The sequence below is a fragment of the Levilactobacillus fuyuanensis genome (assembly GCF_003946395.1).
Classification (GTDB): Bacteria; Bacillota; Bacilli; order Lactobacillales; family Lactobacillaceae; genus Levilactobacillus; species Levilactobacillus fuyuanensis.
The window spans coordinates 57,672-115,342 of sequence record NZ_RHNZ01000001.1 but is presented as its reverse complement, the minus strand read 5'-3'; the positions used below and the strand labels follow the sequence as shown (position 1 = coordinate 115,342).

General features: G+C 49.2%; 55 protein-coding genes (2 of these 55 cut by a window edge). 44 read left to right on the top strand and 11 right to left on the bottom strand.

Features of this window, described 5'->3' with window-relative positions; genetic code table 11:
- Positions 1 to 617: the end of a peptide ABC transporter substrate-binding protein gene (locus EKM73_RS00545; protein ID WP_125700065.1), read on the top strand. Its footprint begins 1,027 nt before the window's first position; only the last 617 of its 1,644 coding nucleotides appear in the window; the start codon falls outside the window, past its left edge; it ends in the stop codon at positions 615 to 617.
- Between the two features lie 196 nt (positions 618 to 813).
- Here the strand turns inward: EKM73_RS00545 and EKM73_RS00540 are convergent, their stop codons facing one another.
- On the bottom strand, positions 814 to 1,404 hold the full coding sequence (locus EKM73_RS00540) for an NAD(P)H-dependent oxidoreductase (RefSeq protein WP_125700064.1): 591 nt from the start codon (positions 1,402 to 1,404) through the stop codon (positions 814 to 816).
- A 99-nt stretch (positions 1,405 to 1,503) separates the two neighbouring features.
- On the opposite strand from EKM73_RS00540, the gene EKM73_RS00535 reads away from it, so the two are divergent.
- The 11 genes from EKM73_RS00535 to EKM73_RS00485 all read left to right on the top strand — a co-directional run bounded on the left by EKM73_RS00535 (position 1,504) and on the right by EKM73_RS00485 (position 14,053).
- Positions 1,504 to 2,073, top strand: coding sequence for a Crp/Fnr family transcriptional regulator (locus tag EKM73_RS00535; protein WP_125700063.1), 570 nt, complete (start codon positions 1,504 to 1,506; stop codon positions 2,071 to 2,073).
- A 141-nt stretch (positions 2,074 to 2,214) separates the two neighbouring features.
- A complete protein-coding gene (locus tag EKM73_RS00530) occupies positions 2,215 to 2,433 on the top strand; it encodes a damage-inducible protein J (RefSeq protein WP_225421232.1) in 219 nt (72 codons plus the stop codon).
- A 332-nt stretch (positions 2,434 to 2,765) separates the two neighbouring features.
- On the top strand, positions 2,766 to 3,680 hold the full coding sequence (gene murQ / locus EKM73_RS00525; protein ID WP_125700062.1) for an N-acetylmuramic acid 6-phosphate etherase: 915 nt from the start codon (positions 2,766 to 2,768) through the stop codon (positions 3,678 to 3,680).
- A gap of 71 nt (positions 3,681 to 3,751) precedes the next feature.
- Positions 3,752 to 4,741 (top strand): aldo/keto reductase, encoded by a 990-nt coding sequence (locus EKM73_RS00520; RefSeq protein WP_125700061.1) that lies wholly within the window; start codon positions 3,752 to 3,754, stop codon positions 4,739 to 4,741.
- Positions 4,742 to 5,061: 320 nt separating this feature from the next.
- The gene (rbsR, locus tag EKM73_RS00515) at positions 5,062 to 6,072 is read left to right on the top strand and encodes a ribose utilization transcriptional repressor RbsR (RefSeq protein ID WP_125700060.1); all 1,011 of its coding nucleotides are present in this window, start codon (positions 5,062 to 5,064) and stop codon (positions 6,070 to 6,072) included.
- A gap of 163 nt (positions 6,073 to 6,235) precedes the next feature.
- Positions 6,236 to 7,156, top strand: coding sequence for a ribokinase (gene rbsK / locus EKM73_RS00510; RefSeq protein WP_125700059.1), 921 nt, complete (start codon positions 6,236 to 6,238; stop codon positions 7,154 to 7,156).
- A gap of 314 nt (positions 7,157 to 7,470) precedes the next feature.
- Positions 7,471 to 9,492 carry a transketolase gene (gene tkt / locus EKM73_RS00505; protein WP_125700058.1) on the top strand — a complete coding sequence of 674 codons (2,022 nt, stop codon included), beginning with the start codon at positions 7,471 to 7,473 and terminating at the stop codon, positions 9,490 to 9,492.
- A 195-nt stretch (positions 9,493 to 9,687) separates the two neighbouring features.
- Positions 9,688 to 10,581 (top strand): C40 family peptidase, encoded by an 894-nt coding sequence (locus tag EKM73_RS00500; RefSeq protein ID WP_125700057.1) that lies wholly within the window; start codon positions 9,688 to 9,690, stop codon positions 10,579 to 10,581.
- A gap of 114 nt (positions 10,582 to 10,695) precedes the next feature.
- Positions 10,696 to 11,715, top strand: a complete 1,020-nt coding sequence (locus EKM73_RS00495) for a DUF1002 domain-containing protein (RefSeq protein ID WP_125700056.1) — start codon at positions 10,696 to 10,698, stop codon at positions 11,713 to 11,715.
- Between the two features lie 486 nt (positions 11,716 to 12,201).
- Complete coding sequence (locus EKM73_RS00490; protein ID WP_225421231.1) at positions 12,202 to 13,701, top strand: LysM peptidoglycan-binding domain-containing C40 family peptidase; 1,500 nt, start codon at positions 12,202 to 12,204, stop codon at positions 13,699 to 13,701.
- Between the two features lie 145 nt (positions 13,702 to 13,846).
- Entirely contained in the window at positions 13,847 to 14,053 is a 207-nt protein-coding gene (locus EKM73_RS00485; RefSeq protein ID WP_125700055.1) for a hypothetical protein, read from the top strand.
- A 170-nt stretch (positions 14,054 to 14,223) separates the two neighbouring features.
- On the opposite strand, the gene EKM73_RS00480 is transcribed toward EKM73_RS00485, so the two are convergent.
- From EKM73_RS00480 to EKM73_RS00470, 3 genes are all read right to left on the bottom strand, one after another.
- Complete coding sequence (locus EKM73_RS00480; protein WP_191988602.1) at positions 14,224 to 15,186, bottom strand: diacylglycerol/lipid kinase family protein; 963 nt, start codon at positions 15,184 to 15,186, stop codon at positions 14,224 to 14,226.
- A 519-nt stretch (positions 15,187 to 15,705) separates the two neighbouring features.
- On the bottom strand, positions 15,706 to 17,385 hold the full coding sequence (rnjA, locus tag EKM73_RS00475; protein WP_125700054.1) for a ribonuclease J1: 1,680 nt from the start codon (positions 17,383 to 17,385) through the stop codon (positions 15,706 to 15,708).
- Positions 17,382 to 17,600, bottom strand: coding sequence for a DNA-directed RNA polymerase subunit epsilon (locus EKM73_RS00470; protein ID WP_020088779.1), 219 nt, complete (start codon positions 17,598 to 17,600; stop codon positions 17,382 to 17,384). Before EKM73_RS00470 ends, rnjA begins: the two co-directional genes overlap by 4 nt.
- A gap of 191 nt (positions 17,601 to 17,791) precedes the next feature.
- Here EKM73_RS00470 and EKM73_RS00465 point away from each other — a divergent pair, with 191 nt between their 5' ends.
- Entirely contained in the window at positions 17,792 to 18,289 is a 498-nt protein-coding gene (locus tag EKM73_RS00465; RefSeq protein ID WP_125700053.1) for a hypothetical protein, read from the top strand.
- Positions 18,290 to 18,376: 87 nt separating this feature from the next.
- On the opposite strand, the gene def is transcribed toward EKM73_RS00465, so the two are convergent.
- Positions 18,377 to 18,937, bottom strand: coding sequence for a peptide deformylase (def, locus tag EKM73_RS00460; protein ID WP_020088777.1), 561 nt, complete (start codon positions 18,935 to 18,937; stop codon positions 18,377 to 18,379).
- Between the two features lie 276 nt (positions 18,938 to 19,213).
- Between def and pdhA the strand changes: the two genes are divergently transcribed.
- The 17 genes from pdhA (at position 19,214) to holA (ending at position 37,053) form a co-directional block, all read left to right on the top strand.
- Entirely contained in the window at positions 19,214 to 20,329 is a 1,116-nt protein-coding gene (pdhA, locus tag EKM73_RS00455; RefSeq protein ID WP_125700052.1) for a pyruvate dehydrogenase (acetyl-transferring) E1 component subunit alpha, read from the top strand.
- A 2-nt stretch (positions 20,330 to 20,331) separates the two neighbouring features.
- On the top strand, positions 20,332 to 21,309 hold the full coding sequence (locus EKM73_RS00450) for an alpha-ketoacid dehydrogenase subunit beta (protein WP_020088775.1): 978 nt from the start codon (positions 20,332 to 20,334) through the stop codon (positions 21,307 to 21,309).
- 74 nt (positions 21,310 to 21,383) lie between these two features.
- The gene (locus tag EKM73_RS00445) at positions 21,384 to 22,691 is read left to right on the top strand and encodes a 2-oxo acid dehydrogenase subunit E2 (protein ID WP_125700051.1); all 1,308 of its coding nucleotides are present in this window, start codon (positions 21,384 to 21,386) and stop codon (positions 22,689 to 22,691) included.
- A gap of 8 nt (positions 22,692 to 22,699) precedes the next feature.
- Positions 22,700 to 24,127 (top strand): dihydrolipoyl dehydrogenase, encoded by a 1,428-nt coding sequence (gene lpdA / locus EKM73_RS00440; protein WP_125700050.1) that lies wholly within the window; start codon positions 22,700 to 22,702, stop codon positions 24,125 to 24,127.
- A gap of 365 nt (positions 24,128 to 24,492) precedes the next feature.
- Complete coding sequence (locus tag EKM73_RS00435; protein ID WP_125700049.1) at positions 24,493 to 25,398, top strand: Rossmann-fold NAD(P)-binding domain-containing protein; 906 nt, start codon at positions 24,493 to 24,495, stop codon at positions 25,396 to 25,398.
- Between the two features lie 3 nt (positions 25,399 to 25,401).
- Positions 25,402 to 25,698 carry a UPF0223 family protein gene (locus EKM73_RS00430; protein WP_020088771.1) on the top strand — a complete coding sequence of 99 codons (297 nt, stop codon included), beginning with the start codon at positions 25,402 to 25,404 and terminating at the stop codon, positions 25,696 to 25,698.
- 3 nt (positions 25,699 to 25,701) lie between these two features.
- Positions 25,702 to 26,493, top strand: coding sequence for an inositol monophosphatase family protein (locus EKM73_RS00425; RefSeq protein ID WP_020088770.1), 792 nt, complete (start codon positions 25,702 to 25,704; stop codon positions 26,491 to 26,493).
- A gap of 139 nt (positions 26,494 to 26,632) precedes the next feature.
- On the top strand, positions 26,633 to 28,477 hold the full coding sequence (typA, locus tag EKM73_RS00420; protein ID WP_125700048.1) for a translational GTPase TypA: 1,845 nt from the start codon (positions 26,633 to 26,635) through the stop codon (positions 28,475 to 28,477).
- A 297-nt stretch (positions 28,478 to 28,774) separates the two neighbouring features.
- Positions 28,775 to 29,929: an FtsW/RodA/SpoVE family cell cycle protein gene (locus EKM73_RS00415; protein ID WP_125700047.1), complete on the top strand. Its 1,155-nt coding sequence runs from the start codon at positions 28,775 to 28,777 to the stop codon at positions 29,927 to 29,929.
- 16 nt (positions 29,930 to 29,945) lie between these two features.
- Complete coding sequence (locus tag EKM73_RS00410) at positions 29,946 to 30,227, top strand: YlbG family protein (protein WP_125700046.1); 282 nt, start codon at positions 29,946 to 29,948, stop codon at positions 30,225 to 30,227.
- On the top strand, positions 30,224 to 30,784 hold the full coding sequence (gene rsmD / locus EKM73_RS00405; RefSeq protein ID WP_125700045.1) for a 16S rRNA (guanine(966)-N(2))-methyltransferase RsmD: 561 nt from the start codon (positions 30,224 to 30,226) through the stop codon (positions 30,782 to 30,784). The genes EKM73_RS00410 and rsmD overlap by 4 nt, the downstream gene beginning before the upstream one ends.
- Positions 30,784 to 31,269, top strand: coding sequence for a pantetheine-phosphate adenylyltransferase (gene coaD, locus EKM73_RS00400; protein ID WP_125700044.1), 486 nt, complete (start codon positions 30,784 to 30,786; stop codon positions 31,267 to 31,269). Before rsmD ends, coaD begins: the two co-directional genes overlap by 1 nt.
- Positions 31,270 to 32,316: a SepM family pheromone-processing serine protease gene (locus EKM73_RS00395; protein WP_125700043.1), complete on the top strand. Its 1,047-nt coding sequence runs from the start codon at positions 31,270 to 31,272 to the stop codon at positions 32,314 to 32,316. It abuts the gene before it with no gap.
- Positions 32,317 to 32,412: 96 nt separating this feature from the next.
- Positions 32,413 to 33,114: a helix-hairpin-helix domain-containing protein gene (locus EKM73_RS00390; protein WP_125700042.1), complete on the top strand. Its 702-nt coding sequence runs from the start codon at positions 32,413 to 32,415 to the stop codon at positions 33,112 to 33,114.
- 164 nt (positions 33,115 to 33,278) lie between these two features.
- Positions 33,279 to 33,758 carry a ComE operon protein 2 gene (locus EKM73_RS00385; RefSeq protein ID WP_125700041.1) on the top strand — a complete coding sequence of 160 codons (480 nt, stop codon included), beginning with the start codon at positions 33,279 to 33,281 and terminating at the stop codon, positions 33,756 to 33,758.
- Between the two features lie 38 nt (positions 33,759 to 33,796).
- On the top strand, positions 33,797 to 36,025 hold the full coding sequence (locus EKM73_RS00380; RefSeq protein WP_225421229.1) for a DNA internalization-related competence protein ComEC/Rec2: 2,229 nt from the start codon (positions 33,797 to 33,799) through the stop codon (positions 36,023 to 36,025).
- Positions 36,022 to 37,053 (top strand): DNA polymerase III subunit delta, encoded by a 1,032-nt coding sequence (gene holA / locus EKM73_RS00375; protein WP_125700040.1) that lies wholly within the window; start codon positions 36,022 to 36,024, stop codon positions 37,051 to 37,053. The genes EKM73_RS00380 and holA overlap by 4 nt, the downstream gene beginning before the upstream one ends.
- A 76-nt stretch (positions 37,054 to 37,129) precedes the next feature.
- On the opposite strand, the gene rpsT is transcribed toward holA, so the two are convergent.
- Complete coding sequence (gene rpsT / locus EKM73_RS00370; protein WP_056990141.1) at positions 37,130 to 37,384, bottom strand: 30S ribosomal protein S20; 255 nt, start codon at positions 37,382 to 37,384, stop codon at positions 37,130 to 37,132.
- A 276-nt stretch (positions 37,385 to 37,660) separates the two neighbouring features.
- On the opposite strand from rpsT, the gene rpsO reads away from it, so the two are divergent.
- The 8 genes from rpsO to EKM73_RS00330 all read left to right on the top strand — a co-directional run bounded on the left by rpsO (position 37,661) and on the right by EKM73_RS00330 (position 46,649).
- Positions 37,661 to 37,930, top strand: coding sequence for a 30S ribosomal protein S15 (gene rpsO, locus EKM73_RS00365; protein ID WP_020090254.1), 270 nt, complete (start codon positions 37,661 to 37,663; stop codon positions 37,928 to 37,930).
- Between the two features lie 206 nt (positions 37,931 to 38,136).
- Positions 38,137 to 40,050 carry a ribonuclease J gene (locus EKM73_RS00360; RefSeq protein ID WP_125700039.1) on the top strand — a complete coding sequence of 638 codons (1,914 nt, stop codon included), beginning with the start codon at positions 38,137 to 38,139 and terminating at the stop codon, positions 40,048 to 40,050.
- A 76-nt stretch (positions 40,051 to 40,126) separates the two neighbouring features.
- A complete protein-coding gene (locus EKM73_RS00355; RefSeq protein ID WP_125700038.1) occupies positions 40,127 to 41,083 on the top strand; it encodes a hypothetical protein in 957 nt (318 codons plus the stop codon).
- A gap of 181 nt (positions 41,084 to 41,264) precedes the next feature.
- Positions 41,265 to 42,455, top strand: a complete 1,191-nt coding sequence (gene tuf, locus EKM73_RS00350) for an elongation factor Tu (RefSeq protein ID WP_125700037.1) — start codon at positions 41,265 to 41,267, stop codon at positions 42,453 to 42,455.
- 326 nt (positions 42,456 to 42,781) lie between these two features.
- On the top strand, positions 42,782 to 44,092 hold the full coding sequence (gene tig, locus EKM73_RS00345) for a trigger factor (RefSeq protein WP_125700036.1): 1,311 nt from the start codon (positions 42,782 to 42,784) through the stop codon (positions 44,090 to 44,092).
- A gap of 224 nt (positions 44,093 to 44,316) precedes the next feature.
- On the top strand, positions 44,317 to 45,570 hold the full coding sequence (gene clpX / locus EKM73_RS00340; protein WP_125700035.1) for an ATP-dependent Clp protease ATP-binding subunit ClpX: 1,254 nt from the start codon (positions 44,317 to 44,319) through the stop codon (positions 45,568 to 45,570).
- A 183-nt stretch (positions 45,571 to 45,753) separates the two neighbouring features.
- Positions 45,754 to 46,347: a ribosome biogenesis GTP-binding protein YihA/YsxC gene (gene yihA, locus EKM73_RS00335; protein WP_125700034.1), complete on the top strand. Its 594-nt coding sequence runs from the start codon at positions 45,754 to 45,756 to the stop codon at positions 46,345 to 46,347.
- A 2-nt stretch (positions 46,348 to 46,349) separates the two neighbouring features.
- Positions 46,350 to 46,649: a nucleoside triphosphate pyrophosphohydrolase family protein gene (locus tag EKM73_RS00330; protein WP_020090261.1), complete on the top strand. Its 300-nt coding sequence runs from the start codon at positions 46,350 to 46,352 to the stop codon at positions 46,647 to 46,649.
- Between the two features lie 80 nt (positions 46,650 to 46,729).
- Here EKM73_RS00330 and EKM73_RS00325 read toward each other — a convergent pair whose 3' ends face one another.
- Positions 46,730 to 46,918: an SPJ_0845 family protein gene (locus EKM73_RS00325; RefSeq protein WP_020090262.1), complete on the bottom strand. Its 189-nt coding sequence runs from the start codon at positions 46,916 to 46,918 to the stop codon at positions 46,730 to 46,732.
- Between the two features lie 222 nt (positions 46,919 to 47,140).
- On the opposite strand from EKM73_RS00325, the gene uvrC reads away from it, so the two are divergent.
- Together uvrC and obgE are read left to right on the top strand one after the other, a co-directional pair.
- A complete protein-coding gene (uvrC, locus tag EKM73_RS00320) occupies positions 47,141 to 48,958 on the top strand; it encodes an excinuclease ABC subunit UvrC (RefSeq protein ID WP_125700033.1) in 1,818 nt (605 codons plus the stop codon).
- Positions 48,959 to 49,047: 89 nt separating this feature from the next.
- Complete coding sequence (gene obgE / locus EKM73_RS00315; protein ID WP_125700032.1) at positions 49,048 to 50,343, top strand: GTPase ObgE; 1,296 nt, start codon at positions 49,048 to 49,050, stop codon at positions 50,341 to 50,343.
- Between the two features lie 122 nt (positions 50,344 to 50,465).
- Here the strand turns inward: obgE and EKM73_RS00310 are convergent, their stop codons facing one another.
- Together EKM73_RS00310 and EKM73_RS00305 are read right to left on the bottom strand one after the other, a co-directional pair.
- Positions 50,466 to 51,224, bottom strand: coding sequence for a hypothetical protein (locus EKM73_RS00310; RefSeq protein WP_125700031.1), 759 nt, complete (start codon positions 51,222 to 51,224; stop codon positions 50,466 to 50,468).
- 13 nt (positions 51,225 to 51,237) lie between these two features.
- Positions 51,238 to 51,513 carry a hypothetical protein gene (locus EKM73_RS00305; RefSeq protein WP_125700030.1) on the bottom strand — a complete coding sequence of 92 codons (276 nt, stop codon included), beginning with the start codon at positions 51,511 to 51,513 and terminating at the stop codon, positions 51,238 to 51,240.
- Positions 51,514 to 51,681: 168 nt separating this feature from the next.
- On the opposite strand from EKM73_RS00305, the gene rnz reads away from it, so the two are divergent.
- From rnz to EKM73_RS00285, 4 genes are all read left to right on the top strand, one after another.
- Entirely contained in the window at positions 51,682 to 52,635 is a 954-nt protein-coding gene (rnz, locus tag EKM73_RS00300; RefSeq protein ID WP_125700029.1) for a ribonuclease Z, read from the top strand.
- Positions 52,632 to 53,021 (top strand): LapA family protein, encoded by a 390-nt coding sequence (locus EKM73_RS00295; RefSeq protein WP_125700028.1) that lies wholly within the window; start codon positions 52,632 to 52,634, stop codon positions 53,019 to 53,021. The genes rnz and EKM73_RS00295 overlap by 4 nt, the downstream gene beginning before the upstream one ends.
- A gap of 69 nt (positions 53,022 to 53,090) precedes the next feature.
- Positions 53,091 to 55,406: a single-stranded-DNA-specific exonuclease RecJ gene (gene recJ / locus EKM73_RS00290; protein ID WP_125700027.1), complete on the top strand. Its 2,316-nt coding sequence runs from the start codon at positions 53,091 to 53,093 to the stop codon at positions 55,404 to 55,406.
- A 21-nt stretch (positions 55,407 to 55,427) separates the two neighbouring features.
- The gene (locus tag EKM73_RS00285) at positions 55,428 to 55,946 is read left to right on the top strand and encodes an adenine phosphoribosyltransferase (RefSeq protein ID WP_125700026.1); all 519 of its coding nucleotides are present in this window, start codon (positions 55,428 to 55,430) and stop codon (positions 55,944 to 55,946) included.
- A 112-nt stretch (positions 55,947 to 56,058) separates the two neighbouring features.
- Here EKM73_RS00285 and EKM73_RS00280 read toward each other — a convergent pair whose 3' ends face one another.
- Both EKM73_RS00280 and EKM73_RS00275 read right to left on the bottom strand, forming a co-directional pair.
- Positions 56,059 to 57,240, bottom strand: coding sequence for a CynX/NimT family MFS transporter (locus tag EKM73_RS00280; protein WP_125700025.1), 1,182 nt, complete (start codon positions 57,238 to 57,240; stop codon positions 56,059 to 56,061).
- Positions 57,241 to 57,438: 198 nt separating this feature from the next.
- Positions 57,439 to 57,671 carry the 3' portion of a universal stress protein gene (locus EKM73_RS00275; RefSeq protein WP_125700024.1) on the bottom strand. It continues 220 nt past the right edge of the window, so the window shows 233 of its 453 coding nt (coding positions 221-453); its start codon lies beyond the right edge, outside the window — the gene reads right to left on this strand; the stop codon is at positions 57,439 to 57,441.

Sequence of the window (57,671 nt, the reverse complement as noted above, 5' to 3'; positions counted from 1 at the left end):
AGAACTTGACGCAGAACCCGAAGACCAAGGCGGACTTTGCCAAGGATGCCTACGTTAAGAGTGGGGTGACCTACGATTTGACGCAGGCCAAGCAGTTGATGAAGGCTGGGTTGAAGGCGAGTGGTACAAAAGAATTACACTTGACCTTGATGGCCGATGACACTAGTGTGACCAAGACGGTTGCTCAGTACATTCAAGCCGACTTGGAGAAGTTGCCTGGCGTGAAGGTCACGTTAAGCACACTGCCTTACAAGACGCGGTTGAGCCGTTCCAACAGTGGTAACTTTGACTTGGTTCTGTCCAACTGGGGGGCTGATTTCGCCGACCCAATTAACTTCTTGTCATTGATGAGTACGGGGAACACCAACAATAATGGTGGCTTCTCCGATGCCCAATACGACAGTTACGTGAAGAAATCCGAGAATCAGGATGCCAACAAGCCAACGGCCCGGTACAACGACTTGGTCAACGCTGAAAAGCGTCTGATGACCCAACAAGGTGTGATTCCGCTGTATCAACCCGCAACGGTTGAAATGTGGAATTCTAAGGTCAGTGGTTACGTTTGGAACCCAGCCGGCATGAGTCGTGGGTACCAATGGATGGCAGTTCAGAAATAAAATAAGTTGTATTAGATTGGATAGCAAAGGCCTGGGACAAAACCCCAGGCCCTTTTGTTACACAATTTTATATGGTCGAAACGTGCGCCAAAAGGCAGTCGGCTCCGCTTAAAACTGATAACCAAACAATCCAAAACCAGGATTATTCGGTTATCAGCCTTAATGCTCGCCGGCTAACCGCCTTTTGCCCCACTCTTTATAATTTAAAGTCTCGCAGAATGGCCTCACGTTGGGCCAAACTCTTCTTCTCGACCTGTGCGAAGTTGTGCCACTTAAAGTGCCATAACCGCGTTTTCAGGAAGGTTCCCCGGAAAAGCAGTTTGGCCAATGGGGCGCCAAACAACAGTCGGTAAGCCAGGTTAGGGGTACTCATCGTGGTGATGATGTCAATCTTCGGTTGCTTGGTCAGTTTGGTTTTCATGGAATCGGCTTGGTAGAGCTGTCCTTTAGCGTAGACCTTGTCCAGGAAGCCCTTGGTCATGGCCGGCATGACTTCCCACCAGACGGGAAACATAAAGATGATCCGGTCGGCGTCCAGCAAACGTTGCTGATAGTCGGCCACTTGGGGGTCGGTCGATTGCCCACGGCGCCAGTTGGATAAGTCAGCCGCGGACATGACTGGATTGAAACCATCCGCATGCAGATCAATCAGATCGACTTCGTTATTTTCGGCTTTCAGCCGGGTCATCACAGATTGTAGCAAGGCTGCGAGAAAGGAACGGTGATGCGGAACGTTGTGACCGGCAGTTGCCGTGTAGGGGTGATCAAAGATAATTACAGTTTTCATAAATAAAGACCTCGTTTTTAGTTAATAATGAGAGTATAAAGGGAAGTGAAGCTTGCGGCATTAACATATGTTAATTTGCGCCGCTAAGGAGGTCATTACATGCAAGTACCAGCTTATTTAGCACAAAAATTTCCGGAAATTGGGGAACACTGGCCAGAACTCCAGTCCTTATTTGTCCGTAAACACGTGGCGGCAGGGAACACGCTCCTCTTGGAGGGGGATGTGGCCACTGACCTTTTCATCGTGACCAGCGGGGCGTTGCGTCTGTGGCACAGCAGTGCGGGACGTGATATTACCCTGCAGTTCTTCTTTGAAAATCAGATTGTTTCTTCATTTGAAAGCTTTTATTTGGACCAACCCAGTGGATTTTCGATTGAAAGTTTCGAAGATACGGACGTCCTGATGCTCAGTAAACGTGATTTCACACGGATTCAGCAGCAGTATCCGTCAATTGAGCCGGCCATCACCCGGTTCATCTGTGAGCGGTTCATTGCTTACCGTAATATTTTTTTCAATCAGCTTCAGGATTCTCCGGTCGAACGTTATCGCCAGCTGGCTGACGATGATCCGGAGATCTTGGACCGGGTGCCCTTACGGCTCGTCGCATCGTATTTGGGAATTACACCGGTATCGTTGAGTCGGATTCGGACGCGATTGAAGTCAGAGTAGTAGTTGGCGGTTTTGATAGTCTCACGTGGTATAGTGAGGCCGGAAGGAAGCGATTATGATGTGCACAACACCCGTTACGATTGCATTGGATGAGCAATTGCAGCAAACCGTGACTGTTCAGTACAGGCTGTTGGATTGACTTTGGATGAGTATTTTGTTCTAGCAGTAAAACAACTTGTAATCCAGGACCGAATACCATTTGCCGTTTTAGTGCCTGATGAGGATGAACCTAATGTAGTGACTAGAAGGGCAATGGTAGCAGGGGAAGCCAAAGAGTTGGGCCTGATTCCGGACAATTCGCCGGTATTTACTGATGTTGCAGCCATGATGGCGTATTTGGATCAGAATGATGAGTTCTAAAATGGTCCCTATACTATTACTAATGTAAATTTACGGAATCTGGTCTCACTTTTTTTAAAATAATTTGGAAATTCGTTTTAAGTACGTCATGGTGCAGGTGCACAACTGTTTTAGCAAACGAAAGTCTGAAATTAGCAGGGAGAAAAGGCTCATTGATATTCAGCGCATCAGACTAAAAAGGTTCATTTTGTAAGCGCTGGAAGTTAGCGTGAATATTACTGGCCTGATATTCACAATTGAAATTATGTATGAAACATGTTATACCTAGAGTAGTAACTATGAAAGCGAATACATAATTTTGACAAGTCTAATGAAAGTTGGAGGTCAACACCATGCAATTTGATGACTTACTTACAGAACAGAGAAACCACCGCTCGACACACATCGACCGTGAATCAACGTTGGAAATGGTCGGCACGATTAATCGCGAGGACCACCGAGTTGCCCGGGCCGTGCAAAAGCAATTGCCAGAGATTGCTGCGGCGATTGATGCGGCGTATCCGAAGTTCGACCAGGGTGGGCGTCTGATCTACGTGGGCGCCGGGACTTCTGGCCGGTTGGGGGTCATTGATGCGACCGAACTCCAACCGACTTACGGCCTGACCGAACAACAGACGTTTGGTCTGATCGCAGGGGGCAATCAAGCGTTGACCCATACGCTGCCTTCCGTTGAAGATTCGCCAGAGCTCGCCCAAGATGATCTCGCCGCCGTCCAATTGACGGAGAATGATGTGGTTGTGGCCAGTGCTGCCTCCGGTCAGACGCCATACACCGTTGCGGCTTTGAAATTTGCTCAGGAGCACGGCGCTACCGGGATTGGTTTCTCATGTATTGAAGAGAGCCCGCTAGCTCAACTTGCCGACTATCCAATCACGCCGGTCGTGGGTCCTGAAGTGATCACGGGGGCCACGCTCTTGAAAGCCGGGACCGCCGAGAAAATGGTGCTCAATATGCTTTCTACTGGAATCATGGTAAAGTCAGGGAAGGTTTATCAGAACTTGATGATCAACGTGGTGCCAACCAACGGCAAGACCTTTGAACGGGCCAAGAAGATTATCGCGGAAGCAACTCAGACGTCGACTCTAGCGGCGGAACGGGCGCTCGACCGGGCCGGTAACAACGTCCCATTGGCCATTGTCTTGATTGAAACAAAGGGGACCATTGCCGAAGCCAAGAAGTTACTTGACGCCACTGGTGGCCACGTTTCACAAGCGGTCAAACTCAGCGATGACGTGCATCAGATTTAACGTAAAACTTGACTGGTCCACACCAATTCCTTTATACTCGTAGGTAGGCATAAAGGGAAGGAATGTGGCAAATGTATTTAGCAGATGAACATCGTTATGAAAAAATTCCAGTGCGGCGTGCCGGAAATACTGGCTTTCAATTACCAGCAATCTCTTTCGGAATGTGGCACAAGTACGGGGAAAGCGCCAATTACGGCGATACCCGTGACATTATCTTAAAGGCGTTTGACGCAGGGATCTTTAGCTTTGACTTGGCCGCCAATTACGGTCCGGGTTCCTACGAAGCAGAACGTCTTTTTGGTGAAGTTTTGGAACGCGAATTAAAACCTTACCGGGATGAATTGGTTATCAGTAGTAAGGCCGGTTTCCACATGTGGCCAGGACCTTACGGCCAAATGAGTTCTCGTAAAGCTTTGATGGCTTCGTTGGACCGTTCCCTGAAGTGCATGGGGTTGGACTACGTGGATATCTTCTATAGCCACCGTTACGACGCCGAAACGTCACCAGAAGAAACGGCCGTTGCCTTGGATGACATGGTTCGGCAGGGTAAGACGTTGTACGTTGGGATCTCTAACTACACGGCACCACAAGCCGAAGCGATGATCAAGATCTTTAAGGACCTGCACACGCCATTTGTCGTGGACCAAGTCTCTTACAACATGTTGAATCAAAGCGCCAATGATGATGGTCTCTTCGATATGCTCCAGAAGAACAACGCCGGGGCCATCGCCTATGGGCCACTGTGTGAAGGCCTGTTGACGGACAAGTACTTGGACGGTATTCCAGAAGACGTTGATATTCACTGGTCTAGCGAATACATTTTGGAACAAGGCCGCGACAAGATGCTTGGCAAGTTGCAAGCACTGAACAAGATTGCACACAGCCGGGGGCAAAAGTTGTCCCACATGGCCCTCGCTTGGTTGCTCCACAATCCGGTTATCACCAGTGTCATCACCGGTGCTTCCAAACCTGAACATTTATATGAAAATGTAAAAGCAGTTCAAAACTTAGAATTTGACGATGAAGAATTACAAGCTATCGACAAGATTTTAAAGGCTTAGGACTGATAAAAGACTGACGACGCAAGGATTAGCTTACGGCCCAGTCTTTTATTTTACACCGGCTAAGCGGTGGAAACTGAACTTCTGGAAAAAACGCGGGGCCTATAGTAAGTAGTCAGTTAGTTAAGTCACCGGGCAATTGTGTGAACAACTAGTGGAAGTTGGCTATAAATTTGATAATAACGAATGCTATTCTGTAAAATAAGAAAAATTGTTCAGCAAATGGGCTACGGGATAGGGTATAATCGTTATAGAACAAGTGCGGCGATTGCCGATACTTAGGACAATAGAGAATTAGACAGATTGGTGTGGAGGATGCTATGACACGGAAAGTAACGATTCGAGACCTGGCAGAGGCCGCCGGCGTTTCGGTGACCACGGTTTCGCAGATTTTAAATGGGAAGGGCGAGCGCTTTAGCATTGACACGCGAACGCGCGTACACCAGCTCCAAGAAGAGATGGGATACGTGCCAGACTTTAACGCACGTAATCTAATTATGCGTTCTGCGCAAACGATCGGGGTCATCGTGCCCAACCTAGGGAATCCCTTCTTCAGCATGTTCATTAAGGGGGTTCAGTCGACGAGTCGCGAGCGGCACTTTATTCCACTGATTTTTGGCGCAAACTACGATGAAGACCTGGAAGGCTACTATCTACAGGAGCTGATCAAGCGGGCCGTCGATGGCCTGATTATCGCCAGTTCTTCAATCACCGTTGATGCCATTGATAATATTTTGAAGAAAAATGGGATTCCCTATTTGTTGATCGACCAAAATGGGGGTCCAAGTCTCGATAGCGTGCGGATCAACGACCAGCGTGGCGGTCAAATTGCGGCCGAACATTTGCTGGCATTGGGACACAAGAAGATTGCTGTCGTGATGCCAGAAGATCCAACGGACAACTTGATTGTACGTCTGGATGGGTTTAAGCACACCCTGGCGGCAGCCGGTGTGGCGCTGGAAGTCGAGAATACAATCATTTCGCCAATGACCAAGCTCGGTGGTTACCAGGCGACCGCAGCTGTGGTCAAGCAGGCCCCAACCGCGGTATTCGCGGTCAACGATGAAATGGCTTTAGGATTGATTCGGGGACTCCACGAACAGGGAATCCGCGTGCCAGAAGACATCTCAGTCTTGGGTTACGATGACATCGACCTCGATGACTATGTGGTTCCTAAGCTGACAACGGTTCATCAACCCGTCGTGACAATGGGTGAACAAGCCACCACGTTACTGATTAACCGGATTCAGAAACGGCAATTGGACCCACAGACGGTGGAACTGCCCGTTGAGCTGAAAGAACGGGAGAGCACGGGGCCAGTCAGTAAATAACCCATCAAATATAAAAAAATAACTGAAAAAAATTTCAAGTTTTACTTGTAAGCCTTTTCGAATCATGATACGCTAGTAGTAATCTGAAGCGGGTTACCGGGTGTATCGGTAATACGTAAAACGTTTTACGAACGGAAAAATGGTTAAGGAGTGGAAGTTTATTATGGCAAACAAAGTTACTGTTTTGGGAAGTCTCAACGTGGATACAACCTTACGGGTTCCCCGTATGCCGTTACCAGGTGAAACCCTGTCAACTGAAAACAAGAGTAGTGCCGCTGGTGGGAAGGGTGCGAACCAAGCCGTTGCCGCAGCCCGTGCTGGTGCCGAAACACGGTTCATTGGTAAAGTCGGTAATGACGATGCCGGCCGCTTCATGGTAGAATCCTTGCAAGAAGACAAGATCGATACGAGTGCTATTGTAACCGACAAGACGGTTGGTACCGGTTCTGCTTTCATTCTTTTGGATGAAGAAGGCCAAAACAGTATCTTAGTTTACGGTGGTTCTAACCAACAGATTAAGGATGCCGAAGTCTTAGCTGTCGAAGACGACATTGCCAAGGCTGACTTCCTGATCGCCCAATTTGAAACGCCCCAAGCTGCAACCTTGGCTGCCTTCACGGTTGCTAAGCAACACGGTGTAACGACGATCTTGAACCCAGCGCCAGCCGCTAAGATTGATCCAGCTATCTTGAAGGTGACTGACCTGGTCGTACCTAACGAAACCGAAAGTGCCGTTTTGACTGGTATCGAAGTGACTGACCGGGCATCAATGGACGCCAACGCTGACAAGTTCCGCGCAATGGGTGCCAAGAACCTGATCATCACCGTTGGAAGCAAGGGTGCTTACTACGCAACTGAAAAGGAATCTGGCTTCGTGCCAGCGTTCAAGGTTAAGGCCGTTGATACGACTGCAGCCGGCGACACCTTCATTGGGGCATTGAGCTCACAACTGAAGAGTGATTTGAGCAACATTGAATCCGCATTAACCTTCGCTCAACGCGCTAGTTCATTGACGGTTCAAGGCTTGGGGGCAATGCCATCAATCCCAACCTACGATGAAATCATCGCTGCAAGCAAAAAGTAAGTTTTCTGAAAGACTTAACTAACTTAGCAATCTTTTTCGAAATTTTCGGAAAAGATTGTTTTTTTTTGCGTATTTTAGACAACCGGTTGCAACATCACGAAATCGGTATATTTGATAATACAGCTATCGGCTTATTATAAACGCCGGTAGAATAACTTTTAAAAGAGTGGTTGCATTATTCTAGTTGAATTGGTATAGTTAGAAAAGTCAAGGAGATGCCGTTGACGATATCGATTAAATCAACGAATGCATGCGCCAATCAAAAATGGTAGCCGTGAATGGTCCGGTTACATAAAAGTGAGGTTATCTATCAAATGTTGAATGAAAAAGCAGTAAAAAAAGCAGATTTTGATGAAATTGATACGCAAGCGGTGACGGCCGTTCGGATGCTCAGTATGGATATGATTTCGCGGGCCCGCTCCGGTCACCCTGGCTTACCTTTGGGGGTTTCGCCAATGGCTTACGTTTTATTCTCCCGGCACTTACGGATTGACCCATCCTTCCCGCAATGGTTCAACCGCGATCGGTTCGTCTTATCAGCCGGCCATGGTTCAGCAATGCTTTACAGTCTGTTGTACCTCAGTGGGTTTGCGCTGAGTAAGTCCGACCTGATGAATTTCCGGCAAGTGGGCAGTAAGACACCCGGGCATCCCGAACATGGGGTCACGCCAGGAGTTGATGCCACGACTGGTCCCTTGGGACAAGGAATTGGGATGGCCGTGGGGATGGCCATGGCCGAAATGCACTTGGGTGCCGAATACAACCGTGCCGAATATCACGTGGTCGATCACTATACTTACGCCATCTGTGGGGATGGAGATCTGATGGAAGGGGTCGCTGCTGAGTCAGCAAGCCTCGCCGGTCAGTTAAAATTAAATAAATTAATCGTCTTATACGATTCAAACGATGTGTCCTTGGATGGGCCGCTCTCCAACGCTTGCCACGATGACGTGGCTGGCCGGTTTGAAAGCTACGGTTGGAACTATCTGCGGGTTGCCGATGGCAATGACTTAGACGCTATCGATACTGCCATCAACACGGCTAAGGATAATCAGTCTGGGCCAACATTGATCGAAGTTAAAACAGTCATTGGGGCCGGCAGTCCTCACCAAGGGACAAATAAGGTTCATGGGGCACCACTCAATGCAGAAGATTTGGCTGCTACCCGGGAATTCTACAACTGGGATAACGATCCCTTCACGGTGCCAGCAACTGTTACTGAGCGGTTCCAAAGCACGGTGAAATCCCGGGGTTGGGCTAGTCATCAGGAATGGTCCAACTTGGTTACTCGCTACTCGGCGGTTGAACCGACGTTAGCTGCGCAATTTGCCCAAGGCATTAGTCAAAGCTTACCTGCCGACTACACGGCCAGCCTGCCAACGTATTACAAGAAGGATGCGCTGGCATCTCGGGCTAGTGGTCACGAGATTCTTCAACGGCTGAGCGCAGCTTGCCCGAACCTGTGGGGTGGGTCGGCCGACCTGTTCAGTTCGAACAAGACCAACGTTGTCGATGAGGATCGTTTTAGTCGAGACAATCCAACCGGCAAAAATCTTTGGTTTGGGGTTCGTGAATTTGCCGAAGCCGCTGCGATGAACGGGATTGCTTTGCACGGGGGAACACGCGTCTACGGGTCGACGTTCTTCGTCTTCTCCGACTACATGAAGCCAGCAATTCGGTTAGCAGCATTACAAAAGTTACCCGTTACCTACGTCTTCACCCACGACTCTTTAGCCGTTGGGGAAGATGGTCCAACCCACGAACCCGTTGAGCAGTTGGCAGCATTACGTTCCATTCCAGGCCTGACGGTTTACCGGCCAGCCGATGGGAACGAAACGGTGGCGGCTTGGGAGCAAGCCATCTCCGCAACGGATCATCCAACAGCTATCATCTTGACCCGTCAAGGTTTACCAACCTTGCCAAAGCCAGCTGCTAAGGTTCGCGCCGGTGTGAAGCGTGGGGGCTACGTCGTTGCCGACGCCCAACACGAGGCCGAAGGAATCTTGATGGCCTCGGGTTCCGAAGTCAAGTTGGCTGTGGATGCACAGCAACGGTTGGCTGAAATTGGCCACGATGTTCGCGTAGTTTCAATTCCTAGCTTTGAGAAATTCAGTACGCAATCCGCTGATTACCAAGAGAGCGTGCTTCCCAAGCATCTTCGCCGCAGAGTCGCGGTTGAAATGGCGAGTGGCGCTAGTTGGTACCGCTACGTTGGCCTGGATGGCATTGCTCTGACCCAGGAACACTTTGGGGCTAGTGGTAACGGCACGGCCGTCGTCGAAATGGCTGGTTTCACCGCAGAAAACGTCGTTCAAGCCTATCTAGATCTGTTGTAAAAGAAAAGTTTCTACTATAATAATACGTCCTCCAGTCACGCTAGGCCTCCGCAACTAGCGTGACTTTTTTTATGGGACGATATCAGTGCCACTTTAGCCACTGGTTATCGAAACAATCACGTAAGTTGCAGAACAATCTAGTAAGTTGACCGAATTATTGGTAAGATTGGGGTAAAGAAACTGGAGGCGGTTTTAATGGAGATTCGACGGATTAAGGTTCCCACGGCATTAGTGTGGTCCGCACCGACGGTAGCCACGGAGACTGATCAGACCTATTTACAAGACGGTGACTTGACGGCGTGGTTAGCAGCCTTGCAACCGGCCGATCGGCAACGTTTGGCAGATAAGAATGGTATCGTCACCGAAGCGTTGTTTAACGATCGAGTCGTTTTGGATCGGCAGGAGGGCGACTGGGCCCACGTCTTTGTGACGCGGCAAGCCAATCGTTTGGAACGGCGGGGCTATCCCGGCTGGATTCCAATGGCCCAACTGACGACTAGCGATGCCGAACTGGAGTACCCAACGACGACGGTTCGCTTGGTTCAGCCAACGACAACGTTATTGGATACGGATCAGCAGCCTGTCTTGACCTTGCCGATGGGGACAATCCTAACCACGACTAGCCAGGATGCCGAGTGGATTCAAGTGGTCACCCCACTAGGCACTGGTCAGATTCCAGCAGCGGCTGCGCAACTCGGCGTAACTGGTGTGGATGATGGGGATCGAATCCTCGCATTAGGCCGCCAGTTTATCGATACACCTTACCTGTGGGGGGGCTTAACCCCAGCCGGTTTTGACTGTTCGGGCTTCATTTACGCCCTGCACCGAGCACTGGGGATTCCCGTGCCACGTGATGCACAGGATCAGTTTGCCAACGGTTATCCCGTGGCACCTGAGGAATTAACGGCCGGTGATCTGGTCTTCTTCGCAACGGATCACGGCACAGGGACCATTCATCACGTGGGTCTGTACGCTGGTGCTGGGCAGATTCTGCATGCCCCTAAGCCCGGTGGACAGGTTGAAGAGATCAGCATGGCGAAATCCGCCTTTGCCCCTGAATACGCTGGTGCACGGCGGTTCTGGCAATAATCGTAAGTCTGAAGAATTCTCTAAGGTCGCTCTGAATCCGGCTTCCAGGTTGGGTCTCGTGCTATACTGAGTTCACCGGGGAAGTTAAATTCAAGTGAAAAGAGAGTGCAAACAATGAAATTAAAGCGAGTTATCTTGAGCTTGGCGGCAGTTGCTCTGGCAGTTGGTATTGGCGGGAGCATGGTTCATGCTAACGCGGATACCACGGACGCGACGAGTGACAGCAGTAGCTCCGCCACCAGCGGGAGTACCGTTCAGACCAAGGCCTTATCCAAAGCCTACGTGGTCTATGGTGCGGGGTTAGCCAGCGAGGATAAGGATGCCGTGGCTTCAGCCTTAGGCGTTAAATCCAACTACAGTGCCTTAACGGCGACTGGGAGCGATTACGCCCAGTATTTAAACTCAGCCGGGACGACCGATGCCAGCATGATCAGTTCCGTGGCATTAGCGCCTGCTGATCCGGGTACTGGTGTAAAGGTCAACATTGCCGAATATAATGGTAGTAATAATATTACTGAGGTTACCTCTCAACAGTATGCCATGGTTGCGACAATGGCCGGGGTCAAGGATGTCATCATTACCGTGACAGCCGACAAGTCCGTCTCGGGTGAGTCAGCGCTGACTGGGGTCTACAAGGCCTTGGCAGCGGATGGCTTAACGCTGAACTCGGAGAACACTCAAGCCGCTAACGGTGTTTTGGATGCGACCCAACCTGCAATTGATAATAACAGTAGTGATAAGAAGTATCCTGGTAAGCTGATGTCAGCGGTCGGTTCAGTTTCTTCCGACTTAGCTAAGCAACGGCAAAACGGGGATGACCTAGCAACCAAGGCCGACATTGAAGAAATGTTGGAAAAGGCCTTGGCTAAGCAGGGCATTGATGGCAAGACTAACCAAACGCAGATCACAAATATTGCGGTTGCCTTGAGCAAGGTTCAGCAAGCACCAGTCTCAACCAGTAAGACTTACGTGAACAACGTGACTAACGTTGCAAACAATTTAGCTAATAGTATTGGTGACAAAATGGCGAATGTGAAAGATTTTGCCAACAGCGCCGATGCCAAAAAGGCCGAAAACTTCTTCGTTCAAATCTGGCACCAGGTTGTCTCGTTCTTCCAAGGACTATTCAACTAAGGAACGTCAGAACGGCGGGATTACTAACTAACGGGAGAATTTCTCCCGTTTTTTTGTGTACAAAAACGAATTTCACAAAGTCGCAACAAAAATCGCCAGTTGTAACCTACAGAAAGCGTTGCCAGTGGCAATTTGTATTCTGCAAATAGTTTTATCCCCGAAACTGCTTGAGGTGTTCAAGGAAACTGTTGCAGGTAAATTTTGAAGATTAAAGAACAGAAGTTTGCTTAACGAAACCACTTAAAGCCTACTAATAAGCGCTTCCATGACATGAATATAATGATAAATTAAAAAACGGGAACAAATGTTTAAGCTTAAAAATCCGTTATGATTTCCTTAATATTTCACAAGGAACTGGCAAAACGTGTGGTAATATTAATTTGTGATTCGTATTTACTATGAACGACCGGAAGTTGCTTGCTGAGTAGCAGGACTTTCACGTTCACCTGCGTTGAAAAAAAGTCATAAAAGGACGTGTTGTTGAAAATGAGTACAGGACAACGAAAAACCACCAAAGCACTTGTCGGAGTCGTCAGCGCCATGGGTGCCTTAGCAGCCGGAGCCACGATCACCGCTAATGCAGATAGTATTCAAGTGAAGCAGGGCGACACCGTTTGGGAACTTTCACAAAAACTGGGCGTTTCGATTCAAGACCTAGAACAACAAAATTCGATTGATAGCAAGACTGACATGATCTTTGTCGGTCAGAAATTACAAGTCCGCTCCGCTAAGACCCAACAAAGCCACACCGTTAAATCCGGTGATACGCTGTGGGACTTAGCTCAGCAGTACCACGTTTCCGTAGCACAATTACAAAAGGCCAATCACATGGATGGTGATGTTCTAAGCGTGGGGCAGACCTTAACGATTCCTAAGGGCAGTGTCGCCGCTACCACGAGCACAACCAACTCGACCGCAACAAGTAGTGCAACTCGGCAGTCGACGCAAAAGGCCAATGCCGTTCAAGCTCAAATCGTGGCGCAACAGCAAGCCGCAGCAAGTAAGCAACAGCAGAAACAGAGTGCAGCGGTTGCTAGCTCAAGCACGACGACACCAAGTACCACGAAGCAATCCTCGTCAACTCCGGCTGCAAATAGTTCTTCACGAACTAGCAGTTCAGCTGTGAAGAATAATCACGTTAACACCAATGCGACGGAGACGTCACAAGTTGTAAGTAGCGCAAGCTCCAAGTCTAGTGTGTCAACTTCGAGCGCAAACAGCGCCGTAACGTCTAACAGTTCATCAACGACGGCAGCAAGCACGACCAGTTCTAGTCAACCAGTGCAGCGTCAGTCTCGAGCCACAGTTGTGTCAAGCCAGTCCGTATCATCTAACACGACGCAATCTAGCTCACAGGCCACGACACCAAGTACGACGAGCACTAGTAGCAGTACTGTAACCAGCAGTAGTAGTCAAGCGCAAACGCAGCCACAAACCGGCAGTCAAAACGCAACGGCCACGACTCGGACGAAACGGATCAAGACCACGACACAGTCTGCTGTTAAGAAGCAGGCTGCTAAGGCAGCTACAACAACCAACACCAACACGGCAACGAGTAGCAGTTCCTCAGCTACGGTGGCAACTAGCAGCAGTACTAAGAAGACCACGAACACGGCTGGCTTAACCAGTGGGTCCGTGACCGGTTTAGCCTTGAAGTTAGCCTCAGCCAACATTCCTTACGTTTGGGGTGGCTCTTCACTCAGTGGGATGGACTGTTCTGGTTTGGTTGCTTACGTTTACAAGAATGCAATGGGCGTCAGCTTACCACATAACACGGTATCGCAAGAAGCCTATGTTTCAACGCACTCCGTCGCTTCAGCCAAGCCTGGCGATATTCTCTTCTGGGGTACGAAGGGGTCCACTTACCATGATGCAATCTACTTAGGCAATAATCAATTCGTTGCGGCACCACAACCTGGTCAAAATGTTAAGGTCCAACAGATCAGTAGTTACTTCATGCCATCCTTTGCTGGGACATTGAAGTAATCGGTTGCAGGAAAAAAGTTTATGAAAATCGTTGAAAAATTTTAAGATAATCGTTAACAAATCCCTTAGCAAGTGGTATGATTCCTTTTAGTCGTTTAAGAAAACGGGAATCAAAAACTAAATTTGTTAAAGGAGTTGTGTAGTGATGAGTAATCGGGTAGAGATTCTGGAAGAGTATCGGCAGGCTAATTCACAGCTAGCCACGTTGAAAGAAAAGGAATCCGCAACTGTTCAAAGTACTAGTGAAACCGTACAGATTGAACCGCGGTATGGTGAGGAAATGAACTACCTCAGTAATAAGTGCGCTCAACTAGACATGATTCTGGAAGCAATGGATGCTTCTGAAGATTAATCATAAACTGTCGTTGGTTAGTGCCAATGGCGAGAGGATGTGGTCACGATCACATCCTTTTTTTGTGCTTTCATAGTTACTGAAAACACCTGAAAAACGTCCCATCAGATGCAGCGCAAAGGCTGAATCCGATGGGACGTTCTTTAGGTTACTCAAAATTACTTAATGATCTAAATTGTCGTATCGAACCAAAAAGGATACTGCTTGAGACCCACGTAAACGTCAAAGAATCGTCCACCCATCTCTTCGCCGTCTAATTGGCCGTATTCGATGGCCGGAACGGTGAGGTGGACACTTGATGCCTGATAGTAGTGAACGGCCTTAGACGTCAAATGACGCTTAAATACGAGACGTAGGGCTAACCACATCAATTTAAAGAAGTTAGGCTTTTCAATGACGACCAAATGTAATTTGTGATCGGTAATGGTTGCGCTCGGGGCAATACCCACGCCACCGCCGAAGTAGGGGTGGTTGGTGGTCGTGACCAGGAAGGCATTGGGGTAGATATCCCGTTGATTGCCCACGTGCACAGTTAGCGTGAAGCCCGTCTGGTTGTAGTACACATCCAGGGCGGAAGCCAGGTAAGATAATTTTCCCATATGGTGCTTGTTGAGCCACACCTTGGCTTTGGACTGGTTTGCCTGTGAAATGATAGCAGCGTCGAAACCAATCCCCAGGTTATTGGTGAACACACCCCGTTCCTGCTTGATTGTCTCGTTGTAACTGCCAATGTCGTAATCGGTCGCGTGGGTACACTGAATGATCTGTTTGAAGGCGTCTTGCCATTTAAGCGCCATGCCAGCACCCCGGGCAAAGTCATTGCCAGAGCCGATCGGTAAGTAGGCAACCGGAATGGGGTGGGTCCGTGGTAGCTTGGTGAGGCCGTTAATGGCTTCGTGAAGGGTGCCATCGCCACCAACGGCGAGGACAACCCAATTTTGATGGGGTTCATCGGGTAATTTTTTGGCAAATTGCTCGCTTAAAAGAATCGCATGATTCGCATATTCCGAGATGGCAAGCTGATAAGAAACCTGGGCGGCATCAAGGGCTTGCTTGATTTCCGGCCAGAGTTCCTTTGCACGTCCGCTGCCCGCGTGCTCGTTTAAGATGATATAGAACTGGACACTCACCATACTTCTCCTCTCAATTATTAATCTTCACTATTATAAACGAAATCGACCAAACTGCCTAGTGATTCCGGCGGAACTTTCCTTAGTTATAAGGTTTTTGTGAGGAAGTGGAGATGTGGGGGATTGGTGAAGCAAGTCTTAGAGGGGGAGATTGGGAGGGCGTGTTGAATTGACTCTCTTGTTGCGGGGATATACTGAGATGGTTATTTTTGTTTGGGGCCTCGCTCTCCTGCAACATGGCCGAAACGTGCTCCGCAAGGCAGGTTCCTGCGATTAACTCCGCCAAGCCAAAAATCCAGGCCCGGGATTGGAGCGTTGTGGTTATATTTATTTGGGGCCTCGCTCTCCTGCAACATGGCCGAAACGTGCTCCGCAAGGCAGACTCCTGCGCTTAACCCCGCTAAGCTAAAAATCCAGGCCCGGGATTTTCACCTTAGCGACGTTAATGCTCAGAGTCTAACCGCCTTGCTCCGCACTCTTACCCACAAAAAAAGGCGCCATCACAGCGTCTTCTTCTTATATCTACTTAGTCATAATGAACATTGGCAAGATCATAGGGTGACGTTCCGTCTTCGCAAATAGGAAGTTTTGGAGGTCATCAATGACCGCGTTTCTAATTGAGGCTTCGGTAGCCTTAGGATTACGCATGGCCCGACGAATCGTTTGGAAAACACGACGACGGCCTTCGTTTAGCAACTCACCGGATTCACGCATGTAGACGAATCCACGGGAGAGCAGGTCGGGGCCGGCCTTGATTTCTTGATTCTTGAGGTCGATGGTGGCAACCACGACAACTAAACCTTCTTCAGAAAGTAGTTGGCGATCGCGTAAGACCACGTTACCAATATCACCGATACCGGAACCGTCGATGTAAACATCGCCAGCGGTAAAGTGACCCGCAACCCGGGCAGAGTCTTGCGTTAAGGCTAAGACATCCCCGTTTTGCAGAATGAAACTGTGATCTAACGGTACACCACACTGTTCAGCCAGTTCGGTATGGATCTTTAACATCCGGTATTCCCCGTGAATTGGCATGAAGAATTTCGGTTGCATCAGCCGGAGCATCAGCTTCTGTTCTTCTTGACCACCGTGACCGGAAGTATGAATGTTATTGACCTTACCGTGAATGACGTTAGCGCCGGCTTCTTCCAGTTCGTTAATGACCCGGTTCACCGAAATGGTGTTCCCAGGAATTGGATTACTGGAGAAGACAACAGTATCGCCAGGTTGAATGGCAATTTGCCGGTGGGTTCCGTTGGCGATCCGTGAAAGGGCCGCCATGGGTTCACCTTGCGAACCGGTACATAGAATCATGACCTTTTCAGCGGGGAGAGAACGAATGGTGTTGGCATCGACTAACGCTTCGTCAGGGATGTTCAAATAACCCAGTTCCCGGCCGTTGACAATGGCCGCTTCCATGGATCGGCCAAAGACAGCAATTTTCCGTCCGTGCGCCAACGCCACTTCACAAGCCGTCTCGATACGTGAGATGTTGGAAGCAAACGTGGCAAAGATGACCCGGCCTTCAACTTGGTCGAAAATCTTGTGAATGGATTTACCCACCCATTTTTCAGATTTCGTCCAGATGGGGCGTTCGGCGTTGGTACTGTCTGACATGAGACAGAGCACACCTTCAGAGCCCAGCTTGGCCATCTTTTGAAGATCAGGCGGCTGGTTGGTAACGGGAGTTAAGTCGAACTTATAGTCCCCCGTTTCCACAATCGTGCCGACTGGTGTGTGAACAGCAACCCCCAGCGTATCGGGGATGGAGTGGGTCGTTCGGAAGAAAGTCACACTCATCTTCCGAAATTTAAGCACAGTATCATCGTCAATTGTGTGTAGCTCAGTCGATTTAAGTAATCCGTGTTCTTCGAGCTTGTTCTTGATCAATGCTAAGGCTAAGGGACCAGCGTAGACTGGGACGTTCAAAGCCTTTAACAAATACGGGATACCGCCAATATGATCTTCGTGGCCGTGGGTAATCACTAGCGCCTTGATCTTAGACTGGTTCTCGACGAGGTATTGGTAATCGGGAATGACATAGTCGATCCCTAATAATTCGTCTTCAGGAAATTTAATACCGGCATCGATCAGGATGATTTCGTCCTGAAATTGGATACCGTAAGTGTTCTTCCCGATTTCTCCAAGTCCACCCACGCCAAAGATAGCGGTCTCGTTATTTTTGACGTTTAACTTGTTCATTCATTGAACTCCGTTAACTTGTAATTCGGATTCTGTTGCTCGTAAGCGAGGGTACTGCCTTCCATCGCTTCGATGAATTCGATATTGTGTTCCGTGTGTGCCTCTACTTGGGCCCGAGCTTCAACTTCGGTGTCCGCTTCCAAATAGAGAGAATGGGTATCCTCGCGCTTAGGATTCCGCTTTTTATCGTTTTGGTAATAAACTTTATAAATCACTGACAAAACTCCTTTAACAAAATAATTTAACTCGTCAGTAAGACGGCGGGTCATGGGTCCTTCCGAACTGCGGGTTGCTTACACAACAATTAGCACAATTTTAGCATAGTTTCAGGCGATTGTATAGAATTACCACTGGATGACAAAACATGCTATGATTAAGCTAACGTAAAGTGAACGGAGGAGACACCATGGCACTAATAGTAGAGATCATCATTGGGATTATCATTGCCATCGTGATATATGAAATGATTCACCGGACCATCGTGCAACGGGCGACCCGAATTGTTCGCCGGTCTGCCCAGGATGAGACGGATGTGGCGGTCAAGGCGGCCCTCCAACGCCTGGTCAACGAAGATGTTCTGACGGAACCCGAATGTCAGATTGAGGCTGCCGAAACGGTTGCCGATGTCTGGGGTCGGGGGGTCATGTCATTTGAGTATAGCTTTCCCGCTGGTTTGGATACCGAGCGTCGGTTGCCGGAGCTTGAGGCGGCTTTTAACCAAGCGTTGGCTAGTTTTTGTGCCGATCACGAGGTGAAGTCGGTCGTCAGTGGTTCGGCCTTCGTTGTCAGTGACATCTGGGTTTACACGGGCGAGCTGCATTTGGATGTGGCATACTTGATGAATGAGTCCACCGTAGAATATATGAAGGATTTGAAGAAGTTGGGTGACCCAAGTGTTAAGTGAGTGACCGAACTAAAAGAAACTTAAATTAAAAGGCGTCTTGGTTTTCGCAAAATAATTGTGAAAACCAAGACGCCTTTTTTCAAACAACTACTCAATCATGATGGTATCTTCAGCGCGACTGAATGGTTGGTCCTTGTCAATGTGGTCGTAGAATAACGTCCCGTGTAAGTGATCAATCTCGTGTTGGCACACGATGGCGGGGTAGTTCTTCAAACGCAGTTGGTGCTTTTCACCGTTAACGTCGTAGTAACGCAGCGTGATTCGGTCGTGACGTGGCACGAAACCGGGCACGTCCTTGTCGACGGAGAGGCAACCTTCACCCTCGGTCAATGCCCCGAGCTGAACGGATTCAGAGACGATGACGGGATTGATGATGACGTCTGTGAACGGTGACTTACCGTTTTCTTCTGCTGGTGGAACCAGTACGGAGGCCATCTTCTTGGAAACACCCACTTGGGGAGCGGCCAGCCCAACGCCGGCACGTAAACCATACTTCTTACATTGTTCTGGGTCTTGGGAAACGACCAGGTATTCCATTAAGTCCTTAGCGAGTTGCTGATCCTCTTCTGACAGGGGGAAAGTGACTTCTGCCGCTTCCTTACGCAGTACGGGATCGCCATCTCTGACAATATCTTTCATGAGAAACAAGAGCATTACCTCCGCAATTTATTCATAACTAATTTCCATTTTAACATATCAGGCAGTCAAAATGAAATGAAAGAAAACGATTTCCATACATTAAAAATAGCGAAAGCTGATAATCACAAGCGTTATCAATGATTTCGCGTCAAACCTTTATTTACGTCAATGAAAGGGCTTGCAACGGTTGTGAAAAAATGGTACTTTAGGGGTGTAGTCAGGAAACGCAACGTTAACTCACTCTATGTTAACAATTTCATATCAAGTGAAAGGAAAGTGTTACTTATGGCTAATGGAAGCAAACAGATTGTAGACTTTGCCAAAATCAAAGCTACGATGGCCGACCCATATAAGCACCCGGTGCAAGTCATTGACCGGGAAGGGAAGGTTGTTGATCCAGACACGTTGGCGAAATATTCAGATGACCAACTTGTTGACTTCATGAAGAAAATGGTTTGGGAGCGTACGTTACACGAACAAACAATGAACTTCTCCCGTCAGGGTCGCCTCGGATTTTATGCTCCAACTGCCGGTGAGGAAGCTAGTGAAATGGGGAGTGTTACTGCATTCAAGCAACAAGACTTCCTATTACCTGCATACCGTGATTTACCACAAATGATTCAACACGGGACTACCGTTGCAAAAGGTTTCTTATGGTCCAAAGGTCATGTTCAGGGGAACCAACACGAAAATCCTAACATGCTCTTCCCACAAATTATTATTGGTGCTCAATACGTAGAAACTGCCGGCGTAGCTTTGGGGATCAAGAAGAACGGTGACGAAGACCGGGTTGCCTTCGTCTACACCGGTGATGGTGGGACGTCACAAGGGGACTGGTATGAAGGGGTTAACTTTACCAGTGCCTTCCAAGCTCCAGCCGTATTCTTTGTTCAAAACAACGGTTGGGCAATCTCCGTACCACGTTACAAGCAAACTGGTGCTGAAACCTTAGCTCAAAAAGCGGTTGCCATGGGTGTTCCTTCTGTCCAAGTTGATGGGATGGATATCGTGGCTGTTCACGAAGTTTCAAAAGCTGCTCGTGAATTTGCTGCTGCTGGGAATGGTCCAGTGGTTATCGAAACGTTAACTTACCGTTATGGTGCACACTCCTCTGCCGGGGATGATCCGTCACGTTACCGGACGAAGGAAGAAGAAAAGCCTTGGTTCGATGCCGATCCATTGATTCGGATGCGGAAAGTCTTAACGGACAAGGGTGTTTGGTCACAAGATCAAGAAGACAAATTAGTCGACGAATACAAAGACGAATTTAAGCAAGCAATGAAGGAAGCAGAAGCAGCACCAGCACAAAAGGTTTCCGACTTCCTGAAGTGGACTTACAATGTTCCTACTCCAGCGGTTAAGAAGCAAATTGCAGAATTCGAAGCAAAGGAGTCGAAGTAATCATGGCTAAAATGACGTATATTAAAGCGATCACTTCTGGTCTGGATCAAGTCTTAAATGACGATCCCAAGACTTTGATCTTCGGTGAAGATGTTGGTAAGAACGGTGGTGTCTTCCGGACCACGATTGGTCTGCAAGACAAGTATGGTGAAGACCGGGTCTTCGATACCCCATTGGCTGAATCCGGTATCTTAGGATTGGCAATCGGGTTGTCACTGACCGGCTGGCGGCCAATTCCAGAAATCCAATTCATGGGCTTCACGTTCGAAGCAATGGATGGGATTGTTGGACAATTGGCTCGTGACCACTACCGGTTTGGTGGCCAAAAGAACTTCCCAGTTACTGTTCGGACACCATTTGGTGGGGGGACTCATACCGCCGAAATGCATGCCGATAACTTGGAAAACTACTTCACCAGTACTCCTGGGCTGCGGGTGGTTACACCAGCTAACCCATACGATGCAAAGGGCCTGATCATCTCCGCTGTTGAGAGCGATGATCCAGTGCTGTTCATGGAAAACCTGAAACTGTATCGTTCAATGAAGGATGAAGTGCCAGATGAAAAGTACACGGTTCCGCTAGATTCTGCGAAGGTTGTTCGTGAAGGGTCCGACATTACTATCGTGGCCTACAGTGCAGAAGTTAACGAATCTCTGACAGCTGCCGATGCTTTGGCTAAAGACAATATCTCTGCCGAAGTTATTGACTTGCGGTCACTGTCACCAATTGACACGGATACCATCTTCGCTTCCATCGACAAGACCCACAAGGTTGTTGTCGTTCAAGAAGCCCAACGGATGGCTGGTGTCGGTGCCGTGGTAGCTTCCGACATTGCCGAAGAAAAGATCATGTCCTTGGACGCCCCAATCGGCCGGGTAGCTGCACCAGATAGTATTTACCCATTTGCCCAAGCTGAAAATGATTGGATTCCAAATGCCGATGACATCGAAGCCAAGGCACGCGAAATCGCTAACTATTAATTCAAACTTTAAAAATAAAGATTAAACAAAATGTGGGAACATCCTGCATTAAATGAAAGAAAGGAAGTTTTCCCATGGCTTATACGTTCAAACTCCCTGAGCTTGGTGAAGGAATGGCCGAAGGCGAAATTTCTTCATGGCTTGTTAAAGAAGGAGACGCCGTCAAGGAAGACGACACATTAGTCGAAATCCAAAACGATAAGTCTGTTTCGGAATTACCATCACCCGTTGATGGTACGATTTCAAAGATTGTGGCACAAGAAGGGGACACCGTTGAAATCGGCGATCCATTGATCGTGATCGATGACGGCTCCGATACGCCACCTGATTTAGGTAAGGGTGGGGATGCTGCACCAGCTGAAGAAGCCGCACCAGCACCCGCTGCCGAATCTGAAGCTGTTGCGCCAGCACCTGCTGCCGCACCAACCGGGGTTCCAGCTGCATCCGATCCTAATAAGTTAGTCATGGCAATGCCATCTGTCCGGCAACATGCCCGCGACAAGGGTGTTGACATCACTCAGGTCACCCCAACCGGGAACCATGGTCAAGTCTTAAAGGCTGATATCGATAACTTCAATGGCGCCGCCGCACCAGCACCAGCTGCTGCCGCACCTGCTGCACCAGCCGCTGCGAAAGCAACTGGTCAAGCTATCAAGCCTTGGAACGCCGACCGGCCTGAATTGGAAACGCGTGAACCAATGTCACCAATGCGGAAGATCATTGCCAAGAGCATGCGGACTTCCAAGGATATTGCGCCACACGTTACGTCATTCGATGAAGTTGAAGTGTCAGCTCTGATGGCTAACCGGAAGAAGTACAAGCAAGCAGCTGCCGACAAGGGTATTCATTTAACCTTCTTACCTTATATCGTCAAGGCTCTGGTTGCCGTAATGAAGGACTTCCCAGAACTGAATGCGTCAATCGATGACACCACGCAAGAAATTGTGACGAAGCACTACTATAATATTGGTATCGCTACCAACACGGATCACGGTCTGTATGTACCAAACATCAAGAACGCGGATTCCAAGGGTATGTTCGAAATTGCCAAAGAAATTAGTGAAAACTCACAAGCTGCTTATGATAACAAGTTATCACCAGCATCCATGGCCGGTGGGTCCATTACCATCAGTAACGTTGGGTCTATCGGTGGTGGCTGGTTCACACCAGTTATCAACCAACCTGAAGTGGCAATCTTAGGGGTTGGCCGGATTGAAAAGGCACCTTACGTCAATGAAGATGGCGACATCGTTGTTGGCCGGATGTTGAAGCTTTCCATGAGTTACGATCACCGTTTGATTGACGGGGCCTTAGCTCAGAATATCTTAAATGAACTGAAAGCATTGCTTCATGATCCAGAAATGCTCTTAATGGAAGGATGACAGAAAATATGGCAGATGTTGAAAAAAAGGATACCGTCATCATTGGTGCCGGCCCCGGTGGCTACGTAGCCGCAATTCGGGCTTCTGAATTAGGCCAAAAAGTAACTTTGGTTGAAAAATCCGATACGCTGGGCGGTGTCTGCCTGAACGTTGGTTGTGTCCCTTCCAAAGCATTGATCCAAGCGGGTCACCGGTTAGAACAGGCCAAAGATGGTTCCACTTACGGGATTTCGACGAGCTCGGCTGAGATCGACTTTAAGAAGACCCAAGACTGGAAGCAAAAGAAAGTCGTTGATCGGATGACCAGTGGGGTTAAGATGCTGATGAAGAAGCATCACGTTGACGTGGTCAATGGTGAAGCGGTCTTCTTGAGCGACACCCAATTACGGGTAATGCCAACTGGTGAAAAGCAATTCATGTCTACGGACACGGGTCAAACCTTTGAATACAATAACATCATTATTTCAACGGGAAGTCATCCCATTGAAATCCCTGGATTCAAGTTTGAAGGCCGGGTCATCGACTCGACTGGTGGGCTCAACTTACCAGAGATTCCTAAAGAATTTGTTGTTATTGGTGGGGGTTACGTTGGGACTGAATTAGCGGGCGCATACGCTAGTTTAGGCGCTCATGTAACCATCATTGAAGGAACGCCATCGATCTTACCAAACTTCGAAAAAGACATGGTTTCTGTTGTGCTGAAGAACTTGAAGAAAAAGGGTGTTGATGTCATTACCAGCGCCATGGCTAAGGGCTCTAAGCAAGACGATAACAGTGTTGACGTTACTTACGCCGTTGATGGCAAGGAAACCACGATCAAGGCAGATTACTGCATGGTCACGGTTGGCCGGAAGCCAAACACGGATGACTTGGGTCTGGAATACACCAAGGTTAAGTTAAATGACCATGGTCAGATCGAAGTCGACAACCAAGGCCGGACCGCTTCAGAACATATCTGGGCGGTTGGTGATGTGGTTCCTGGCGCAGCATTGGCTCACAAGGCCTTTGCCGAGGCCAAGACCGCTGCCGGTGCCATCTCTGGTGAAAAGACGGCAAACGACTGGTTAAGTGTCCCAGCAGTTTGTTTCGCCGATCCAGAATTGGCAACGGTTGGTTACACGCAAGCCCAAGCCAAGGACAAGGGTATCAAGGTCAAGACCGCGAAGTTCCCATTTGCTGGGAACGCACGGGCTGTCTCCCTGGATGTTCCTGAAGGCTTTGTCCGCTTTGTCTACACGGACGATGAGAATAAGAACATCGTCGGTGCCCAAGCGGTAGGTCCTGAGGTTAGCACCATGACCGGTGAATTATCACTCATCGTGAATGGTGGGTTGAATGTGGAAGACGTCGCTTTGACGATTCACCCACACCCAACATTAAACGAACCGATCCAAGAAGCTGCGGACATTGCTTTAGGGTTCCCAACCCACGTCTAACGGCGACTTGTGACAACTCTAGTTTTACGGAAAGGGTCACTCCTAGTGAGTGGCCCTTTTTCGTGACCAATGAACAATTGGGGATGGTCGCAATCGGTTAAGACGAGAGGTGCGCAATCTGGCCAGCACTCGCCACCTTCGGTCAATTCAAGGTTGGATGCCTTTCGCGCTACAGCAGGCAATGATAAATTTTAGTCTTGGGACGCTCTAACTTGCTATCCGGCAAGGTTCACTTATAATGGGACTATGTGGTCATTTTCGGCGTAAAATATTTAGAGCACTGTGACCGTTTGGTTATGCAACGGTCCGCTTAGGTTTAGGCAATGGCCCCGTAGCTGGGGGATTGCGGTAAAAGGAGGGTCACCATGAAACCAACGTTACTTATTCAAGGGAATTTTGATCAAGCCAGTCAATTGGTTCACCAGTTGCTGGTGATGAACTTACCACTCGACTGTGTGGTTATGCCTAATGCGACTGACGACACGCCACGGTACCAACCATTAGTGGTGGCCAGTGCCTTATGCCCGCGCCTCACGGTTCGCGTGGGAACCGCCGCAGATTATGGGCAGGCTACGTGGTTGGTCGTGTTGGATCGGTATGCGGCGGAATTGCCAATTGCTGATCGGATCGCTGAACTGCGGTTATTGATGAAGCATATCGTTGAGAATGGCTTCAACGGGCAGCTGGTTTTTTCGGGTGAACAGGATGAGCTACTCAGCTACTTTGCGTGGAAATTCTCAGGCTTACCGGCGGGTCAGATCTGGGGGTTAGGTACGTATCCGCTGACAAGATTGCTGACGTACCGCTTGGCTGAACGGCTTGGTGTGGGGGCAACCGTCATTCAGGCGACCGTTGTTGGGACAGCCCAATCGCCAATCGTTGCCTGGAGCCGGACTTACGTGGGGCCGGCTCCATTGCTGATGTATCTGGCCAATGCCGATGCAGATTTTGACGCAGATGACTTGGATAAGATGAGTACCTGGTTGACGCGTGAGGCGGCCGAGCAACAGGATACGCTACGTTATATGGCGATTATTCGCTTGATTCAGGCCACCTTGTCACAGCAACCGGTGATTGCGCCAGTCACCAACATTCATGAGGAGACACCTGCATTTGCAGCGGCCTCACCGGTGTTGGTCGGTACCAAGGGGATTCAGCATTTAACCAATCTGGTCTTGTCGGAAGATGAGCAGCAGGCCTACGGGGCTCAGATTGCAGAAATTAGAGAACAAATTACGGCGATTGAAAGCCAACAAACGGAGGGAAAATAAATCGTGACCCAATCATCAAGTAATTATGAGTATCCTTTACAGGCCGACTGGTCGACCACGGATATCGTGGCAGTGACCACGCTGTATCAGCGGGTGGAGGACGCCTATGAAGTCAATCAGGGTGTGCCAGCGGACGTGTTAATTGCGGCCTACCGTGATTTTCAGAAGGTCGTTCCACAAAAATTTGAAGAGAAGCAACTGGGACGTGACTTTGAGAAAGCGTCTGGCTATAGTATTTACCGCACCATGAAGCAAGCACGCGAACAGGGCGGTCGAATTAGGATGAAAGGGGCACGTTAAACGATGAGTGAAGATTGGCAGCAAGTAGCACGCGATGTATCAGCCTTATTACGAGAAGGCCGGCGACAGGTTATTGCTAAAATGGCCGGTCCTATGACGGTCGATGAGAAGACGGGGCGCAAAGACCTCGTGACTAATATTGATAAAAGTAACGAACAATTTTTAATTGCTGGTATTCGGAACATGGACCCAACGGCCAAGGTCTTAGGTGAAGAGGGCTTTGGTGATAAGCTGACGAGTCTTGATGGTCGCGTGTGGATCGTGGACCCAATCGATGGGACCATGAACTTTGTGAAACAGCATGACAACTTTGCCATGATGATTGGCATTTATCAGGATGGCGAAGGCCAACTCGGATTTATCTATGATGTGATGAATGACGTACTGTATGCTGGGGGACCGGCTGTTGGCGGCGTTTGGGCCAATGACCAACAAATTTCAGCACCGGCTAATTTGGCTTTATCTGAAGGCTTAATTGGCGCCAGCGCACCGCTAGTGGTTCATGATACGGCTCACATGCAGAAGATTGTTCATGATAGTGCCGGTATGCGTATCTACGGGAGTGCTGGGATTGAAATGATTAATGTTTTATTGGGGAAGACGTTAGGATACATTTCCTACCTTAAGCCATGGGACATTGCTGCCGGTCAAGTTATGCTAAACTTTTTGGGTGTTCGGGTCTCAACCATTGACGGCCAGCCGCTCAATATGCTATCATCTAACCTTGTACTAGTAGCGACGGAAAAAGCGCAACGTGATATTCTCCAAATTGAAGAAGATGACGTCTCACTGTGACACGGTCACAGTTTTTTTATGCGGCCGGTCGGTACAGATGGACTTTATTACTCAATCACGCTACAATAAGCGTACTTACTATCGATGTAAGCATGCCGTGATCCATCTAATTCAACAAGCATGAAAGGAAGAAATACACTTGAAATTCAGAGATGATATCCGTAACATTGCCATCATTGCCCACGTTGACCACGGGAAGACGACCCTGGTTAACGAAATGCTTAAACAATCCGATACGTTAGACGAACATACGTCCATTGGCGACCGCGCCATGGATACTAACGCAATCGAAAAGGAACGGGGCATCACGATCCTGTCCAAGAACACCGCTGTTCGTTACGGCGACAAGCAAATCAACATCTTGGATACCCCAGGACATGCCGATTTCGGTGGTGAAGTTGAACGGATCATGCGCATGGTCGACGGTGTTTTACTGGTTGTCGATGCCTACGAAGGTACGATGCCACAAACCCGTTTCGTTTTGAAGAAAGCTTTGGACCAACACTTGACCCCTATCGTGGTTATCAACAAGGTTGACCGTGAAGGCGCTCGTCCTTCCGAAGTTGTTGACGAAGTTTTGGACCTCTTCATCGAATTAGGTGCTGACGAAGACCAACTGGACTTCCCAGTTGTTTACGCTTCAGCTATGAACGGGACTTCAAGCTACGATCCAGAATTGGACACGCAAGAACACACAATGAAGCCTGTCTTTGATACCATCGTTAAGCACATTCCAGCTCCAATTGACAACACTGACGAACCTTTACAGTTCCAAGTTGCTATGTTGGACTACAATGACTTCGTTGGTCGTATCGGGATTGGCCGGATCTTCCGTGGGAAGGTTAAAGTCGGCGATAGCGTTACTGTTATGAAGCTTGACGGTTCTAAGCAAAACTTCCGAGTAACCAAGTTATTTGGGTACTTTGGTTTGAAGCGTCTTGAAATCAACGAAGCCCAAGCGGGTGACTTGATTGCCGTTTCTGGGATGGATGAAATCAACGTTGGTGAAACTGTTGTTGCACCTGACACGTTGGAACCACTTCCAGTATTACGGATTGACGAACCAACGCTGCAAATGACTTTCCGGACCAACGACTCACCATTTGCTGGTCGTGAAGGTAAGTTTGTGACGTCTCGCCAAATCGAAGAACGTCTGAAGCGTGAACTTCATACCGACGTTTCCTTACGTGTTGACGACACCGACAATCCTGGTGCCTGGGTCGTATCTGGTCGTGGTGAACTTCACTTGTCCATCTTGATCGAAACGATGCGTCGCGAAGGTTACGAATTACAAGCTTCTCGTCCAGAAGTTATCTACAGAACAGTGGACAACGTTCGTTGCGAACCATTCGAATCTGTTCAAATCGATACGCCTGACGAATATACTGGTTCAATCATTGATACCCTTTCACAACGTAAGGGTGAAATGAAGAACATGGAAGCCGTAGGTAACGGTCAAACCCGTTTGACTTTCTTGGCCCCATCACGTGGATTGATCGGTTACTCAACCGAATTCTTATCCTTAACTCGTGGTTACGGGATCATGAACCACACGTTCTCCAAGTACTTGCCAGTTATCAAGAACTGGAATCCAGGTCGTCACAACGGGACTCTGGTTTCTATCAACTCTGGTAAGGTAACGACTTACGCCATCATGGCCGTTCAAGACCGTGGGTTAATCTTTACTGATGCCGGTACTGAAGTCTATGAAGGTATGATTATTGGTCAAAACAGCCGTGACAACGACATTTCTGTCAACATCACGCGTGGCCGTAACCAAACCAACGTCCGGGCTGCCGGTTCTGAAGATATTGCCAAGGTTAAGTCACCATTGAAGATGTCTCTGGAAGAATCATTGGAATTCATCAACGAAGATGAATACTGTGAAATCACCCCAGAACACGTTCGTTTACGTAAGCAAATCTTAAACACGAGCGAACGTGAAAAAGCTGCCAAGAAGCGGAAGACTGCTTCACGGAAGTAATTTCTAAAACTTAATTTAAATTCGAGCCGGTAATGGCTGCAGGAAACTGCGGTTGTTGCCGGCTTTTTGTGTAAGGTGAATTGGTCAACTGGAATGTGACCCGTGGCGATGGAGAATAGCGTGAGTTGTAGTCGGCTGTGCTAACGGAATTTTGGTAGTTGTGAGGGGCCGATACAAGCCTTATTGCCAGCTATGGCATTCCTTCCCAGTTTTATCACAATCTTAAACGCAAGCTATGCTATAATATAAACATTCGATTACCGTCTACGGGCGGCAGGCTTGGAGCGAGTGAAACATATGCGGAAGTTAAAATATTTGGACTATTGGCTATTTGTGCCATACTTAATTTTGAGCCTTTTTGGGATCGTGATGGTGTACTCCGCCAGCGCTGATATCGGCTCACAAAATGGGGGGAGTCCCGGTAGCTACCTTGTGAAGCAACTGCTTTACGTGATTCTGGGACTGGCCATCTACACCTTTATGGTGCTCATGAATTTAAATAAATTACGTGACAAGAAAATCCTGAAGTATGCCAGTGTGATTGCGATTGGGTCATTGCTGTTCCTGTTGATTATCGGTAAGACCATCAACGGGGCGGCCGGGTGGATTCGATTGGGCCCGATTAGTATTCAACCCGCCGAATTTGTGAAATTTTATCTTATCATTTGGTTAGCGCACGTCATTGATCGACGTCAGGATGCCATTGCCATTGAGGGCTGGTGGGCTGTGATGCTGCGGCCCGTCCTCATCAGTGCGGTGATGATCGGCTTGATCTTTATCCAACCGGATTTAGGGGGAGCGACCATCAATGCCAGCATCGTCTTTGTGATGTTGCTGTCTAGTGGTTTTAATTGGAAGCGGGCCATTACTTACTTCTTGGGGGCAATCTTAGTGGTTATAGGAATAATCTTCCCATTGGCCGTTAAGATTTCCGAGATGGGTTTTGCTAAAAACGTTTATCAACTTCAACGGGTCGTGGCTTTTGTGAATCCATTTGAGCATTCACAGGGCGTTGGGCAACAGTTGGTGAACTCCTATTATGCGTTGAGTAATGGGGGGATTTTGGGTGTTGGTTGGGGAAATAGTATCCAGAAGACCGGGTACTTACCCGAACCCAATACCGACTTCATCATGGCCATTTTGGCCGAGGAACTTGGGCTAATCACGGCTTTAGGCGTGATTACCTTACTGTTTTTAATTATTACCCGGACAGTATTGGTCGGGATTCGGAGTAATTCTGCTTACCACACGCTGATTTGTTACGGTGCGGCCACCTATTTAACGGTGCAAACGCTGTTCAACTTAGGTGGGGTCTTGGGCTTACTGCCAATTACCGGGGTGACGTTCCCATTTATCAGTTACGGGGGGTCCAGTACCTGGACACTTGCACTGGTCATGGGGGTCGTCATGAATATTAGTGCGCGGCAGAAACGTTACCGCGCCACACATTAACTGAGGAGGTCGACTGATGGTATTTGAAATTCAACCACGACAGAGTCTGATCGTGTATACGTATAGTTTGAAACAGACCCGCCAATTGAAACGCTACGGTACCGTCATGTATGTGTCTAAGAAGATGCGTTACGTGGTACTGTACGTGGATCAAGCGGATGTGGCCTCATTGACGGATCAGTTGAACCACTTACGCTTTGTCAAACGGGTCGTTGCGTCACAACGGCCAGAAATCAATGAAACATTTAATGGTGTCGCCGAAGAGATGGCGGCTGCAACGAAGGATGATGATGAATGAGAATTGTAGCAGGTGATTTTGGTGGTCGGCGACTCAAGGCCGTCCCCGCTATGGCCACGCGGCCAACTACGGACAAGGTCAAAGAGGCCCTGTTCAATATCATTGGCCCTTACTTTGATGGGGGTCGTAGTCTGGACTTGTTCGCCGGGTCCGGTGGGTTGAGTATCGAAGCCGTGTCTCGTGGCGTGGAGCAAGCCGTGCTGATTGACAAGCAATACGCAGCTATTAAGACGATTAAGGATAACGTGGCGGTCACGAAGGCCCCAGAAAAGTTTGAGATTCTGAAACGTGATGCCAATCGGGCCTTGAAGGAACTCGCCGATCGAGGGGATCAGTTTAACTTGGTCTTCTTTGATCCGCCATACGCGCAGCAAAAGATTGCCGAACAGATGGCAACACTCCGGGAGCTGGGATTGTTGGCGGCTGGTGCACGAATTATCTGTGAAACGGACCAGAATGCGCAATTGCCCGACGATATCGACGGTTTTGACTTCGTTGAACGCCGAGACTACGGGATCACCGAGTTGACGATTTACGCGTTAGGGAGTGAAGGGTAATGACGATTGCAGTCTTTCCAGGAAGCTTTGATCCACTGACAAATGGCCATTTGGATCTGATTCAGCGCGCTAGCAAGATGTTTGATCACCTGATTGTTGCGGTGGGGCAGAATACGTCCAAACGGGGGGTCTTTACCGCCAGCGAACGGGTCGCCTTTATCGAGGCGGGTGTGCAAGATTTGCCAAACGTTTCAGTTCAGGTCGAAACGGGATTGACGGTTGATTTTATGCGGTCGGTCAATGCCACGGTCCTAGTTCGCGGGTTGCGGAATAGCACAGATTTCGAATTTGAACAGGGCATTGCTGGCATGAACCGGGCACTGGACGACCAGATCGACACAGTTTGTTTGATGGCGGCGCCGAAGTATCAATTCGTCTCGTCCAGCTTATTGAAGGAAGTTGCCCAATTCGGTGGTGACCTGACGCGGTTGGTACCGCCAGCGGTCGCTGAAGGACTGCGGGAGCGATTGGAGCGTGACAAGTAGATGTGGAAGTTGACGCGTCATCAGTGGCGTCAAGTCATCGGTACGCTGATTTTAGCGATTGCCGTCTTGGCGTTTTTCTTTATGCCGCTACCCAAGTACATCGAGGGCCCCGGTGAAGCGGATAATCTCAAGACTTTTGTGAAGATGCCCGGACATCCTGACAAGGATAAAGGGAAGTACATGATCACCTCCGTGGCGTTGGCACAAGCACGGCCGGCGACTTACCTGTATGCCAAAATGAATTCAATCTACAGCATTGAAAGTGTGGATGCCGTGACGGGTGGGCAGAGTAATGCCACCTACGATAAGGTTCAGGACTTTTACATGCAGAGTGCCATCAACGAGTCGATCTACACGGCCTATAAGTCTGCCAAAAAGCCGGTGACGCGGAATTATCTGGGAATCTACGTGCTGAGCGTGGATCAGAAGTCGCCGTTTGCCAAGCAACTCCAGGTTGGCGATACGGTAACTAAGGTCAATGGCCGTCATTTCAATTCAATGGTCGGCTACCAGCAGTACATTCAGCGCCAAAAAGTTGGGGCGAAGGCCACGATTACCTATCGCCATAATGGCAAGACGCACGCGGCAACGCAGAAGTTGATGCGGTTACCTACGAAGAAGGCTGGTATTGGCATCACCCTGACGGATAACGTGAAGGTGACGGCCAAGCCTAAAGTCACGGTCGATGCCGGAAATATCGGTGGACCGTCTGGTGGGTTGATGTTTAGCCTACAGATCTATACGCAGGTGACGGGCCAGAATCTCCGTCACGGCAAGAAGGTTGCCGGGACTGGGACGATTGACGCCAACGGTGATGTGGGCGAGATTGGCGGAATCGACAAGAAAATTGTTGCAGCCAAGCGCGCCGGTGCGACCGTCTTCTTTGCCCCGTATGTCAAGCCAAGTAAGTTACTGTTGAAGTATGAAGAACAGCACATGACCAATTATCAATTGGCTAAGAAAACGGCGAAAAAGTATGCGCCAAATATGAAGGTTGTGCCCGTCAAGTCCTTTGACGACGCGGTTCATTACCTGAAAACGCATTAAGTTGAAATTCCTCTTTGGAAAAAAGAGGAATTTTTTTGATTTTAAAAGTTTATTTTGCCTTTAATTACGGAGTTAAGAGTAAAGGGGGCAATTAGCATGCAAATGATTGGAGATTGGTGGTTGGGGTTAGCACGGCGTTATCAGCTCATTATTGGTGGGATACTCGTTGTTGTGGTGGGCATCGTTCTGGGTGGTTGGCTCATCACGAGTCATGCGGCACCCGCGCCTTTACCGGCAGCGGTGCCACCAGCACAGGCACAGACGAGTCACGCATCGAGCCACGCGGCAACGGGAGTCAGTACGGCCAATCGGGTCAGTAGCCACGATACCCGCGTCTTTGTGGACGTTCAGGGGGCCGTGGCTCATCCAGGATTATATGAGTTCACGGAGGGCATGTGGGTCGCCGATGCGGTCAAATCTGCCGGTGGTTTAACGGCCAAGGCCGATCGCCAACAGGTGAATTTAGCTTCTCGGTTGACCGATCAACAGCAGTTAGCTATTCCGATGAAGGGTGAGAAGTCCACAGACACTGGTAGTAAGGAGACGACCGCGGCCAAGACAGCTAGTCAGTCTGGCAGCGGCGGCGCTAAATCTAGTGGGCCGACAGCAGTTATCAATTTGAATACGGCAACGGTAGCGGATCTTCAGCAGCTGACCGGGATTGGCGAAAAGAAGGCCCAGAAGATCGTCGACTATCGGACGGCTCACGGTTCCTTTCAGACGGTGAAAGATCTCACCCAGGTGCCGGGATTCGGCGAGAAGACGGTGGCTAACTTGCAAGATCAATTAACCACTTAGATATTTGGAATTGGCGACAACCAATGGCCTATTGGCGGCGGTGCGTTAGTGTTAATTTTAGAGGGATGGTGTAAGCTAGTGAGAGTTACTGGGTGATGAGAGTTATTTTGCACCCACTGAATCAGAAAATGAATTTTAAATTGACAAGAAATGAGGGCTTTATCATGCAGCGAGAAAGAATTCCTTGGGATCAATATTTTATGCTTCAGGCGTTAGTTATTTCCACGCGGAGTACCTGCAACCGACTGTCGGTTGGGGCAACTCTGGTTCGTGACAAGCGGATCATTGCCGCGGGGTACAATGGGTCGGTGTCGGGCGATGACCACTGCCTAGATGAAGGTTGCTACTTGGTGGACGGTCACTGTGTCCGGACGATTCACGCCGAAATGAATGCCATTCTGCAGTGTGCCAAGTTTGGGGAGGCCACGGACGGTGCTGAAATTTACGTCACGGATTTTCCATGTTTGCAATGCACCAAGATGTTACTGCAAGCCGGGATTAAGAAGATTACGTATATGCGTAACTATCACAATGATCCCTACGCTCAGAAGTTGATTACTCTGAAACACGTCGTCTTGAATCAGGTCACTGTGGACCCAGAGCTACTAACCCAGTTACCATTTGAACAACCTAAACAGGATTAGTGGCGGCTAATCACTGGTTCTTAGCGTGTTTACCTTTAGTGGCAATCAGTGTTGTTTTTGGCGGCCATCCGGTGGCCGGCATGGGACTGGTGGCTTTGACGCTTGGACGAGTGGTGTCGTTACGATCGCGCCGAACGTTCTTAATGACACTGCTACTGGCAGTCATCTTCAGTGGCATTTTCGTGTGGCGACAGTCACAGGTGACGCGCCGGCAAGTTTCGGCGTTTCATCCGACCAACGTGACCTTAGCGATGACGTTTCAGCCGGATGCCCTCGTTTTCCATGGGGCCAGTTACTACTTTGTGGCGCGAAATCAGCAGACCGGGGAGCCACTGACGGTTCGTGGTTGGGTCCAGTCTGCTAGAGAGCTCCAACGCTTGAAGCAATTGCGTCGGCCGCAGCTTTGGCGGGTGAGTGGTCAGCAGGTAGGCATTCTGCCGGCGACAAATTTTAATCAATTCGATGGTGCCAGTTACTGGCATCATCGTGGGGTGACCAAGTCCGTTAAGGTCGTCAGTGTTCTTCAGCGGCAGACCGCGCCATCATCGCCATTACAAGTCGTGAGTAACTGGTGGCACCGGCAACGGACCCGTTTGATTCGTTACTGTGATCAACTCCCGGGGGCGTTACGGGTCTACGCATTGGGACTTCTACCCGGCAGTCGTGCAGCCGAAGCCGTTCAGGAACTGCAGGGGATGCAGCAGCTGGGACTCTTGCATTTATTTGCAATTTCTGGTCTACACGTGGCGTTACTACTGACGGCGGTGGAATGGCTGTGTGTCCATCTCCGAATCCAGCGGGAACACTGGGAATGGGGACTGCTCCTCGGGCTTCCCGGTTATTTTATTCTGGCCGGTGGTGGTAGCGGTGTGTTGCGGGCTTGTTTGATGCGGGGAATCCAACTGGGTGGTCGGAAGATTCGTGTACGGGTGAGTACTCTGGATGCCTGGGCGGGAGCTTTAGCAATCGGCTTGCTGGTGAATCCGGGACTGCTCTTTGAGTTGGGAAGCCAACTGAGCTATGGTTTGTCGCTCGGCCTGATCCTGTTGGCACAGGAGTCACACTGGTGGCGGCAAGTGGGCTTGACGTTATTGGGCCTGCCCAGCCTGCTCAACGGCATTTTTCAATGGCATATGCTGACAATTCTAACCAACGTGGTGCTGGTGCCGTTATTTCCGTTGGTCATGCTGCCAGTAACGCTGGTTGGCGTCGTAAGTTTTCCCTGGTTGCCAGTAATTAGCGGGTGGAGCGCGACCGTTCTGGCCATGCTGGATGGCGGACTAGCCCGCTTGGCTGAATTACCGGGAAACGTGAGCTTTGGCAAGCCGTGGTGGTGGGTGTGTTGGCTGTGGTTGGTAGTGAGTTGGTGGCTGTTCACTCGGCCACCCCGCCAACGTCGGCAGTGGCTAGTCGGTTTACTCGCGAGCTATGGGGTCGCGTATGGGTTGATTCATTTGCCGCTTCACGGCGAGGTCGCTTACTTTGACGTGGGTCAAGGCGATAGTATCCTATTGCGGGAGCCGTTCAATCGGCGAATTGCAATGATCGATACCGGGGGGCACTTGGCTTTTCCGCAACCGAAATGGGTGCCGCGCACGCCCACTACGTATGCCGCAACACATACGAATCTGAATTATTTGCGCAGCTTGGGAATCGACCACATAGATGACCTGTACCTGACTCACCATGATGCCGATCATATTGGGGATTTGCCGGCTTTTTTGCAAGCAATCAAGGTTAAACGACTGCTCGTACCGGCGGGGATGGAGACGGAACCGGGGTGGCAACACTTATTGGCTCACAGTCGTTTCCCGGTGAAGGTCCAGCCAATCACGATTGCCAGTCAGGTGCCGTTACGCGTACGGCATCCGTATGAGGCGGCTCCGGCCGAGAATGCCAATTCCTTAGCCTTACAGGGCAATTTTGGTGGGTTAAACTTTCTCTTTATGGGGGACTTGGACCAGACGGGTGAGCAGAAAATTATTGGCGATGACCCACAGCTTCGAACGGACGTGTTAAAATTAGGACATCACGGTAGCAAGACGGCCAGTGCACCGGCCTTTATCGACCAGCTCCGTCCGCGATGGGCAATTATTTCGGCAGGACGGGAGAATCGCTATGGTCATCCGCACGCTGAAACTTTAGCAACGCTTCGAGCAGCTGATGTGCCAGCGGTGAGTACCCAAACGAGTGGGATGATTCGCTACGTCTATGCGGGAAAACACGGTGTCTGGCAGACTAAATTAAAAGGGGAACGGGACTCTTGACGATTAATGAACTCTTAAAAACTTTGGCAACTGGGGGCAAACTCGCACCGGTTTACCTGATTATGGGGCAAGCAGATTACCTTCAGCGACGACTGAAGACGGCCTTCAAGTCAGTTGTTCCCGCTGAAGAACAGACGATGAACTACGCGACTTATGATATGGATGCCGTACCACTTGCCGTTGCATTGGATGATGCCATGGCAGCACCGTTTTTTGGTGAACGGCGGGTCGTATGCATCGACAACCCTCAGTTTTTGACGGGGGAGACCAAGAAACAAAAGGTTGAACACGATGTTGCCAGTCTCCAAACATACTTAGGATCACCAATGGAAAGCACGGTGCTGGTCTTTTTTGCGCCTTATGAGAAGCTAGATGGCCGCAAGAAAGTTTCCAAACAACTCAAAAAGGTGGCGACGACCATTGATATTGGCAACTTTTCTGAACGAGATGTGCGCCAGTTCGTAACGAATCAGCTCAAGCAGGACGGGTATACCATGGACCCAGCTGCCTTGGGTGAGCTGATTCAACGTACGGATGCGGACCTGACACTGATGATGGCGGAACTCCCTAAGTTGGAACTTTTTGCCTATCCGCAAAAAACGATTCAACCGGATGCTGTTACTGGATTGGTGGCTCAGACGTTGACACAGAATGTGTTTGATTTAGTCAATCAGGTTCTGGCTAAGGATACGGCCAAGGCGGTCACCTTGTACCGGGAATTGTTGTTGGCAAAGGAAGAGCCACTGAAAATCAACGCGATTTTGCAAGGCCAATTCCGGTTGTTGATTCAGACTAAGGTATTGGCTAAGCAGGGATACAGTCAGGGGAAGTTGGCGAATCTCCTGAAGGTCCATCCCTATCGGATCAAGTTGGCACTACAGTCACAGCGACGGTTCAAGCTGACCGATTTGAACCAAGCTTATTTAGGGCTGTTCCGGGTGGAAAAGCAGATGAAATCCACTGCGATGGCGCCGGAAATGTTATTTTCGTTGTTTATGACGCAATTCGCCGGGGGTCAAACGGCATAAAAGGGTATCAAAAAAGGGGGTCGACCGGAATGGTCGACCCCCTGAATTGCATCATCTAATCTGTTTGATTAATTGATTACTTAGCTAAACGTGCAGCCATCCGTGACTTGTCACGAGATGCCTTGTTCTTCTTGATCAAGCCCTTAGAAGCGGCGTGGTCAACAGCAGCACTAGCTAAACGGTATAATTCTTCCGCGTTGTCGGCACCGGCAGTCTTGGCTTCTTCGAAGCGCTTAACGGCAGTCCGCATCGTGCTTAATTGTGCTGAGTTACGTTCGTTGGCCTTGACGTTAGTCTTGGCACGTTCGATTGCTGATTTGATAATTGGCATGAAAATTTCACCTCCGAATGAGAATTCCTGTACCGGAAATCTTAATTTCAACGTATGTAATTATACAGAACCCAGGGACCGAATGCAATACTTTAGCGCGATAAATGTAAAGCAATTTTACTTGATAGGCATTTACACGGAAAAGCTTGCTATTTTTGTGGGAATTCAGTATGATAGGTAACTGTGCAAAAGCACAAACCCTTAACTTAGTTGGTTCGACAACCACCGTCGGCTTACTCAGTTTAGGGCAATTATATGAAGGGTGGTACATTTACCATGGCTATTAGTCCAGAAAAGAAAAACGAAGTTATCAAGCAATACGCACGTCACGAAGGCGACACGGGTTCTACTGAAGTCCAAGTTGCTGTTTTAACCGCTGATATCAACGAAATCAACGTGCATATGCAAAATCACCGTAAGGATTTCCATTCCCAACGTGGTTTGATGAAGAAGATTGGTCACCGTCGTAACCTTTTGGCTTACTTACGGAAGACTGATGTTCAACGTTACCGTGAATTAATCAAGAGCTTAGGCCTGCGTCGTTAATTCGCCGCACCGACGAGTCCATTTCCCTTGGGGAGATGGACTTTTTTTGCGTGGGACACCTTCGTAGTTCAGTAATTGCCCAAAGTATGGTAGACTGGAGAAAGTTTAATCATGGACGAATCTAGGTAGCGATACCTATAAGAAAAGACTGGTCGCAGCAGATCAGTGATTAACTTAAAACTAGTGAAAATACTTGAGGTGAACTTATGAGTGCGAAGATAAAAATTATTCCGTTCGGTGGTGTCCGCGAGAATGGAAAGAACATGTATGCCGTTGATGTTAACGGTAGTATTTATATTTTAGATTGTGGGTTAAAGTACCCGGAAAATGAGTTGTTAGGGATCGATGTTGTGATTCCAGACTGGAACTACTTACGTGAGAACAAGGATCGCATCGTTGCGGTCTTCCTGACCCACGGCCATGCTGATGCAATTGGTGCGTTGCCTTACTTCTTGAGTGAATTCAACGTGCCAGTCTTCGGGTCCGAAATGACGATTGCGTTAGCTAAGCTGAACGTCGCCGACGAACCAAAGGTGAAGAACTACGATGATTTCCACGTGGTTGATGAAAAGACTGAAATTGACTTCGGTGACGTGGTTGTTTCCTTCTTCTCAACGACCCACTCGATTCCAGAATCCATGGGGATCGTCTTGAAGACCGATGAAGGCCAAATCGTCTACACTGGGGACTTCAAGTTCGACCAAACGGCTAAGCCCGGTTACCAGACGGATTACGCCCGGCTTGGGGCCATTGGCCAAGCTGGCGTGTTAGCCGTATTGAGTGATTCCGCTAATGCCGAAAATCCAACGATGAACGCATCCGAACAAGAAATTGCTGAATCCATCGAAGAGACTTTCAACTATCGTAACGGCCGGGTTGTCGTTGCCTGTGTTGCTTCGAACATCTTACGGATTCAACAAGTCTTTGATGCCGCCGCTAAGACGGGACGAAAGGTTTGTTTGACGGGGCAAGACTTGGAAAAGATTGTCAACACGGCGATGAAGCTGGGCAAATTGTCTTTTGATGACGATCTTCTGGTTACACCAGAACAACTCGACAGCTTAGAACCTGCTGAAACGGTGATCCTGCAGACTGGCAAGATGGGTGAACCCATCAAGGCTATTCAACGGATGGCCAACAAGCAAGAAAAGACGCTTAATCTGCAAGAGGGCGACCTAGTCTACATCACGACCACGCCTTCTCACGCCATGGACACGACGGTTGCCCAGACGCGCGACATGGTTTACCGTGCTGGTGGTGAAGTGAAGGCTATTTCCGATGAAATGAATTCTTCGGGTCACGCCTATAAACGCGACTTGCAACTGATGTTGAACCTGCTGAAGCCAAAGTACTTGGTTCCTATTCAAGGGGAATATCGGTTGTTGAATGCCCATGCCAACGCTGCAATGGAGCTGGGAATGCCTGCCGACCACGTCTTCATCCTCGCTAAGGGTGATGTTCTGACGTATGACAAGGGCACCATGGGTCTTGGCGAAGGTATTGATGTCAGTGACACCATGATCGATGGAATCGGTGTTGGTGATATCGGAAATATCGTCTTACGTGACCGGAAAGTCTTGGCCGACGACGGGATCTTTATCGCCGTGGTCACGATTGATCGTAAGAAGAAACAGATTGTGGCGGAACCTAAGATTACATCGCGTGGATTCGTCTACGTCAAGGCTAACAAGGACTTGATGCAGGAGAGTGGTCAAATTATCAGCAAGGCCGTTCAAAACAACCTCGACAACAAAGAGTTTGATTGGGGCCATTTGAAGCAGGACGTGCGCGAGCATTTGAGCCACTACCTCTTTGAGCAGACGCATCGACGTCCAGTGATCTTGCCGGTCATTATGGAAGTCAACCAGCACCATCGTCGTGCAAGTAGCAAGGATAAGCCCAACACGGGGAAGGAACAGGCTAAGGACGTCAAGACACCTGCTAAGCCTAAAGCCAAGTCGAAGCCAAAAGCTAAGGGCAGTAGTGCACCAAAAGCTAAGGCGGCTGGCAACAAGCCCGCAGCAACGACCAAAGATGGTCAGGCAACGCATAAGCCACGGCGCAACCGGAAACGGCGGCCACATGCAGCGAAGCCAGCCGAATCAACAGACAAACAGTAAAAATACGAGCGGACCGAGACCATTTGGCGTCGGTCCGTTTTGATTCAACCAATTCTGGTACCGAAAGGAATGTGCTATGGGAGAATTTTCTAGTCCAGCCGCTCGTGAACAAGCCATTGTTCGGGCTCACCAGGCGTTTGAGGCGGAGGAGTGGTCCACGGCGACTGAATGGTTTGAACGGCTCTATAATGACCAGCAAACGGCCGAATTCAATCGATATTTGGTAGCGAGTCTCTATCATGATGAAAAGTATTTAGTCGCCGAGCAGTTTGCCGCGGAACAGGACACCGTTTATTTGGCGACGGCGGAGACTTTTCAGTTGCGTTTAGACGTGGCTTTGAAGAATCAACAGTTTATTTTCGCTCGAGAGTTCTGCGAATTACCGGCGGCGAAGTCTTGGCGTGACGCCGGACTCACTCAGATAGTTACTGCCGAGGAGGTCTCTCGGCAGGCACTAGGTGAGACACAGCGAGTCTTGGCGAAGCAATTCTATCATCTGGGCGATGTGGATTTTGACGAACAGCGGCAGCGTTTGACCCATGCGCGGCAATTACCGCTCAAGGAGTTTATGCAGGGCGTTCAGTATCTGTTGGTCGATCCTTTCTTACATCCGTTGATGCGTGCGACGCTGTTAGAGGAACTTTTACGGTTACACACGACGAAGACCGTTCAGCTTCACTGGTTGGACGACGAAGATTACACCCTGGATACCAGTCAATTAGAGCCGGTGGGGGCGAGTCAGGCCGCACAAACGATGCAAAATTATCTGCATGAAGATCTGGGTCAACAAGATCCGATGCTTGCCGCTAGCGTTTCACAAACAATTACGTTACAATTAATGATGCTGTATCCGTTTATTGACAAAATTATTCGGAATCCACTGACTTGGGTCCAGATTGTGGCACAGCAACCGGTGACAGATCAGACCGGTGCAGCAGAATTAAATGAAATTTCTGAGTGGCAAAACCGCTTAAATCACTTCATGAGGGCATTATTTGGGCCGATTAACCATGAAAATCATGAAAAACCGTAAATTCGGCAAGATTTTAGTTTACAAATAATTCTGCAGCATATATACTGGTCAAGGATTCTTTTTTGGGAGGGTTCCAGCTTTCCCTTTCTGAAAAGAAGTAGTATAATTTTACGCAAAGGGTGATTAATTTTCTTTGTGAGAAGAGATTGTCCTTGCGATAAAATACAGGAGGGTTTCATTAATGGCTGAAAAAGAACATTATGAAAGAACTAAACCCCATGTAAATATTGGTACTATTGGCCATATTGACCATGGGAAAACGACGTTAACTGCTGCAATCACTAAGGTACTTGCTGACAAAGGTTTAGCAAAGGCCGAAGATTACGCTGATATCGATGCTGCTCCAGAAGAACGTGAACGTGGTATCACGATCAACACTGCCCACGTTGAATATGAAACTGAAAAGCGTCACTATGCGCATATTGATGCCCCAGGACATGCTGACTACATCAAGAACATGATCACTGGTGCTGCCCAAATGGACGGTGCTATCTTGGTTGTTGCCGCTACTGATGGCCCTATGCCACAAACGCGTGAACACATTTTGCTTGCTCGCCAAGTTGGTGTTAACTACATCGTTGTCTTCTTAAACAAGACCGACTTAGTTGATGACGACGAATTGGTCGACTTAGTTGAAATGGAAGTTCGTGAATTGCTGTCCGAATACGATTACCCTGGTGACGATATTCCAGTTATTCGCGGGTCTGCTTTGAAGGCTCTCGAAGGCGACGAAGAACAAACCAAGGTTATCCTTCACTTAATGGACGTTGTTGATGATTACATCCCAACGCCAGTTCGTGAAAACGACAAGCCTTTCTTGATGCCCGTTGAAGACGTCTTCACGATCACTGGTCGTGGGACTGTTGCTTCCGGTCGTATCGACCGTGGGATGGTTAAGGTTGGTGACGAAGTTGAAATCGTTGGTTTACATGACGACGTATTGAAGACTACTGTTACTGGTCTTGAAATGTTCCGTAAGACGTTGGACCTTGGTGAAGCCGGGGATAACGTTGGTGCCTTATTGCGTGGGATTAACCGTGAACAAGTTGTTCGTGGCCAAGTTCTTGCACAACCAGGTTCGATCCAAACCCACAAAGAGTTCAAGGGTGAAGTCTACATCTTGAGCAAAGAAGAAGGTGGCCGTCATACGCCATTCTTCTCAAACTACCGTCCACAATTCTACTTCCACACCACTGATATCACTGGTGTTATCGAATTGCCTGATGGCGTAGAAATGGTTATGCCTGGTGATAACGTGACGTTCACTGTTGAACTGATCCAACCAGCTGCCATTGAAAAGGGTACTAAGTTCACTGTCCGTGAAGGTGGCCACACTGTTGGTGCCGGTACTGTTACGGAAATTGACGACTAATTAATTTTATTAATTAGTGTGCCTTGAAAGAGGGGCTGAAGGGGTAACCTTTCAGTCCTTTTTTCGTACCTAAAATGTCGCTGTGTACGACGGGACGTTTTCGCTGATTCCGCGGTGCGGTGCCGGGATAATCTGGCCCGCGACGTTAATTTCTCGGCAGCGGTTTATTTTTACCTGATTTTCAGCAAAAAATTTAAGGAAAGCCGCGTCATTCACGGCATTTCAGCAAAAATCATTTTACAATTTGGATAGCATAAGGTACACTTATACAGTATGCAATTGATAGAATTGTAAATAGTAATATCTTTCATTTCGGAGGGAAAATAATGGCTGCAAAATGGGAAAAAAAGGACTCTAATCAAGGCGAATTAACCTTTGAAATTGCTCCTGATATGATCAAAGATGGTCTGGACAAGGCCTTCAAGCGTACCAAGAAGAACCTGGCTGTACCTGGTTTCCGTAAGGGCCGTGTACCACGTCAAATCTTCGACCAAATGTACGGTGAAGAAGCATTGTATCAAGATGCTTTAAACATTGTTTTACCGGATGCTTACGAAGAAGCTATCAAGGACGCTGGTATCGAACCAGTCGACCAACCCCAAGTGGATGTTGAATCCATGGACAAGGGTAAGGCTTGGGTTCTGAAGGCCGTTGTTACGGTTAAGCCAGACGTTAAGCTTGGTGACTACAAGGGCCTCAGCGTAACGAAGCAAAACACGCGGGTTTACCAAAAGGACATCGATGCCGAATTAGAAAAGCAACGTCAACAACAAGCCGAATTAGTGCTTAAAGAAGACGAAGCCGCTGCTAAGGGCGACACTGTTGTGATTGACTTCGACGGTTACGTTGATGGCAAGCAATTCGATGGTGGTAAGGCTGACAACTACTCCTTGGAATTAGGCTCTAACTCCTTCATCCCTGGCTTCGAAGACCAATTAGTTGGTCACAAGGCCGGCGATGACGTTGACGTTAAGGTTACTTTCCCTAAGGATTACCAAGCCGAAGACTTACGTGACAAGGAAGCCACTTTCAAGGTTACCTTACACGAAGTTAAGGAAAAGCAATTACCAGAATTGGACGATGAATTCGCTAAGGATGTTGACGAAGATGTTGACAGCTTAGAAGAATTACAAGCTAAGACTAAAGACAGCTTGAAGGAACAAAAGACCCAAGCTGCTCACGATGCTATCGAAGACGAAGCTATCAGCGAAGCCGTTGATAACGCCGAAATCGGTGACATCCCAGAAGCTATGCTGAAGGATGATATCAACCGTCAAATGGACCAATACCTGGCTAACATGCAACAACAAGGTATTGAACCAAAGATGTACTTCCAATTGACTGGGACTACTGAAGACGACTTACGGAAGCAATTCACCGATGGTGCCGATAAGCGGGTTAAGACTAACCTTGTGCTTGAAGCCGTCGTTGCTGCTGAAAAGATCGAACCTTCAGAAGACGAAATCAGTGCTGAAGTTAAGGACTTAGCTGGCCAATACGGCATGGAAGAAAGTGCTGTTCGCAGTGCCCTTTCAGATGACATGTTAAAGCATGACATTGCTATCAAGAGCGCCGTTGACTTGATTGCCGATTCCGCAAAGCAAGACAAGAAGAAGGACTCAGAAGATAAAGACTAATTCTTTATTCAATTGAGAACTTGACCGGGATGACAGTCGCTGTTGTCCCGGTTTTTCATTAGAATCAGGTTTTCTGCGCCGCTGAGGCAAATTGATTTTATCGTGGGCTTATCTGTGGTATAGTACACGATTGATAGGGAAATCTGGTTAGTTCGACAGGTTTACTGACACACAGCTTTTTGTAATGAGTTAGGCTTAAGCCTGGAGAGAAAGGGTGAAGTTTATTGTTTGAAAACACCGAAACGACTGGCCCAGTGACCTGTTCTTTTTGTGGTAAATCACAAGATCAAGTAAAGAAGATCGTTGCCGGCCCGGGTGTTTACATCTGTAATGAATGTATTGACCTCTGTAAAGAAATCATTGATGAAGAAGCTAGCCAAGACAGCGCACAAGAAACCTTAGAAGTGCCGAAGCCTGCTGATATCGTCAACACGCTCGACCAATACGTCATCGGTCAAAAGGAAGCCAAGCGGACGTTATCCGTTGCTGTTTACAACCACTATAAGCGGGTAAACGAAATGGCGCAGGCCGACGATGAGGGCCCTGAACTGCAAAAGAGTAACATTGCGGTGATCGGACCTACTGGTTCCGGGAAGACTTACCTGGCGCAAAGCCTGGCTAAGATTCTGAACGTCCCATTTGCAATTGCAGATGCCACGACCTTGACTGAAGCTGGTTACGTGGGTGAAGACGTTGAAAACATCCTCTTGAAGTTGCTGCAAAGCGCCGATTATGACGTGGACCGCGCTGAAAAGGGTATTATTTACATCGATGAAATCGATAAAATTGCTAAGAAGTCCGAGAACGTTTCGATTACGCGTGACGTTTCCGGCGAAGGGGTGCAACAAGCCCTCCTGAAGATTCTTGAAGGTACGATTGCCAATGTTCCGCCTCAGGGTGGTCGTAAGCATCCCCAACAAGAGTTCATTCAAATCGACACGACCAACATCCTCTTCATCGTTGGTGGGGCTTTTGATGGCATTGACGGTATCGTCAAGCGTCGTCTGGGTGACCAAACGATTGGATTTGGTGCCGACAGTAAGGAACAAAACGTCTTAGCTTCTGGCGATAGCCTGATGCAACACGTGATTCCAGAAGACTTGCTCCAATTCGGGTTGATTCCAGAATTTATCGGGCGGTTGCCAATCCTGACAGCCCTCGAAAAGCTGGATGAAAACGATTTGGTTCGGATCTTGACGGAACCTAAGAACGCATTGGTCAAGCAGTACGAGAAGTTGCTGTCCCTCGATGATGTTCAACTGGAATTCCAGCCAGCTGCCCTCCGTGAAATGGCCAAGTTAGCCATCGCCCGGAACACTGGTGCCCGTGGATTGCGGTCAATCATTGAAGACGTGATGCGTGATATCATGTTCGACCTGCCTAGTCGTGATGACGTGGCGAAGGTTGTGATTACGGCTGAAACCGTGACCGACCATGCTGAACCTGATGTGATCTTAAAGGATCAAAAAGTTTCATAATTGCCACACTGTGTGGCGTTGCGACCAGCCTTTAGGTTGGTCGCTTTTTTTATGGCCGCGCAAAGGGTTGGGGGAGTGGGCTTTAACCGCTTTATTGCAGAATGCCTGTTCGAGAAAGTCCCCAGTGGGGTGACGTTCTGTGTTAGAATAATGAAAGATATTTGGAGAGGATGGCATTAACCAATGGAAGTCAATCACGTAGAATTAGTCATGAGTGCGGTTGACCCCGCACAATACCCAACGACGGGGTATCCAGAAATTGCGCTGGTCGGCCGGTCAAACGTCGGGAAGTCTTCATTGACCAACGTTCTGATCAACCGGCGCTCATACGCCCGGACGTCTAGTCAACCGGGAAAGACTCAGACCCTGAACTTTTACAACGTCGAGGATCAACTCTACTTCGTCGATGTCCCTGGCTACGGTTACGCCAAGGTTTCCAAGACGGAACGGGAAAAGTGGGGCAACATGATCGAAACGTACCTGACCCAACGCGACCAATTAAAAGGGGTCGTTTCACTCGTTGATGCCCGGCACGCACCGACCGAAGACGATGTTCAGATGTACCAGTACCTGGCTTACTTTAACCTACCAACGCTGATCGTCGCCACTAAGAGTGACAAGATTGCTCGTGGTAAGTGGAATCAGGCTGTGAGTCAGATCAAGAAGGCCATGAACCTACCTAACACCGACAACATCATCATGTTCTCAGCACCGAAAAAGGTCGGGAAGGATGCTGTCTGGAACTGGATCGAAGAACAAGCCTTTGGGGAGGAATAGGAATGGAATTTAATGATTATCAAAAAGCTGCGAACCGGACGTTGTACGGCAACGAACAGGTTCTAACCAACTGTGCATTGGGGTTGGCCGGTGAATCGGGCCAAGTTGTTGATCTCGTCAAGAACTACACCTTCCACGGTCAGGACATGGACCACGAAGCCATCGTTAAAGAGATGGGTGACGTGCTCTGGTATCTCAGCCAGATTGCCCAGTGGGCTGACATCGACTTCGATGAAGTGGCACAGGATAACATTAAACGCCTCAATGAACGCTACCCCCACGGTTTCCAACCGGAACGGTAGTCGTTTGGAGCTATATCCAAGTTAAAGCCTAAAACAAAAGGACCCACGGATTTATTCCGTGAGTCCTTTAACTTTCAACGTTAGTCTTGACTGTGATCCTGTTCGTGTTTTGATTTATCGGCGTTGATCAAGCCTTTAGCGCGCTTGTTATCCTTGTGGGCATCGTCACGCTTCAAAAACTTGTCGCGTTTCACGTCCGTGGGGTCCATCTCAGCAAATTTACCGAACATGGAGTCAAGGTCATCCTGGCGTTTTACTTTAAGAGCCATTCAAGCCACCTCCTTGTCTTTAGCAGTTATCATAGCAGAATTTCTGAGATTTGTCATTTATCAGGATAAGGCTTGGCAAAAACCGAAGAAATCGAGTCGACTTATGACCGACAAAAATAATCCGAGAATCGGCACCGCGGCTGGGGTGAATTGCTTGCACCAAACACGTATTCGGCTTATACTTTATAAGCTAATTCGAGAAATGAACGGGAGGTTAGGCCCTTGGCATCGGAATATTTGGAACACAAACTGGCGTTATTGCCGGGCCTTCCCGGCTGTTATTTGATGAAGAACATCAACAGCCAGATTATTTACGTGGGGAAGGCAAAGAACCTGAAGAACCGGGTGCGGTCGTACTTTAAGAGTAGTCACACCGGGAAGACGGCGCAGTTAGTCAGTGAAATCGTGGATTTTGAAACGATCATCACCTCGACCGACAAGGAGGCTTTCCTCCTAGAAATTACGTTGATTCAAAAGCATCAGCCGTACTTCAACATCAAGCTGAAGCGGGGGACCGGGTACCCCTACATTAAGATTACCAATGAACGGGATCCCCAATTGCTGTTGGTCAGCGACATCAAGAAGGATGGGGCCTACTACTTTGGGCCGTATCCCAACGTTTATGCGGCTGAAGAAACCATTCACTTCCTGCAGAAGGTCTATCCGCTACGGCGGTGCAACGGCTATCAGGGTCGTCCATGTCTGTACTACCATATGGGACAGTGCCTCGGCGCCTGCTTCAAAGAGGTGCCCCAAGGCGATTACGACGAACAGATTAAGAAGATCAAATCTTTCCTAAACGGGAACGTTGGTCATGCTGAAAAGGAACTGACCGATCGGATGACTGCAGCGGCTGCCGACATGGCTTACGAGCGGGCAGCCGACCTGCGTGATCAGATTCGTTACATTGAGGCCACGGTTGAAAAGCAGAAGATTATTTCCAATGACAGTACGCCACGAGATATCTTCAACTTTTACCTGGACAAGGGGTGGCTATCGATTCAGATTTTCTTCATTCGCCAGGCGCGATTGATGAAACGAGAGAAACGGCTCTTTCCTATTGTTAGCACAGCCGAAGAAGAGCTGGCCAGTTTTATCGTGCAGTTCTATCAGCGGAAGAATACGGTACTTCCACGTGAGATCCTGGTGCCAGCTAGTATTGATGCCGCCAGCATCGAGGAAATCCTCCATGTGCCCGTTAGAACGCCGCAGCGGGGCACCAAACGTGATTTGCTGGACATGGCCGCTAAGAACTCGCGATTGGTCTTAGAAGAGAAGTTTCGGCTGTTAGAGCTTGATGAGGGTAAGACGACTGGGGCTATGAAGGAAATCACCGATGCACTGGGCATTGCTCCCGGGCACAAGATTGAAGCGTTTGACCACTCCCACATTCAAGGTGCCGACTTGGTTTCAGCAATGGTGGTCTTCGTTGATGGTCAACCCAATAAGAAGTTATACCGAAAATACAAATTACGAACGGTCGACCACGCCGATGAAACGGCTAGCACCCTGGAAGTTATTCGGCGGCGTTATGGGCGCTTGCTCAAGGAGCACGCGCAGATGCCAGACCTGATCCTGATGGATGGGGGCGACATTCAGATGAATGCGGTCAAGGAAGTCTTGGCGGACGAATTTGACCTGCACATTCCGGTTGCCGGGATGGTCAAGAACGACCACCATAAGACGGCCGACCTATTATTTGGTCCCGATGACCACCACGTTCACTTGGACCCGAAGAGTCAGGGCTTCTACCTGGTTCAGCGGATTCAAGACGAGGTTCACCGGTTCGCGATTACTTTCCACCGACAGGTTCACAGCAAGAATTCACTGAGTTCTCGGCTTGACCGGATCCCCGGTGTGGGACCTAAGACGCGGAATAAATTGCTACGGAAATTTGGCTCGACTAAGAAGATCGGTGAAGCCAGTGTGGACGATTTGCGGGAATTGGGTGTCAGCAAAACCGTTGCGCAGACGATTCGGTTGACCTTACAGGCCGAGACGGCAGAAATAAAAAGTCCGCGTACGCCAACGAAACTTTGACGTGACGGCCGTTTGCCGGTATACTGGCTAGCAGGATACTTTACGAAGAAAGCAGCACGCGCTGGTTTAGAAAACGAGGAATAATAATTATGTTTGTAGATCAAGTTAAAATTGACGTCAAGGCCGGTAAGGGTGGCGACGGGATGGTCGCCTTCCGTCGGGAAAAGTTTGTGCCCAATGGTGGGCCAGCCGGTGGTGACGGTGGTCGCGGTGGTAACATCGTGTTCGCCGTTGACGAAGGCTTACGGACGCTGATGGACTTCCGGTACCAACGGAAGTTCAAGGCCAAGAGTGGGGGTAACGGTGCCATTAAGTCCATGACTGGGCGGGGCGCCGCTGACACAATCATCAGCGTACCCCAAGGAACAACCGTTTATAATAACGAAACGGGTGCCGTCATCGCTGACCTAGTTGCCAGTGACGACTCAGCTATCGTGGCCAAGGGTGGTCGTGGTGGCCGGGGCAATATTCACTTTGCCTCACCAAAGAATCCCGCACCAGAAATTGCCGAAAACGGTGAACCTGGGCAGGAATTTGAAATTCGTTTGGAATTAAAGGTCCTCGCCGATGTCGGTTTAGTTGGATTCCCATCTGTTGGGAAGTCAACGCTGTTGTCGACGGTGACGAGTGCCAAGCCTAAGATTGCTGAATATCACTTTACCACGCTGGTCCCTAACCTGGGGATGGTGCGGTTGCCAGATGGTCGCGACTTCGTCATGGCCGATTTACCTGGTCTGATCGAAGGGGCCGCCAATGGGGTTGGCTTAGGTTTCCAATTCCTGCGGCACGTTGAACGGACGCGGGTTATCCTGCATCTGATCGATATGAGTGGTCTCGAAGGGCGTGATCCTTACGAAGACTTCGAAAAAATTAATGAAGAACTTAAGACCTACGATCCAGATATCCTGAAGCGACCACAGATCGTGGTGGCTAACAAGATGGATATGCCGGATTCTGCTGACAATTTAGCTAAGTTCAAGGAAGACTTGAAGCAGGATAAGCTGTTGGCTCAGGCACCAGAAGTCTATGCGGTCTCCGCACTGACGCATGATGGGTTAACTCCGTTGTTACAACGGACGGCTGATATCTTGGCTGCAACGCCGAAGTTCCCAGTCAAGCAAGAAGAAGTGGTCGAAAAGGCCGAATACGACTTCAAGCCTGAAGCAGAATTTGAAATTACGCAGGATGCCGATGGTACTTGGGTTCTGACCGGTGACAAGCTGTTGAAGCTCTTCCGGATGACCGATATCAACCATGATGAAAGTTTGTTACGCTTTACCCGTCAAATGCGGGGAATGGGCGTCGACAATGGTCTACGAGATCACGGTGCCAAGAACGGTGACCTGGTCAAGATCGACGACTTTACCTTCGAATACATGGCTTAATAGTTTAGCGCCAAAAAAAGCGTGGTCAATCAAGACTTGAATCCTGATTGACCACGCTTTAACTTTGAATTTGTGAAGCTATTTAAATAATTGCTAGTGGTTCACGGCAATAAGTGGCTCGGTTACAGCGTTAACTTTAACCAAGTTGTAGGTTTGACCACTTGTTTTTTGTTGGCAAATGCGCCAGCAAACTTAATTTTAACGGACTTTAGATTAGGCTTGGTCTTTTCACTGGCGAGGCCGGTCGCAAATGTAGCGAGCTTGTCTCCAGCCGGAATAGTCTTCCCCGCGCTGGCATCACTCAGTTGATTAGCTGCGTTCAATTGGCGATTGCCGCCGAGCTGGATACTTTGAATCCCATCGGTGGTTACGGCCTGCTTCCCGCGGTTATAAATGGTAAACTTGACCTGTAGCGTGTAATAGGGACTCTTGAGTTGCGCCAAATTCAGGGCTTGGGCGGCCATCCGTTTGGCCGCGGCTGTTTTGGCGGTGTTCTTAATGATCCGGACGGTCGTGACCTTATACGTCAAGTCGCCTGACTTAATCGTCGTCTGGGGATGTTTAACGGTATTCAAGGTGAGCTGAGTTCCGACCTTATCAAAGGTATATTGTCCGGCCTTCTTGAGATTGCCTGACTTCACGTAGCGGGCGTTCTTGGTCAACTTGGCCTGCGGGTGATACGTCTGCGCCTCCTCTTTGTGTGAGGCAGAGGATGACGTCACTGCGGCGTCTGGTTCCTTGGCACTGTAGCTGCTAGACTGGCTACTGCTGTCCTTGAAGCTGGCGGTACTCTTTTGGCCGCTGCTAGATTGACAGCCGACGAGCCCCACCGTGAGAAGGCTGAGGCTGAGAAGCAATGATGCTTTGGTGAAGAAACGCATGGTAAAACTCCTTTCAACCGAATAAGATTTGATGGGGCACTAGGCGGTAACCGTAGAGACGTTGGGGTGGTTCCTGCGCGATAAACAGGCTGGCCTGCGGGTCGACCTGTTGTGCGCGGGTCCGCAGTTGATCCAATGTTAATGGTCGGCCGGTTCCGGTGATGAGGTGAAGCTGGTCAGTCTTGGTTTGTAGGTCGACCACCGGCACTTGCTGGCCGTCGTGCTCCCAATACAGGCGCAGGGCGGGGTGCAAGTCGATGGTCGACAGGTTAAAGTCAATGAGCCGCATGTTCTGTTGCCCCCAATCACAAGCTTACCTCGATTATACCGAATTTTAGGAGAGAACCCCAGCAATAATCCCCTTCACTGGAGATGGCCGGTTTTGAGAGTTGCGATTTTACCCAAAATCCCCTAAAATAGTGGACGGACTTTAATTATAGAATAGGAACGAAAAAATATGGAAATTCAATTTTTAGGGACGGGCGCCGGGTCACCCGGAAAGTTTCGAAATGTGACCAGTACGGCGTTGCGCTTACTTGATGAGCGTAATTCAGTGTGGCTGTTCGACGTGGGTGAAGCCACCCAGCACCAGATTCTGCGGACCACGTTAAAGCCGCGGAAGATCGATAAGATTTTTATTACCCACCTGCATGGTGACCATATTTTTGGGCTACCAGGTCTCTTGAGTAGCCGGTCGTTTCAGGGTGGCAATGAACCGCTAACCATCTATGGACCAAAGGGCATTCGCGACTTCGTTGAAGTGAGCATGCGTGTCTCCGAGACCAAGTTGTCTTACAAGATTCACTACCGCGAACTGTCGGCGGATGGCATGATTTTCGAAGACGATAAATTTCGGGTTTACGCCCAGCATCTCGATCACCGGATCGAATGCTTTGGCTACCGGGTCGTCGAGAAGGATCATCCAGGAGAATTGATGGTTGAAAAGCTACGGGAGGCTCAGATTCCTTCTGGACCAGTCTACGGTCAACTGAAGGCTGGCAAGACCGTCACGCTACCCGACGGTCGGACCGTGAGTGGTGCAGACTTCTTGGGACCGAGTCAACCCGGACGAATCGTTGCGCTCTTGGGTGATACTCGTCAAACGCAGAATGCGTCTCGTCTGACGCAGGACGCCGATGTTCTGGTTCACGAGAGTACCTTTGCTAAGGGAGAAAGCAAGTTGGCACGGGCCTACTACCACTCAACCAATATTCAAGCGGCTGAGCTGGCTAAACGGACCAATGTGAAGATGTTGCTCCTCAATCATATCTCGGCTCGTTACACCGGCAAGATGGCCTTAGAGCTGCAGCAGCAAGCGCGTGAGGTCTTTAAGAACACGCGGGTCGTCAAGGATTTTGATGAATACAACGTGCCATTTCAAAAAATAACTGCGGAAGGTGCTCAGAAATGAAAAATCAGTGGCGAATCGTTTTAACAATCTTATTAGTCATCGTGGTGGCAATCTTTGCTATTTTAAATGTGGAAAGTGTCCCGGTTTCTTTTGGATTCACAACGGTTCATTGGCCATTGATTTTGATTCTGTTGGTGTCGATACTGATCGGTGCGGTCTTGATGATTCTCTTTTCAACCATCACCGTCTTCCAACACAACCGAGCATACAAGGACTTGGAGCAGAGCAGCAATGAGCGTATTGACGCACTGACCAAGGACAATGACCGCCTGACCAAGCGTCTGCAGAACTCTAAGAGTAAGCAGATCGCCGGGCAACAGGAAAAGCAGTTGCAGGATTTAGAGAAAGAAAACGCTGAATTAAAGGCAAGATTAGCTGAAAAATAACAAGAACCGATAGCGAGGAGCGGTGCCAGTGACACCGCTTTTCTAACGTTTAGAAAGGATGATTTGCTGGTGATTGCCGCACAATACCAATGGAACATTAAGAATGTTGACCAGCCCTCTGCGGAGGCGCAGGCGCTAGCGAAGACCGCAGAGATTTCGCCGATTGTTGCTCAGATTCTGTGGAATCGGGGCTATCAAACGCCGGATGCTGCGCATGCCTTCTTGCATCCAGGACCGGAACAGCTGCACGATCCTAACCTTCTGCACGATATGCAAAAGGGTGTCGACCGGATTGAGGACGCCATCGGAAGCGACCAGCAGATTACGATCTACGGGGACTACGATGCCGACGGGGTCACGAGCACGTCGATTCTTTACGAAACGCTCAATGAGATGGGCGCCAAGGTCAACACCTATATTCCCAATCGTTTTACTGACGGTTATGGGCCAAACGTAGCGGCTTTTAAAAAGCTGATTGCGGCGGGTACCCAGCTCATTGTGACGGTGGACAACGGGGTCGCTGGTAATGAGGCGATTGCGGCGGCAAACGAAGCTGGCGTGGACGTGGTTGTCACGGATCACCATGAACTTCCTCAAGAATTACCCGCTGCCTATGCCATCATTCATCCGCGATATCCCGGTGCTGAATATACCTTTGGCGGTTTGTCCGGTGCTGGTGTGGCGTTTAAGGTTGCGCAAGCACTACGCGAAGAGATTCCTCAAGATGTCTTGGACCTCGCGGCTATCGGAACAGTGGCTGATTTGGTGCCATTAGTCGATGAAAATCGAGTGTTGGTCTACTTCGGTCTCCAATTGTTAAAACAAGATGAACGGCCGGGTTTGCAAGCGCTCATGACCGGGGCGGGGATTAAGCCTGAAGAACTGACCGAGCAATCGATTGGCTTCGGCATTGCGCCCCGCTTGAACGCACTGGGCCGGCTGGAAGATGCCAGTCCTGCAGTCGAGTTACTGACGACGCTGGATGACGCCCGGGCCAAGGAATTGGCTCAGCAGACCGAGGAAAAGAATCGTAAACGTCAGGAACTGGTCCAACAGATCAGTCAGGCGGCCTTGGCACAAGCTGAGGACGCCGATCACCGTGACCGGGCCGCACTGATTATCAGTGGGCACGACTGGCACGAAGGCGTTCTGGGAATCGTTGCCAGCAAGGTCGTTGAGACGACGGGCAAGCCGGCATTGGTTCTGAACGTCAATGCGGATGGTCGGGCTAAAGGGTCTGGCCGAAGCGTGGCCGCATTCAACCTCTTTGAGGCCTTAGGCGGTCATAGAGACCTGATGACGGCATTTGGTGGTCATCACATGGCTGTTGGGTTAACGGTGCCTAGCGAGCAACTAGGTGCCTTAGCTGATGCCTTGGATCAGGAGGCAAGTAACCAGAAACTGGCCGAAAGTGGGCCGGCCGAGGTGCCGGTGGCGGCCTCCTTAGAGGTTGGTGCGGTCACGTCAAATCTGTATCAAGAGCTGGCACAATTGGCACCATTTGGAACGGATAACAGCCAGCCGTTGTTTGCCTTTGAGACGGCGACGTTGACGCAGATCAAGGCGATTGGTAAAGACAAGTCTCACCTGAAGTTTCAGCTTCAGGAAGGCAATCATCAACTCAACGCTATTCAATTTGGTGCTGGAAATGAAGTCGCGGCTCTGAGTGCGGCGCCGGATTCGGCAGCAGTTCTGGGTGCTATCGAGGATAATGTCTGGCAGGGTCGGCATTCGCTACAGGTGATGGTCAAGGATCTTCGGCTAACGGATAATTCAGTAAAAGTTGAACGGACTAATCAGCTTCACCAAAAAATGTTCCAGCAACCCGGAACGTACGTGTTCTTCCACAACAACGTGTTCAGACAGTTAGCTAACCAACTACCAGAAACGGCGACGGCACTGCTTTATGACGGAAGTGTGGCTGAAAAGTTACCGGCCGATTCTGCCGTGTTTATTGTGGATTGTCCGGATGCCACGACTGATTTAGAGACGGTTTTAAAACAACTGCAACCCGCGCAAATCACGGCTTATCTCTATAAGAAAGAAAGTCTTTCGCAATTAGGGATGCCAACTCGCTCGCAATATGCTAAACTATTTAAGTTCGTTGCAACGCATCAACAAGTAGATGTGGGGCACCAATTGGCGCAACTGGCAACTTTCTTGCAAATTCCACGAACCCAGTTAGTCTTCATGATTCAGGTGTTCTTCGAGTGTGGCTTCATCGCAATCGATCATGGCATCATGAATGGTGTGGCGCACCCGGAGCACAAGAATCTGACAGCGGCCCCGAGTTACCAACTTCGGCAACAACAGATGCAGACGGAACAAGATCTCTTGGCCTGTCCGGCTGCGGCGTTAACGAAGCGTCTTACCGCATTGATATAAAATAAAGGAGCTACTTAACTTATGGCAACTGATTTTACGAAATATATTGCTTCCGTTCCAGACTACCCAGAAAAGGGTATCATGTTCCGGGACATCTCCCCACTAATGGCGGACGGTGAGGCTTTCCACGCCGCAACCGACGAAATTGTCGCATATGCTAAAGACAAGGGTGTCGAAATGGTCGTGGGTCCAGAAGCCCGCGGATTCATCGTTGGCTGTCCTGTAGCGTACCAAATGGGCATCGGTTTCGCACCTGCTCGTAAGCAAGGCAAGTTGCCACGGCCAACGGTCAAGGCATCTTATGACTTGGAATACGGCACGTCAGCGCTCTACCTGCACAAGGATGCCATCAAGCCGGGCCAAAAGGTTTTGGTTACCGATGACCTCTTAGCCACTGGTGGGACCATTGGTGCAACCATCCAATTGGTCGAAGACTTGGGTGGTATCGTGGTTGGTACGGCCTTCCTGATTGAATTGGAAGAACTGCACGGTCGCGACAAGCTGAAGGGCTACGATGTCTTCAGTTTGATGACTTACTAAGATAATGAAAAATGGCTTTACCACCGGATCTCGATGGTAAAGCCATTTTATTTTGGGCATAAAAGTTAACAGGCGGAATCTCTGGCAGCCGCAGGCGATGGTTTTAAACCAGTTAATTCTGAATCATACCGCGCCGTTGGACGATGATGCCTGTGGTGGTCAGTGCTATCGCGAAGATGACCAGTAGCCAGATCACCGGCATCCAGGAACCACTGAATTGTCGTAAGTAACCGAAAAGAATCGGACCGACCGCCGCCAGCAGGTAACCCGCGGACTGGGCCATACCAGAGATGGCCGCCGTTTGATATGGGTTCGTTGTCTTTTCCGTAAAGAACATGATGGCGAGGTTAAATGCCACTCCGGAGCCCAGACCAGTAACTAACGAGACGATGGTGAGGAAGGGCACGGAGTTGGTATCGATCAGCCACGTGAGCGGAGCGACGACATAGCCTAGCGTCATGATACTCAGCAGAATACTGACACCGTGGCGTTTGTTAAAAAGGAGTGGCACCATAAATGAGAGCGGTAGACCACTGATTTGAAGCAGTGTCAGGAGGTTACTGGACGTAATGGTCGAGACGCCGTGAACAGCCAGAATTGATGGCATCCAGGTAATAATCGCATAGTAGACCAACGACTGCAAACCAAAGAATAAGGTAATCAGCCAGCCCAGCGGTTGCCGCCAGACACTCTGAAAGTGAGGAACGTGGGATCGCTGTTCATCGGTCAACGGCTCCTGCCGTTTTGCACGAATATTTGGAAACCAGGCAAAGATAGCGATGATACTGATGACCCCCAAGTAGGCTTGGGTGGCGGCGAGACTGGTCCGAGAAATTAGGATTCCAGAAACGGCAGTCCCAATAGCCCCAACAAGGAGCATCGACAGGGTGTACAGACTCGTTCCCAGGCGAATCTTGTAGGGCATGTGTTCCTTGATTAAGGCTGGCACCAGTACATTACCACTGTCGATCCCAACGCCGACAAGAAACGTCCCGAAAAGTAGGGCTGGTAAGGTGGGGATGATTCGGAGGTAAGTCCCGATGATCAGCAGTAAGAAGAGGCTGAAGACGGTCCGCTCGTTACCCCAGCGCTGTGCTAATTTCACAATGATCGGTGAAAAAATAGCAAAGGTCACCAGGGGAATCGACGTGATCAGTCCAGCCATTGAACTGGGAAGATTCAGAGATTTTTCAATACTGGGAAGTAAGGGTGGAATAATGGTGATTGGTAAACGGAGGTTGGCGGCGATCAGCATCATGCCGACCAGGAACCAACGAGGTTGCGTTTGTTTCAAAATAAATACCTCCTATGAATTGTTCGTCAGTCTATTATAGCTTGGTCAGTGGATGGAAGAAAAGGGGGTCAGCAGGATTTCTTTCATGAAAACGGCATTAAGTATAATTAGATTAATGGAAATCTCCTGAAACACAAAAAAGCAGAGAGGGGAGGACCTCTCTGCAAGCTTTAGTTGACAACTTAAGGTGGAATCGACTTACTCGTGCGGTTCGGGTAGGTCGTTGACGACGATCACGTTGGGTTCAGCGTGCTGAACCACGTAATTTGTCGTGGAACCCACGATCATGCGGGAGAACGCGTTCGTTCCGGACTTACCCATGACGATGAGGTCGATTGGACTATCTGTGGCGTTAGCAAGTTCAACAATTATCTGTTTTGGTGCGCCTTCACGAACCAGCATCGTAGTTTCCAGATTTGCTTCTTCAGCGT

Excerpts from the sequence above, each read along its gene's own strand:
- EKM73_RS00330 (WP_020090261.1), top strand. The coding sequence starts at position 46,350 with ATGGAATTTAATGATTATCAAAAAGCTGCGAACCGGACGTTGTACGGC.
- EKM73_RS00495 (WP_125700056.1), top strand. The coding sequence starts at position 10,696 with ATGAAATTAAAGCGAGTTATCTTGAGCTTGGCGGCAGTTGCTCTGGCA.
- rnjA (WP_125700054.1), bottom strand. The coding sequence starts at position 17,385 with ATGAACAAGTTAAACGTCAAAAATAACGAGACCGCTATCTTTGGCGTG.
- EKM73_RS00395 (WP_125700043.1), top strand. The coding sequence starts at position 31,270 with ATGTGGAAGTTGACGCGTCATCAGTGGCGTCAAGTCATCGGTACGCTG.
- tig (WP_125700036.1), top strand. The coding sequence starts at position 42,782 with ATGGCTGCAAAATGGGAAAAAAAGGACTCTAATCAAGGCGAATTAACC.
- EKM73_RS00295 (WP_125700028.1), top strand. The coding sequence starts at position 52,632 with ATGAAAAATCAGTGGCGAATCGTTTTAACAATCTTATTAGTCATCGTG.
- EKM73_RS00480 (WP_191988602.1), bottom strand. The coding sequence starts at position 15,186 with ATGGTGAGTGTCCAGTTCTATATCATCTTAAACGAGCACGCGGGCAGC.
- pdhA (WP_125700052.1), top strand. The coding sequence starts at position 19,214 with ATGGCTAATGGAAGCAAACAGATTGTAGACTTTGCCAAAATCAAAGCT.
- EKM73_RS00355 (WP_125700038.1), top strand. The coding sequence starts at position 40,127 with ATGGGAGAATTTTCTAGTCCAGCCGCTCGTGAACAAGCCATTGTTCGG.
- rbsK (WP_125700059.1), top strand. The coding sequence starts at position 6,236 with ATGGCAAACAAAGTTACTGTTTTGGGAAGTCTCAACGTGGATACAACC.
- EKM73_RS00540 (WP_125700064.1), bottom strand. The coding sequence starts at position 1,404 with ATGAAAACTGTAATTATCTTTGATCACCCCTACACGGCAACTGCCGGT.
- coaD (WP_125700044.1), top strand. The coding sequence starts at position 30,784 with ATGACGATTGCAGTCTTTCCAGGAAGCTTTGATCCACTGACAAATGGC.
- rpsT (WP_056990141.1), bottom strand. The coding sequence starts at position 37,384 with ATGCCAATTATCAAATCAGCAATCGAACGTGCCAAGACTAACGTCAAG.
- EKM73_RS00450 (WP_020088775.1), top strand. The coding sequence starts at position 20,332 with ATGGCTAAAATGACGTATATTAAAGCGATCACTTCTGGTCTGGATCAA.
- EKM73_RS00415 (WP_125700047.1), top strand. The coding sequence starts at position 28,775 with ATGCGGAAGTTAAAATATTTGGACTATTGGCTATTTGTGCCATACTTA.
- tkt (WP_125700058.1), top strand. The coding sequence starts at position 7,471 with ATGTTGAATGAAAAAGCAGTAAAAAAAGCAGATTTTGATGAAATTGAT.
- EKM73_RS00305 (WP_125700030.1), bottom strand. The coding sequence starts at position 51,513 with ATGCGGCTCATTGACTTTAACCTGTCGACCATCGACTTGCACCCCGCC.
- EKM73_RS00465 (WP_125700053.1), top strand. The coding sequence starts at position 17,792 with ATGGCACTAATAGTAGAGATCATCATTGGGATTATCATTGCCATCGTG.
- rbsR (WP_125700060.1), top strand. The coding sequence starts at position 5,062 with ATGACACGGAAAGTAACGATTCGAGACCTGGCAGAGGCCGCCGGCGTT.
- EKM73_RS00410 (WP_125700046.1), top strand. The coding sequence starts at position 29,946 with ATGGTATTTGAAATTCAACCACGACAGAGTCTGATCGTGTATACGTAT.
- EKM73_RS00500 (WP_125700057.1), top strand. The coding sequence starts at position 9,688 with ATGGAGATTCGACGGATTAAGGTTCCCACGGCATTAGTGTGGTCCGCA.
- EKM73_RS00485 (WP_125700055.1), top strand. The coding sequence starts at position 13,847 with ATGAGTAATCGGGTAGAGATTCTGGAAGAGTATCGGCAGGCTAATTCA.
- EKM73_RS00385 (WP_125700041.1), top strand. The coding sequence starts at position 33,279 with ATGCAGCGAGAAAGAATTCCTTGGGATCAATATTTTATGCTTCAGGCG.
- tuf (WP_125700037.1), top strand. The coding sequence starts at position 41,265 with ATGGCTGAAAAAGAACATTATGAAAGAACTAAACCCCATGTAAATATT.
- yihA (WP_125700034.1), top strand. The coding sequence starts at position 45,754 with ATGGAAGTCAATCACGTAGAATTAGTCATGAGTGCGGTTGACCCCGCA.
- EKM73_RS00445 (WP_125700051.1), top strand. The coding sequence starts at position 21,384 with ATGGCTTATACGTTCAAACTCCCTGAGCTTGGTGAAGGAATGGCCGAA.
- EKM73_RS00325 (WP_020090262.1), bottom strand. The coding sequence starts at position 46,918 with ATGGCTCTTAAAGTAAAACGCCAGGATGACCTTGACTCCATGTTCGGT.
- obgE (WP_125700032.1), top strand. The coding sequence starts at position 49,048 with ATGTTTGTAGATCAAGTTAAAATTGACGTCAAGGCCGGTAAGGGTGGC.
- murQ (WP_125700062.1), top strand. The coding sequence starts at position 2,766 with ATGCAATTTGATGACTTACTTACAGAACAGAGAAACCACCGCTCGACA.
- EKM73_RS00435 (WP_125700049.1), top strand. The coding sequence starts at position 24,493 with ATGAAACCAACGTTACTTATTCAAGGGAATTTTGATCAAGCCAGTCAA.
- EKM73_RS00490 (WP_225421231.1), top strand. The coding sequence starts at position 12,202 with ATGAGTACAGGACAACGAAAAACCACCAAAGCACTTGTCGGAGTCGTC.
- lpdA (WP_125700050.1), top strand. The coding sequence starts at position 22,700 with ATGGCAGATGTTGAAAAAAAGGATACCGTCATCATTGGTGCCGGCCCC.
- EKM73_RS00425 (WP_020088770.1), top strand. The coding sequence starts at position 25,702 with ATGAGTGAAGATTGGCAGCAAGTAGCACGCGATGTATCAGCCTTATTA.
- rsmD (WP_125700045.1), top strand. The coding sequence starts at position 30,224 with ATGAGAATTGTAGCAGGTGATTTTGGTGGTCGGCGACTCAAGGCCGTC.
- EKM73_RS00520 (WP_125700061.1), top strand. The coding sequence starts at position 3,752 with ATGTATTTAGCAGATGAACATCGTTATGAAAAAATTCCAGTGCGGCGT.
- EKM73_RS00360 (WP_125700039.1), top strand. The coding sequence starts at position 38,137 with ATGAGTGCGAAGATAAAAATTATTCCGTTCGGTGGTGTCCGCGAGAAT.
- EKM73_RS00535 (WP_125700063.1), top strand. The coding sequence starts at position 1,504 with ATGCAAGTACCAGCTTATTTAGCACAAAAATTTCCGGAAATTGGGGAA.
- rnz (WP_125700029.1), top strand. The coding sequence starts at position 51,682 with ATGGAAATTCAATTTTTAGGGACGGGCGCCGGGTCACCCGGAAAGTTT.
- EKM73_RS00285 (WP_125700026.1), top strand. The coding sequence starts at position 55,428 with ATGGCAACTGATTTTACGAAATATATTGCTTCCGTTCCAGACTACCCA.
- EKM73_RS00310 (WP_125700031.1), bottom strand. The coding sequence starts at position 51,224 with ATGCGTTTCTTCACCAAAGCATCATTGCTTCTCAGCCTCAGCCTTCTC.
- EKM73_RS00390 (WP_125700042.1), top strand. The coding sequence starts at position 32,413 with ATGCAAATGATTGGAGATTGGTGGTTGGGGTTAGCACGGCGTTATCAG.
- rpsO (WP_020090254.1), top strand. The coding sequence starts at position 37,661 with ATGGCTATTAGTCCAGAAAAGAAAAACGAAGTTATCAAGCAATACGCA.